The sequence below is a fragment of the Sphingomonas ginsenosidimutans genome (genome assembly GCF_002374835.1).
Taxonomy (GTDB): domain Bacteria; phylum Pseudomonadota; class Alphaproteobacteria; order Sphingomonadales; family Sphingomonadaceae; genus Sphingomonas; species Sphingomonas ginsenosidimutans.
Genome location: NZ_NWVD01000003.1, coordinates 280,001 through 334,514 on the forward strand (window position 1 = coordinate 280,001; position 54,514 = coordinate 334,514).

Annotated in this window: 59 protein-coding genes and 1 tRNA gene (2 of these 60 cut by a window edge); 33 read left to right on the plus strand and 27 right to left on the minus strand. The window is 69.8% G+C overall.

The window, feature by feature from the left end:
- The 5 genes in view from purH to COA17_RS09735 are tightly spaced (at most 58 nt apart) and all read right to left on the minus strand, a layout consistent with a single transcriptional unit that may run on beyond the window.
- On the minus strand, positions 1-1,113 hold the 5' portion of the coding sequence (gene purH / locus COA17_RS09715) for a bifunctional phosphoribosylaminoimidazolecarboxamide formyltransferase/IMP cyclohydrolase (protein ID WP_066484823.1). 465 nt of this gene lie to the left of the window's left edge; 1,113 of the gene's 1,578 nt are visible here — the first part of the coding sequence; the start codon lies at positions 1,111-1,113; the stop codon falls past the left edge of the window.
- Between the two features lie 58 nt (positions 1,114-1,171).
- Entirely contained in the window at positions 1,172-2,914 is a 1,743-nt protein-coding gene (locus COA17_RS09720) for a heparinase II/III family protein (protein ID WP_096612021.1), read from the minus strand.
- Positions 2,911-3,573, minus strand: coding sequence for a ribulose-phosphate 3-epimerase (rpe, locus tag COA17_RS09725; protein ID WP_066484818.1), 663 nt, complete (start codon positions 3,571-3,573; stop codon positions 2,911-2,913). The genes COA17_RS09720 and rpe overlap by 4 nt, the downstream gene beginning before the upstream one ends.
- A 25-nt stretch (positions 3,574-3,598) precedes the next feature.
- Complete coding sequence (locus COA17_RS09730; protein WP_096612023.1) at positions 3,599-4,873, minus strand: RsmB/NOP family class I SAM-dependent RNA methyltransferase; 1,275 nt, start codon at positions 4,871-4,873, stop codon at positions 3,599-3,601.
- 1 nt (position 4,874) lies between these two features.
- Complete coding sequence (locus COA17_RS09735) at positions 4,875-5,786, minus strand: M48 family metalloprotease (protein ID WP_096612025.1); 912 nt, start codon at positions 5,784-5,786, stop codon at positions 4,875-4,877.
- 66 nt (positions 5,787-5,852) lie between these two features.
- Between COA17_RS09735 and COA17_RS09740 the strand changes: the two genes are divergently transcribed.
- The gene (locus COA17_RS09740) at positions 5,853-6,014 is read left to right on the plus strand and encodes a DUF1674 domain-containing protein (protein WP_096612027.1); all 162 of its coding nucleotides are present in this window, start codon (positions 5,853-5,855) and stop codon (positions 6,012-6,014) included.
- 109 nt (positions 6,015-6,123) lie between these two features.
- On the opposite strand, the gene COA17_RS09745 is transcribed toward COA17_RS09740, so the two are convergent.
- Complete coding sequence (locus COA17_RS09745; protein ID WP_245857617.1) at positions 6,124-7,116, minus strand: NAD(P)H-dependent glycerol-3-phosphate dehydrogenase; 993 nt, start codon at positions 7,114-7,116, stop codon at positions 6,124-6,126.
- Positions 7,113-8,138 (minus strand): tRNA (adenosine(37)-N6)-threonylcarbamoyltransferase complex transferase subunit TsaD, encoded by a 1,026-nt coding sequence (tsaD, locus tag COA17_RS09750; RefSeq protein ID WP_096612029.1) that lies wholly within the window; start codon positions 8,136-8,138, stop codon positions 7,113-7,115. The genes COA17_RS09745 and tsaD overlap by 4 nt, the downstream gene beginning before the upstream one ends.
- A gap of 54 nt (positions 8,139-8,192) precedes the next feature.
- Between tsaD and hemC the strand changes: the two genes are divergently transcribed.
- From hemC to COA17_RS19370, 3 genes are read left to right on the plus strand one after another with little or no spacing between them, the layout of a single operon-like run.
- A complete protein-coding gene (gene hemC / locus COA17_RS09755) occupies positions 8,193-9,089 on the plus strand; it encodes a hydroxymethylbilane synthase (RefSeq protein ID WP_096612262.1) in 897 nt (298 codons plus the stop codon).
- On the plus strand, positions 9,089-9,754 hold the full coding sequence (locus COA17_RS09760; RefSeq protein ID WP_096612031.1) for a uroporphyrinogen-III synthase: 666 nt from the start codon (positions 9,089-9,091) through the stop codon (positions 9,752-9,754). Before hemC ends, COA17_RS09760 begins: the two co-directional genes overlap by 1 nt.
- A 24-nt stretch (positions 9,755-9,778) precedes the next feature.
- On the plus strand, positions 9,779-10,726 hold the full coding sequence (locus tag COA17_RS19370; RefSeq protein ID WP_096612033.1) for an MICOS complex subunit MIC60: 948 nt from the start codon (positions 9,779-9,781) through the stop codon (positions 10,724-10,726).
- A 464-nt stretch (positions 10,727-11,190) separates the two neighbouring features.
- Here the strand turns inward: COA17_RS19370 and COA17_RS09770 are convergent, their stop codons facing one another.
- Positions 11,191-12,780: a lysine--tRNA ligase gene (locus COA17_RS09770; protein WP_096612035.1), complete on the minus strand. Its 1,590-nt coding sequence runs from the start codon at positions 12,778-12,780 to the stop codon at positions 11,191-11,193.
- A 52-nt stretch (positions 12,781-12,832) separates the two neighbouring features.
- Between COA17_RS09770 and COA17_RS09775 the strand changes: the two genes are divergently transcribed.
- Together COA17_RS09775 and COA17_RS09780 are read left to right on the plus strand one after the other, a co-directional pair.
- On the plus strand, positions 12,833-13,384 hold the full coding sequence (locus tag COA17_RS09775; protein WP_082740730.1) for a sterol desaturase family protein: 552 nt from the start codon (positions 12,833-12,835) through the stop codon (positions 13,382-13,384).
- A 25-nt stretch (positions 13,385-13,409) separates the two neighbouring features.
- The gene (locus COA17_RS09780) at positions 13,410-13,736 is read left to right on the plus strand and encodes a pilus assembly protein PilZ (RefSeq protein WP_066487525.1); all 327 of its coding nucleotides are present in this window, start codon (positions 13,410-13,412) and stop codon (positions 13,734-13,736) included.
- A 120-nt stretch (positions 13,737-13,856) separates the two neighbouring features.
- Here COA17_RS09780 and COA17_RS09785 read toward each other — a convergent pair whose 3' ends face one another.
- Complete coding sequence (locus COA17_RS09785; RefSeq protein WP_066487524.1) at positions 13,857-14,792, minus strand: ribose-phosphate pyrophosphokinase; 936 nt, start codon at positions 14,790-14,792, stop codon at positions 13,857-13,859.
- A gap of 84 nt (positions 14,793-14,876) precedes the next feature.
- Between COA17_RS09785 and COA17_RS09790 the strand changes: the two genes are divergently transcribed.
- Genes COA17_RS09790 through COA17_RS09830 form a run of 9 tightly spaced genes read left to right on the plus strand, consistent with a single transcriptional unit; the run spans position 14,877 to position 21,463 of the window.
- A complete protein-coding gene (locus COA17_RS09790) occupies positions 14,877-15,404 on the plus strand; it encodes a YcxB family protein (RefSeq protein ID WP_096612037.1) in 528 nt (175 codons plus the stop codon).
- 40 nt (positions 15,405-15,444) lie between these two features.
- On the plus strand, positions 15,445-16,782 hold the full coding sequence (gene gltX / locus COA17_RS09795; RefSeq protein WP_096612039.1) for a glutamate--tRNA ligase: 1,338 nt from the start codon (positions 15,445-15,447) through the stop codon (positions 16,780-16,782).
- The gene (locus COA17_RS09800; protein ID WP_231738710.1) at positions 16,779-17,150 is read left to right on the plus strand and encodes a hypothetical protein; all 372 of its coding nucleotides are present in this window, start codon (positions 16,779-16,781) and stop codon (positions 17,148-17,150) included. The genes gltX and COA17_RS09800 overlap by 4 nt, the downstream gene beginning before the upstream one ends.
- A 3-nt stretch (positions 17,151-17,153) precedes the next feature.
- The gene (ribD, locus tag COA17_RS09805) at positions 17,154-18,122 is read left to right on the plus strand and encodes a bifunctional diaminohydroxyphosphoribosylaminopyrimidine deaminase/5-amino-6-(5-phosphoribosylamino)uracil reductase RibD (RefSeq protein WP_281253311.1); all 969 of its coding nucleotides are present in this window, start codon (positions 17,154-17,156) and stop codon (positions 18,120-18,122) included.
- Between the two features lie 8 nt (positions 18,123-18,130).
- Positions 18,131-18,748 (plus strand): riboflavin synthase, encoded by a 618-nt coding sequence (locus COA17_RS09810; protein ID WP_096612041.1) that lies wholly within the window; start codon positions 18,131-18,133, stop codon positions 18,746-18,748.
- Complete coding sequence (gene ribB, locus COA17_RS09815; RefSeq protein ID WP_066487512.1) at positions 18,738-19,871, plus strand: 3,4-dihydroxy-2-butanone-4-phosphate synthase; 1,134 nt, start codon at positions 18,738-18,740, stop codon at positions 19,869-19,871. The genes COA17_RS09810 and ribB overlap by 11 nt, the downstream gene beginning before the upstream one ends.
- Positions 19,871-20,290, plus strand: a complete 420-nt coding sequence (gene ribH, locus COA17_RS09820) for a 6,7-dimethyl-8-ribityllumazine synthase (protein ID WP_066487510.1) — start codon at positions 19,871-19,873, stop codon at positions 20,288-20,290. The genes ribB and ribH overlap by 1 nt, the downstream gene beginning before the upstream one ends.
- Before the next feature lie 28 nt (positions 20,291-20,318).
- The gene (locus COA17_RS09825) at positions 20,319-20,768 is read left to right on the plus strand and encodes a hypothetical protein (protein WP_096612043.1); all 450 of its coding nucleotides are present in this window, start codon (positions 20,319-20,321) and stop codon (positions 20,766-20,768) included.
- The gene (locus tag COA17_RS09830) at positions 20,765-21,463 is read left to right on the plus strand and encodes an HTTM domain-containing protein (RefSeq protein ID WP_096612045.1); all 699 of its coding nucleotides are present in this window, start codon (positions 20,765-20,767) and stop codon (positions 21,461-21,463) included. Before COA17_RS09825 ends, COA17_RS09830 begins: the two co-directional genes overlap by 4 nt.
- A 7-nt stretch (positions 21,464-21,470) precedes the next feature.
- On the opposite strand, the gene COA17_RS09835 is transcribed toward COA17_RS09830, so the two are convergent.
- The 3 genes from COA17_RS09835 to COA17_RS09845 all read right to left on the minus strand — a co-directional run bounded on the left by COA17_RS09835 (position 21,471) and on the right by COA17_RS09845 (position 23,562).
- Positions 21,471-22,262: a DUF72 domain-containing protein gene (locus tag COA17_RS09835; protein ID WP_096612047.1), complete on the minus strand. Its 792-nt coding sequence runs from the start codon at positions 22,260-22,262 to the stop codon at positions 21,471-21,473.
- A 44-nt stretch (positions 22,263-22,306) separates the two neighbouring features.
- Entirely contained in the window at positions 22,307-23,377 is a 1,071-nt protein-coding gene (locus COA17_RS09840; protein ID WP_096612050.1) for an endonuclease/exonuclease/phosphatase family protein, read from the minus strand.
- A gap of 110 nt (positions 23,378-23,487) precedes the next feature.
- Positions 23,488-23,562 (minus strand) — tRNA-Gly (locus tag COA17_RS09845).
- Positions 23,563-23,722: 160 nt separating this feature from the next.
- Here COA17_RS09845 and COA17_RS09850 point away from each other — a divergent pair.
- The 8 genes from COA17_RS09850 (at position 23,723) to COA17_RS09885 (ending at position 30,945) form a co-directional block, all read left to right on the plus strand.
- Complete coding sequence (locus tag COA17_RS09850) at positions 23,723-24,433, plus strand: response regulator (protein ID WP_066487501.1); 711 nt, start codon at positions 23,723-23,725, stop codon at positions 24,431-24,433.
- Entirely contained in the window at positions 24,430-25,761 is a 1,332-nt protein-coding gene (locus tag COA17_RS09855) for an ATP-binding protein (protein WP_066487496.1), read from the plus strand. Before COA17_RS09850 ends, COA17_RS09855 begins: the two co-directional genes overlap by 4 nt.
- 101 nt (positions 25,762-25,862) lie before the next feature.
- Positions 25,863-26,555, plus strand: a complete 693-nt coding sequence (locus COA17_RS09860; RefSeq protein ID WP_096612266.1) for a carbonic anhydrase — start codon at positions 25,863-25,865, stop codon at positions 26,553-26,555.
- On the plus strand, positions 26,555-28,132 hold the full coding sequence (locus COA17_RS09865) for a SulP family inorganic anion transporter (RefSeq protein ID WP_096612052.1): 1,578 nt from the start codon (positions 26,555-26,557) through the stop codon (positions 28,130-28,132). Before COA17_RS09860 ends, COA17_RS09865 begins: the two co-directional genes overlap by 1 nt.
- 145 nt (positions 28,133-28,277) lie before the next feature.
- Complete coding sequence (locus COA17_RS09870) at positions 28,278-29,126, plus strand: TorF family putative porin (protein WP_066487493.1); 849 nt, start codon at positions 28,278-28,280, stop codon at positions 29,124-29,126.
- Between the two features lie 106 nt (positions 29,127-29,232).
- Positions 29,233-30,129, plus strand: a complete 897-nt coding sequence (locus COA17_RS09875) for a tetratricopeptide repeat protein (RefSeq protein ID WP_066487491.1) — start codon at positions 29,233-29,235, stop codon at positions 30,127-30,129.
- A 10-nt stretch (positions 30,130-30,139) separates the two neighbouring features.
- Complete coding sequence (locus COA17_RS09880) at positions 30,140-30,763, plus strand: LON peptidase substrate-binding domain-containing protein (protein ID WP_066487487.1); 624 nt, start codon at positions 30,140-30,142, stop codon at positions 30,761-30,763.
- Positions 30,760-30,945: a Trm112 family protein gene (locus COA17_RS09885; protein ID WP_066487484.1), complete on the plus strand. Its 186-nt coding sequence runs from the start codon at positions 30,760-30,762 to the stop codon at positions 30,943-30,945. The genes COA17_RS09880 and COA17_RS09885 overlap by 4 nt, the downstream gene beginning before the upstream one ends.
- Before the next feature lie 38 nt (positions 30,946-30,983).
- On the opposite strand, the gene msrA is transcribed toward COA17_RS09885, so the two are convergent.
- The 4 genes from msrA to pabB all read right to left on the minus strand — a co-directional run bounded on the left by msrA (position 30,984) and on the right by pabB (position 35,091).
- Positions 30,984-31,628 carry a peptide-methionine (S)-S-oxide reductase MsrA gene (msrA, locus tag COA17_RS09890; protein WP_096612268.1) on the minus strand — a complete coding sequence of 215 codons (645 nt, stop codon included), beginning with the start codon at positions 31,626-31,628 and terminating at the stop codon, positions 30,984-30,986.
- Between the two features lie 54 nt (positions 31,629-31,682).
- Positions 31,683-31,832, minus strand: a complete 150-nt coding sequence (locus COA17_RS19375) for a hypothetical protein (RefSeq protein WP_176484853.1) — start codon at positions 31,830-31,832, stop codon at positions 31,683-31,685.
- A 214-nt stretch (positions 31,833-32,046) separates the two neighbouring features.
- Positions 32,047-33,246 carry a pyridoxal phosphate-dependent aminotransferase gene (locus tag COA17_RS09895; RefSeq protein ID WP_066489279.1) on the minus strand — a complete coding sequence of 400 codons (1,200 nt, stop codon included), beginning with the start codon at positions 33,244-33,246 and terminating at the stop codon, positions 32,047-32,049.
- 51 nt (positions 33,247-33,297) lie between these two features.
- Entirely contained in the window at positions 33,298-35,091 is a 1,794-nt protein-coding gene (pabB, locus tag COA17_RS09900; protein ID WP_245857621.1) for an aminodeoxychorismate synthase component I, read from the minus strand.
- 68 nt (positions 35,092-35,159) lie between these two features.
- Here pabB and COA17_RS09905 point away from each other — a divergent pair, with 68 nt between their 5' ends.
- The gene (locus tag COA17_RS09905; protein WP_096612054.1) at positions 35,160-37,118 is read left to right on the plus strand and encodes a S9 family peptidase; all 1,959 of its coding nucleotides are present in this window, start codon (positions 35,160-35,162) and stop codon (positions 37,116-37,118) included.
- A complete protein-coding gene (locus COA17_RS09910; protein ID WP_096612056.1) occupies positions 37,115-37,777 on the plus strand; it encodes an MBL fold metallo-hydrolase in 663 nt (220 codons plus the stop codon). Before COA17_RS09905 ends, COA17_RS09910 begins: the two co-directional genes overlap by 4 nt.
- Positions 37,778-37,796: 19 nt before the next feature.
- On the opposite strand, the gene COA17_RS09915 is transcribed toward COA17_RS09910, so the two are convergent.
- Positions 37,797-38,249, minus strand: coding sequence for an MAPEG family protein (locus tag COA17_RS09915; RefSeq protein ID WP_425442691.1), 453 nt, complete (start codon positions 38,247-38,249; stop codon positions 37,797-37,799).
- Positions 38,250-38,455: 206 nt separating this feature from the next.
- On the opposite strand from COA17_RS09915, the gene rpmF reads away from it, so the two are divergent.
- The 7 genes from rpmF (at position 38,456) to COA17_RS09950 (ending at position 42,501) form a co-directional block, all read left to right on the plus strand.
- The gene (gene rpmF, locus COA17_RS09920; RefSeq protein ID WP_022688053.1) at positions 38,456-38,635 is read left to right on the plus strand and encodes a 50S ribosomal protein L32; all 180 of its coding nucleotides are present in this window, start codon (positions 38,456-38,458) and stop codon (positions 38,633-38,635) included.
- A 41-nt stretch (positions 38,636-38,676) separates the two neighbouring features.
- Entirely contained in the window at positions 38,677-39,711 is a 1,035-nt protein-coding gene (gene plsX, locus COA17_RS09925; RefSeq protein WP_096612058.1) for a phosphate acyltransferase PlsX, read from the plus strand.
- Positions 39,708-40,688, plus strand: coding sequence for a beta-ketoacyl-ACP synthase III (locus COA17_RS09930; protein ID WP_066490544.1), 981 nt, complete (start codon positions 39,708-39,710; stop codon positions 40,686-40,688). Before plsX ends, COA17_RS09930 begins: the two co-directional genes overlap by 4 nt.
- Positions 40,689-40,775: 87 nt before the next feature.
- Entirely contained in the window at positions 40,776-41,075 is a 300-nt protein-coding gene (locus COA17_RS09935; protein ID WP_066490543.1) for an integration host factor subunit alpha, read from the plus strand.
- Between the two features lie 5 nt (positions 41,076-41,080).
- Positions 41,081-41,422 carry a MerR family transcriptional regulator gene (locus COA17_RS09940; protein WP_096612060.1) on the plus strand — a complete coding sequence of 114 codons (342 nt, stop codon included), beginning with the start codon at positions 41,081-41,083 and terminating at the stop codon, positions 41,420-41,422.
- A 25-nt stretch (positions 41,423-41,447) separates the two neighbouring features.
- Entirely contained in the window at positions 41,448-41,765 is a 318-nt protein-coding gene (locus COA17_RS09945; protein ID WP_141397070.1) for a hypothetical protein, read from the plus strand.
- Positions 41,766-41,997: 232 nt separating this feature from the next.
- Positions 41,998-42,501, plus strand: coding sequence for a GNAT family N-acetyltransferase (locus COA17_RS09950; protein ID WP_096612064.1), 504 nt, complete (start codon positions 41,998-42,000; stop codon positions 42,499-42,501).
- Positions 42,502-42,552: 51 nt separating this feature from the next.
- On the opposite strand, the gene lpdA is transcribed toward COA17_RS09950, so the two are convergent.
- From lpdA to COA17_RS10000, 10 genes are all read right to left on the minus strand, one after another.
- Positions 42,553-43,953, minus strand: coding sequence for a dihydrolipoyl dehydrogenase (gene lpdA / locus COA17_RS09955; protein WP_066490537.1), 1,401 nt, complete (start codon positions 43,951-43,953; stop codon positions 42,553-42,555).
- Between the two features lie 129 nt (positions 43,954-44,082).
- Entirely contained in the window at positions 44,083-45,291 is a 1,209-nt protein-coding gene (odhB, locus tag COA17_RS09960) for a 2-oxoglutarate dehydrogenase complex dihydrolipoyllysine-residue succinyltransferase (RefSeq protein WP_096612066.1), read from the minus strand.
- A gap of 120 nt (positions 45,292-45,411) precedes the next feature.
- Positions 45,412-48,387, minus strand: a complete 2,976-nt coding sequence (locus COA17_RS09965) for a 2-oxoglutarate dehydrogenase E1 component (protein WP_096612068.1) — start codon at positions 48,385-48,387, stop codon at positions 45,412-45,414.
- Positions 48,388-48,475: 88 nt separating this feature from the next.
- Positions 48,476-49,366, minus strand: coding sequence for a succinate--CoA ligase subunit alpha (sucD, locus tag COA17_RS09970; protein ID WP_066491548.1), 891 nt, complete (start codon positions 49,364-49,366; stop codon positions 48,476-48,478).
- Entirely contained in the window at positions 49,363-49,989 is a 627-nt protein-coding gene (locus tag COA17_RS09975; protein WP_096612070.1) for a hypothetical protein, read from the minus strand. The genes sucD and COA17_RS09975 overlap by 4 nt, the downstream gene beginning before the upstream one ends.
- Positions 49,990-49,994: 5 nt before the next feature.
- A complete protein-coding gene (gene mdh / locus COA17_RS09980) occupies positions 49,995-50,957 on the minus strand; it encodes a malate dehydrogenase (RefSeq protein ID WP_066491543.1) in 963 nt (320 codons plus the stop codon).
- 130 nt (positions 50,958-51,087) lie between these two features.
- Positions 51,088-52,176 carry a cell division protein ZapE gene (zapE, locus tag COA17_RS09985; RefSeq protein ID WP_096612072.1) on the minus strand — a complete coding sequence of 363 codons (1,089 nt, stop codon included), beginning with the start codon at positions 52,174-52,176 and terminating at the stop codon, positions 51,088-51,090.
- A gap of 19 nt (positions 52,177-52,195) precedes the next feature.
- Positions 52,196-52,666 (minus strand): PaaI family thioesterase, encoded by a 471-nt coding sequence (locus tag COA17_RS09990; protein WP_096612073.1) that lies wholly within the window; start codon positions 52,664-52,666, stop codon positions 52,196-52,198.
- Positions 52,667-52,673: 7 nt separating this feature from the next.
- On the minus strand, positions 52,674-53,456 hold the full coding sequence (locus tag COA17_RS09995) for a succinate dehydrogenase iron-sulfur subunit (RefSeq protein ID WP_096612074.1): 783 nt from the start codon (positions 53,454-53,456) through the stop codon (positions 52,674-52,676).
- A gap of 176 nt (positions 53,457-53,632) precedes the next feature.
- Positions 53,633-54,358 (minus strand): DUF1428 domain-containing protein, encoded by a 726-nt coding sequence (locus COA17_RS10000; RefSeq protein ID WP_096612075.1) that lies wholly within the window; start codon positions 54,356-54,358, stop codon positions 53,633-53,635.
- 60 nt (positions 54,359-54,418) lie between these two features.
- Here COA17_RS10000 and COA17_RS10005 point away from each other — a divergent pair, with 60 nt between their 5' ends.
- Positions 54,419-54,514: the 5' end (the start) of a winged helix-turn-helix transcriptional regulator gene (locus COA17_RS10005; protein ID WP_096612076.1), read on the plus strand. It continues 588 nt past the right edge of the window; the window shows 96 of its 684 coding nt (coding positions 1-96); it begins with the start codon at positions 54,419-54,421; its stop codon lies beyond the right edge, outside the window.

Below are 54,514 nucleotides of genomic sequence, written 5' to 3' on the forward strand. Positions count from 1 at the left end.
GATCGTCTTCGCGGTCAGCCCGGCGCGCGCCGGATCGGGCAGGTCGCCGGTCAGCAGCAGGCGCAAGTTCTTCTTCGCCGCGAACAGCGCGATCGCTTCCTCATCGGCGTCGGGCGCCACCACCACTTCGGTGAAGATGCCGGTGATCGCCTCCGCAGTGGCGCGGTCGAGCGGGCGGTTGACCGCGATGATCCCGCCGAACGCGCTGACCGTGTCGCACGCGAACGCGGCCCGATACGCCTCGGTCAGCGTCGCGCCGGTGGCGACGCCGCACGGATTGGCATGCTTGACGATCACGCAGGCGGGATCGCCGTCGCGAAATTCGCTGACCAGTTCCAGCGCGGCATCGGCATCGTTGTAATTGTTGTAGCTCAGCGCCTTGCCCTGCACCTGCCGCGCCTGGCCGATCCCGCGCGCCTGCGTGCCCGCGGCGGCGTAGAAGGCGGCGTGCTGGTGCGGGTTCTCGCCATAGCGAAGCTCAGGCCCGGCGCGCTTGAGCACGAACGGCAGCGTATCCGGGAAGGTCAGCCCCTGGTCGGCGAACGCGAACCAGCTGGCGATCGCGGCGTCATATTCGGCCGTCAGCGCGAACGCCTTGGCCGCCAGCCGCTTGCGGTCGGCCAGCGTCGTTTCGCCCGAGATGACCAGCGGATAGTCGGCCGGATCGGTGACGATCGCGACATAGGCGTGGTTCTTCGCCGCGGAGCGCACCATCGACGGGCCGCCGATGTCGATATTCTCGACCACCTCGTCACGCCCGGCGCCCTTTGCCACCGTCTGCTGGAAGGGATAGAGGTTGACGACGACCAGGTCGATCGCGCCGATCCCGTGTTCCTCCATCGACGCGGCATGTGCGGCATCGTCACGCACCGCCAGCAGCCCGCCATGCACCTTGGGGTGGAGCGTCTTGACCCGCCCGTCCATCATCTCCGGGAAGCCGGTCACGTCGGAAATGTCGCGCACCGGCAGGCCGGCGTCGCGTAGCGCCTTCGCGGTGCCGCCGGTGGAGATCAGGTCGACGCCATTGGCTGCCAGCGCGGTGGCGAGTTCGACGATGCCGGTCTTGTCGGATACTGACAGGAGCGCGCGACGGATGGGGAGGGTGGTCGTCATCCGCGCGCGGATAGGCGCTGGGGCCGGATCGCTCAAGCCATTAGCGGCCGTGCGCCGCTCAACGCGCTCGCTTCATCACCCAGCTGACATGCGCGCCGCCGGCCTGCGCCTGCCCCTCGATCACCACCTGGCGCGTGGGGACCAGCCGGCCGGCGGGGTCGGTCCAGATGCTGTCTTCCACCACCAGCCGCTCGCCGCGTGCGCGCAGCTGCCAGAACGCGCCCGCCGGGGTGCGCAGCATCGCCGCCTGCCCGTCGGCGGTGGCGACTGCCTCGACCCCGGGGCCCAAGTGGAAGCGCAGCGAGAAGGGCGTCGGCCCGCGCGGCGATCGGCGCGGCCACGCCGGGCCGGTGCGCGGCGCGGGCAGCAGCGAATCCTCGCCGCGCAGCTCGCGCCCGTCGCCGGTCAGTAGCAGCTGGCGACGGTGGTACAGGCCGTGGCGGCGGACATAGCCGTCGTGGCGCGCCTCGATCCGGCTGCCCGCCTCCGATTCCTGGCGTGCCAGCTCCACCTCCGCCACCCCCCGGCCCAGCGTGCCGTCGGGGTGGAGCGCGGTCGAATGCGAATCGGCCAATACCAGCGTGGAATGCGCGGCGGTGGAGCGCAGCCCCAGCGCGACGTCGGGCGAATAGCGCGCGGCGGCCAGCACCGCGCCGCCGCAGCCGACGACCAGCCGCTCCGCCCCGTCCGACAGCTCGAACGCCAGTGTCGATGCCGAACCGCAGCCCGCGACGGGCGTGGCAGGCGGGGGTGCGGCGTCCATCACCAGCACGCATCCGCCCGCGGCCAGACGTTGATAGCCCCAGTCGCGCGACTGGCGCAGCGGGCGGCCGTGCGCACCGCTGGCCATCAGCACGTCGTTGAGGCGCAGCGCATCGACCGGCAACCCGCCCTGCCAGCTCGACAATCCGCCGTCGCCCATCGCGACGCCCAGCAGCGCGGGCGTCATCCGCGACAATATCTGCTGCACGACCAGCGGCAGCGACTGGCGCCGCGCGTCATAGGCGGCGCGCAGCAACCCGATCGTGGCCATCGCGTCGAGCAGCGCGGTCGGCGAGCGGCTGACGATGCCGCCGTCGTCGGTGATCGACGCGTCCAGCGCGCGTGCCAGCCCGACCTCGCCGATCGCCAGCCGCGTTTCCCCGCCGGGGATCAGCAGCCCGGCGACGACCACCCCGGCCCAGGCGATGATCCGCTCGGCGCCCGCGGGGGCCTTGTCCGCGGTGCGATCGAGGTGGCGGGCGGCGCGCGCGATGCCGTTCAGGATGCGTGAGCGGAAGACAAGGTCGGTCGACGACAGCAGCAACGGCGCGTGGAACGACCATTGGATCAGCCGCCGCGCGACCACGTCGGGGCGCCACGCCACGTCGGACACGTGATCGCCATGCGCCGCCAGCCAGCGCGCGGCCAGCGCCTCGGCCGCGGGAACGGTGCGCGCACGGTCGCCGACCGCGTCGAGATCGCGCAGCCATTCGAAGCCGTGGACATGCGCCACGAACGCCGCCCCGCCGGTCAGCCGCGCGATATCCAGATCGGCGAGCGGACGGCGTTCCCCGCCCGCGACCATCCACCCGTCGAGCAGCGCGTGGCCCGCGTCCTCATCGCCCGGCAGCGGATCGACCGGCACGGCCACCAGCCTGACCGGGTGGCGCCCGTCCAGCCGCCGGTCGTGGAGCGGGGTTCGCCACGTCAGCCGTTCCAGATAGTGCGCCAGCCGGTGCGACAGCGACAGCGCGGCATTCGGCTCCACCTTGATGAGCCGTTTGCCCTGTTCGATCCCGTCCGGTGCGTCGTCGGTCATCCGCCGCGCAGCATCCGGATATTGTCGGCATAGCGTTCCGGCCCGCCGCGGAAGGTGGCGGTCCCGGCGACCAGCGCGTCCGCCCCGGCCTCGATCGCGCGGCGGCAGGTCGCGGCGTCGATCCCGCCGTCGACCTCCAGATCGATATCGCGGCCCGACTGATCGATCATCTTGCGGATCGCGGCGATCTTCTTGAGCTGGCTGTCGATGAAATGCTGTCCGCCGAAGCCGGGATTGACGCTCATCACCAGCACCAGGTCGACCATGTCGATCAGGTAATCGAGCATCTTGGCCGGGGTGCCGGGGTTCAGCACCACGCCGGCGCGCTTGCCCAGCCCCTTGATGTGCTGGAGCGAGCGGTGGATGTGCGGCCCCGCCTCCGTGTGGACGGTAATCGTGTCGGCTCCTGCCTCGGCAAAGGCGTCCAGATAGGCGTCGACCGGCGAGATCATCAGGTGGACGTCGAACGGCTTGGCGGTGTGCGGGCGCAGCGCCTTCACCACCGCCGGGCCGATCGTGATGTTGGGGACGAAATGCCCGTCCATCACGTCGATATGGATCCAGTCCGCCCCCGCCGCGTCGATCGCGCGAACTTCCTCGCCCAGGCGGGCGAAATCGGCGGACAGGATCGACGGGGCGATGCGGACGGGCTTGGTCATCCGGCCCCGATAGCGCGCCCGCGCGTCACGTCAAAGCACGACGCCACCGCGCGATGAAGAAGCCGTCGCATCCGCCCGCTTCCTCCAACATCCCCGGCAGCGTCCGTACCCAGCCTTCGGGCGTGGCGGGGATGCCGGCGGGCAGTTCGTCCGCGGTGGCCGGCAGCGGGGAGAAGCCGGGATGCGTGGCCGCGAAGCGCGTCGCCTGATCCTCACCCTCGGTCCGTTCCAGCGAGCAGGTGGCGTAGACGAGCACGCCACCCGGCGCGACCCAGTCGGCGGCGCGATCGAGGATGCGGGCCTGAACGTCGGCCATTTCCGCGATCATCGCGTCATGCGCGCGGTAGAGGACGTCGGGGTGCCGGCGGAAGATGCCGGTCGCGCTGCATGGCGCATCGACCAGCACCGCCGCGGCCGGGGCGGGGGGCTGCCAGTCGAGCACGTCGGCGATCGCAATGTCGAAGGACAGGCGCGTGCGCGCGCGGTTTTCCTCAAGTCGCGCGGCGCGACTTTCCGATGCCTCCACGGCGGTCACGCGCCAGCCAGCGGCGGCCAGTTGCAGCGTCTTGCCGCCCGGCGCGGCGCACAGGTCGAGCGCCGTGCCCGCGCCGCGGCCGATCAGCCGCGCCGGGATCGACGCGGCGATATCCTGCACCCACCAGGCGCCGTCGTCATAGCCGGGCAGGTCGCCGATCGTGCTGCCCGCGTGCACGCGGCGGTGCGCGGGCGCCAGCGACGGCGCGTCGATCCCCTCCCAGGCGGGGTCGGCGAGCGACAGGTCGATCGGCGGCGGTGCGGTGATTGCACGCGCGGCCGCGACGGCGACCTCATCACCCCATGTCACGCGCCAGCGATCTGCGACCGCGGCGGGCAGCGTCGGCACCTCCGGCAATGTCGCGCCGCCGCGCATCAGCGTGCCGAACACACCATGCACCAGCTTGCGCGGGCCGCCGTCGACCAGCGGCAGAACGGTGGAAATCGCGGCGTGCGGCGGCGTGCCCAGTCCCAATACCTGCGCTAGCGCGATGCGCAGCACGAACCGCGCCTTGGCATCGTCGGGCAGCCGGTTGCGCGTCGCCGAATCGATCAGCGCATCCAGATCGGGCAGCCGCCGCAGTGTTTCGGCGGCGATGGCATGCGCCAGCCCGCGGTCGGGGCCGCCGTGCAGCGCGCGTGTCGCCAGCCCCAGCGCCGATTCGAGCGGCTCGCCCCGCCGCAGCACCGCATCGAGCAGGCGCAGCGCGGCGCGGCGCGCGGCCGTGCCCAGCGGCTCGCCCGCGCGGGTCATGTCGCGCGCCATGTCAGGCGAACGGGTCGAGGGCGCTGGCGCGACGGCGGGTGACGGGGACGGAAGCGGCGCGGCGGCCGGTGGGGGGAGCGATCATTCCCATCTCCTGCGCGATTGCGTGCAGCGCGGCAATGCGGTTGCCGGTGTCGGGATGCGTCGCGAACAGGCTGTCGGCGGATCGGCCGGGGACGATATACAGCTGCTGCGCGGCGGGGACGCGCGTGGCGGTGGCACCGGGAATCGCCTCCGCACCGCGTTGCAGCTTGGCCAGCGCGCGGGCGAGCGCATGCGGTTGGCCCGATATCTCCGCGCCCGCGCGGTCGGCGGCATATTCGCGCGTCCGGCTGATCGCCATCTGCACGATCATCGCGGCAAAGGGCGCGACCAGCACCGCCAGCAATCCCGCCCAGCCCGGCCCGCGCCCGCCGCCGTGGCGGAAGAACAGCCCGAAATTGGCCAGCATCGACACCGCGCCCGCGATCGTCGCGACCATCGTCATGATCAGCGTGTCGCGGTTGCGGACATGCCCCAGTTCGTGCGCCATCACCCCGGCCAACTCGTCACGGGTCAGCATCGACAGCAGCCCGGTGGTCGCCGCGACCGCGGCATGGGCCGGGTCGCGCCCGGTCGCGAAGGCATTGGGGGAGGGATCGTCGACGATATAGACACGCGGCATCGGCAGGTTCGCGCGCGCCGCCAGATCGCGCACCAGCCCGACCAGTTCGGGTGCGTCGGCATCGCCCACTTCCTGTGCCCGGTGCATCGACAGGACGATGCGGTCCGCGTTCCAGAAGGTGAACAGGTTCATTCCCGCCGCCACGATCAACGCCAGGATCGCGCCGCCGGAGCCGCCCAGGGTGAAGCCCAGCGCCATGAACAGGGCGGTCAGCGCGGCGAGCAGCATGGTCGTCTTGAAGCCGTTCATGCCGCGTCATATGTGCGGCATTCCCGCACGGTTCAACGCCGCCGCCCCGCCGAAGGACAGCGCATCATGGGCAAGCGCCCCGATCACGTCACCCCGCCCGACTATCTGACGCCCAACACGCCGGTGCCCGAACCCGAACCGATCGAGCGGCCCGACCACGACCCGTTGGGTCGCGACCCGGTGCGGTTCGGCGACTGGGAGCTGAAGGGCATCGCGGTCGATTTCTGACCTGATCGCGCCGCCGCCATCCCAGCGAAAGCTGGGATCTTCCGCTTGGCGGGTGAGCCGTCGTATTCGAGAGAGACCCCAGCTTTCGCTGGGGTGACGGTTATCAGTGCTACTCCCCACGCAATGGCCTGGCCAGCAGCGCGCCGATCACATCGCGGACCGCATCGCCCGCCAGCAATCGGCACACCGCCTCGGTGATCGGCATCTCCACGTCGATCGCGCGCGCCGCATCGCGCAGCACAGGGGCGGTGTGCGCGCCCTCTGCGACGGTGCGGCGGTTTGCCAGCAGCGCCGCCGCCTGTTCGCCCCGACCGATCCCGACGCCGAGCGAGAAATTGCGCGAGGCGGTCGACGAACAGGTCAGCACCAGATCGCCCAGCCCCGACAGGCCGGCGAGCGTTTCCGCACGCGCGCCTTTCGCCAGGCCGAAGCGCGTCATCTCGGCAAAGCCGCGCGCGATCAGCGCGGCGCGTGCATTCTCACCCAGTTCCGCGCCGGCGATCACCCCGCAGGCAATCGCCAGCACGTTCTTCACCGCGCCGCCGATCTCCGCGCCGATCACGTCGTTGCTGGCATAGGGGCGGAAATGCGGTGCCGCGATCCGCGCGGTCAGCGCGCGCCCGGTCGCCTCGTCCGCGGCGGCCAGCGTCACCGCGGTGGGAAGGCCGCGCGCCACCTCCGCGGCGAAGGTCGGCCCGGACAGGACCATGACCGGGGAGGTGGGGTGCACCGCCTGCGCCACCTCGCTCATCAGCAGGTGGGACCCCGCCTCGATCCCCTTGCAGCACAGGATCAGCGGCTGGCCGTGCTGCGGCAGGACGGCGAGCACTGCGCGCATCGCCTGTGCCGGGGTGACGATCAGATTGGCCTCCGCCGTGGCCACATGCGTGAGGTCGCCGGTGGCCCGGATCAGCGGCGACAGCGCGATGCCCGGCAGATAGGCGGCGTTTTCCTGGCGTTCGTTGATCGCCGCGACCAGCGCCGGATCGCGCGCCCATAGCCGCACATGATGCCCGTTGGCGGCGGCGACCTGCGCCAGCGCGGTGCCCCAAGCGCCCGCGCCGATGACGCCGATGCACCCTTTTTCCGCTCTGTCGCTCACGCCTTCACCCCCGCTCCGCGCACCTTCTCCGCGGTGGGATCGAGCGGCCAGCGTGGGCGTGCCGCGACGTCGAGCGGATCGGTCAGCCCGGCGGCGAACCGCTCCGCGCCCGCCCAGGCGATCATCGCGGCATTGTCGGTGCACAGCCACAGCGGCGGCGCGACGAAGCGCAGCCCGTGCTCGTCCGCCAGCGACTTCAGCGCCGCGCGCACCGCGCCATTGGCGGCGACCCCGCCCGCGACGACCAGTGCGGTTGCGCCGCCGGCGATGCGCAGCGCTCGCCGCGTCCGGTCGATCAGGCAATCGACCACCGCCTGCTGGAAACTCGCCGCGACGTCCGCCGCGGCATGGTCGGGCGCGGCGCGCGCCACCGCCGCCTTGAGCCCCGCGAACGAGAAATGCGGCTCCGCCGACCCCTTCAGCGGGCGTGGCAGCGGGACGGCGTTCGCATTGCCGCCAGCGGCGGCGCGTTCCACCGCGGGTCCGCCGGGAAAGCCGAGGCCGAGGATCTTGGCGGTCTTGTCGAACGCTTCCCCCGCGGCATCGTCGATCGTCGTGCCCAGCCGGCGATAGGTGCCGACCCCCTCGACCAGCAGCAGCTGGCAATGCCCGCCCGATACCAGCAGCAGCAGGTACGGGAAATCGAGATCCGGGTCGGCGAGCCGCGGGCTGAGCGCGTGGCCCTCCAGATGGTTGACCGCGACCAGCGGCTTGCCCGCGGCATGCGCCAGCGCCTTGCCGGTGACCAGCCCGACCATCACCCCGCCGATCAGCCCCGGTCCGGCGGTGGCGGCGACCGCATCGACATCCGCCAGCGTCACCCCGGCGTCGGCGAAGGCGGCGTGGATCAGCGGCTCCAGCGCCTCGACATGCGCGCGTGCGGCGATTTCGGGGACCACACCGCCATAGGGGCGATGCGCCGCCTCCTGCCCGGCCAGGCGGTGCGCCAGCACGCGGCGGTCGCCGGTCACCAGCGCGGCGGCGGTTTCGTCGCAGGAGGATTCGAGGCCCAGGATCAGCATCGCCGCTATCTAGGGAGGTTGCAGCCGCTTGTCGAAGGCGGCAAGGCGGTGGCCATGTTCCGGCTCGGCACCCGTGGTTCACCGCTTGCGCTCACCCAGGCAGGGATGGTGCGCGACGCGTTGATGGCGGCGCACGGCTGGGATGATGTCGAGATCGTCGTGATCCGCACCACCGGCGACCGCGTGCAGGATCGCGCGCTGGCGGAGATCGGCGGCAAGGCGCTGTGGACCAAGGAGCTCGACCGCGCGCTGCTGGCGGGCGAGGTCGACGCCTGCGTCCATTCGATGAAGGATGTCGAGACGCTGCGCCCCGATGCGATCGCGATCGCCGCGATGCTGCCGCGCGCCGACGTGCGTGATCGGCTGATCGGCGCGGAGACGATTGCCGCGCTGCCGCAGGGGGCGACTGTCGGCACCAGCAGCCCGCGCCGCGCGGCGCAGGTGCGGCGGCTGCGCCCCGATGTCGTCACCACGCTGTTCCGCGGCAATGTCGACACCCGGCTGGGAAAGCTGGCGGCGGGGGAGGTGGATGCGACGCTGCTCGCCGCGGCGGGGCTGGAGCGGCTGGGGCGGCACGATACCGGCGCGGTCATCGCGCTCGACGTGATGCTGCCCGCCCCGGCGCAGGGGGCGGTCGGGATCGAGACGCTGGCGGACGGCCCCGCCCGCGCACTGGTCGCGGCGATCGACGATGCCGCCACGCATCGCGCGGTGGCGACGGAGCGGGCGTTCCTGGCGGCGCTGCGGGCGGATTGCCACTCGCCGGTGGCGGCGCTGGCGCAGGGGGAGGAAGGCGGCGGGCTGCTGCTGCGGGCGCAGTTGCTGTCGCCCGATGGCGGCTGTTCGGTGGAAGGCAGCGCGCGGGGTGACGATCCGGTCGAGCTGGGCGCGCGGCTGGCGGGGGAGCTGCTGGCCGGAGCGCCGCCGGTCATCCGCGACCTGTTCGGCTGATGCCGCCGCGCCGCGCGCTGGTGCTGCGGCCCGAGCCTGGGGCCACGCGCACCTGCGCCGCGCTGGCCGCCGCGGGGGTGGAAGCGAGCGCGCTGCCGCTGTTCGAAACGCGCGCGGTGGCGTGGACCGCGCCCGATCCGGCGCGATTCGATGCGCTGTTGCTGACCAGTGCGAACGCGCCGCGGCACGCCGGAACCGCGCTCGACACGCTGTCGGTACTGCCGGTGGTGGCGGTGGGGGCGGCGACAGCGGCGGCGGCGAGGGCGGCGGGGCTGCGTATCGCGCATGTCGGGACGGGCAATGCGCGCGATTCCGTCGCCGGGGCGCCGCACTTTTCGCGGCTTTTGCACTTGGCGGGACGCGATCGGATCGACGTGCCGGACGTCACCGCGATTACCGTTTACGCCAGCGAAGCGCGGCCGGAAGCGGCCGATGCGTTGGAAATGGCATCATCGGGAGCGGTCGTGCTGCTCCATTCGGTGCGTGCGGCGACGCATTTTGCGGCCCGGATCGCCCAAAAGCGACGGTCGGGGACGCGAATCGCGGCGCTGAGCGCGGCGGTGGCGGCCGCGGCGGGCGACGGCTGGGGCGCGACGGCGATCGCCCCCGCACCGACCGATGCGGCGCTGGTCGCTACGGCGGTGCGGCTCGCGATTGACCCGTAACGCGCAGCCGGGGATAAGCGGCGCATGACCGACCGTTCCGGCTTCGAGCGCAGCGCCCCGCGGCCACGGTTCGGCCCCGTCCTGACCATCGCGATCATCGGCCTTCTGATCGGGCTGGGGCTGATGGCCTATGCGGTGCGCAACACCCCGGGCTTCTTCCGCACATCGGCGAGCACCCCGGCCGCCGCGGCATCGGGCGCGACGCCGGCCCCGGCGGGCGCGCCGACCGCCGCCGCCGCCGGCGCGCCCGCCACCGCGACGCTGTCGGCCGAGGCGGCGACGCTGGCGCTGCGCGAAAGCGCGCTGGCGGCGCAGCTGGCCAATCTGGAGGCGCGCGCCGCGCGGATCGACAGCGACAGCGCCGCCGCCGCGGGCCGCGCGGGCCGTGCCGAGGCGATCCTGACCGCGTTCGCCGCGCGCCGCGCGATCGAGCGCGGGGTGGGGCTGGGCTATCTGGAGGGGGAATTGCGCGAGCGGTTCGGCCCGACGCTGCCCAATGACGTCAACGCGGTGATCCGGTCGGCACGCGCGCCGGTGACGCTGGAGGACCTGCGCAACAGCCTGAACGCGGCGGCGCCGACGCTGCTGGCGAGCCGCAGCGACTGGTGGAGCGGGCTGGGCGCCGAACTGCGCAACCTGGTGGTGATCCACAAGGCGGGCACGCCCTCCCCGCTGCCGTCGGACCGGCTGGCGCGGGCGCGGCGGATGATCGAGACCGGCAATGTCGAGGGCGCGCTGGCCGAGGTGCAGCGGCTGCCCGGCGCCGCCGGCGCGGGCAGCTGGACCGCCGCGGCGCAACGCTGGATCGACGCGCGCCGCGCGCTCGACACGCTGGAAGCCGCCGCGATCACCGGCGCGATCGCGCCGCCGCGTACCGCGCCGATCGCCGCGGCGCCGCTGCCGGGGGCGGTGCCGTCGCCGGTACCGGAATCGGGCGAGGCGGCACCGGCGGAGAGCGGCGGGCTGTTCTAGAGCGGTTTCCGAGCGGTCGGAAACCGCGCTAGGCGGGGTTGGCTGACGTCGGCCGAAGGTATGAGGTCGCTGCGGCGTCCGTTTCGTCATGCCGGACCCTTCGGCTTCGCTCAGGAGAACCCTGTTCCGGCATCCACTGGTCCGCATCGTCGCAGGCCGCTGATCTGGTGGAACGGTGGACCCCGGAACGTGTCCGGCGTGACGGCCTCCATGAGGCGTGGGGTGCGCGACTCACATGGGCGTGGGGGGCCGCGACCGCTGGACGTCGGTATTGCCCCGGCGGTTTTCGGACTCGCGCAGAGACGCGGAGAGGAACCGTGACGCGCAGCGTCACCCACGTTCATCAAATAGCGACAAAGCCGTGTGCGGGCGGCAGGCGCTCCATCTCTGCGCCTGCGCGAATCCACTTTTTTCCGTTTTCCCGCTGTCCCGACCCCGTCACCCGCCCGGCGCGGGCGACAAACCTATGCCGCCGCGAGCGCCTCGGCGATCAGGGCGCGGGTGTTGGCCACGCCGTAAAGGCGGATGAAGCTGCCCATGCGCGGTCCCTGGCTGGACCCCAGCAGCGTTTCGTACAGCGCCTTGAACCAGTCGCGCAGTTCCGCGAATCCCCCCTCTTCACCAAAACGGCTCTTGCCGATCTCGTAGACGATGTTCTGGATATCCTCTGCGCTCGCCTCCTCGGGCAGCGCGGCGAGTTCGGCGTCGAGCCGCTCCAGCGCCGCCACCTCGACCCCGGCGGGTGCGCGGCGCTTCAGCGTCGGGGCGATATGGTCGCGGTGATAGGCCAGCGCATGGCCGATCAGCCGGTCGAGCTCGGGATAGGCGGCGGGGGTCGCATCGGCGACGTAGTTGGCCAGATAGGCCCACACCTGCTCGCGCGTCGCGCCTTCGCCCATCACCCCGACCAGGTTGAGCAGCAGCCCGAACGTCACCGGCAGCGTGCCGTCGGGCAGCTTCCCGTCATGGACGTGATGGACGGGGTTGCCGAGCTTCTCCTTCACCGCCTGTCCGGCGTAATTGCCGCGGAACTGCCAGTAATCGTCCACCGCGCGCGGGATGACGCCCATGTGCAGCTGCTTGGCCTTCTTCGGCTCGCGATAGATGTAGAAGGCGAGGCTCTCTTCCGGCCCGTAGGTCAGCCATTGTTCGATCGACAGGCCATTGCCCTTCGACTTGGAAATCTTCTCGCCCTTGTCGTCGAGGAACATCTCGTAGTTGAAGCCTTCCGGCGGCCGCCCGCCGAGCACGCGCGCGATCTTCGACGATTGCGTGACCGAATCGATCAGATCCTTGCCCGCCATTTCGTAATCGACGCCCAGCGCGACCCAGCGCATCGCCCAGTCGACCTTCCATTGCAGCTTGCTGAGGCCGCCCAGCGCCGACTGAACGATGCGTTCCCCTTCGTCCTGGAACGCGATCGTGCCCGCTTCGGCATCGACCACCTCGACCGGCACCTGCAGCACCACGCCGCTCTTCGGGCTGACCGGCAGGACCGGCGAATAGGTGGCGCGGCGTTCGGCGCGCAGCGTGGGAAGCATGACGTCCATCACGCCCTGCCAGTGGCGCAGCACGCCGCGGATCGCATCGTCGAAGCGGCCGGAGGCGTAGTAATCGGTGGACGAGGCGAATTCATAGTCGAAGCCGTAGCGGTCGAGGAAGTCGCGCAGCATCGCGTTGTTGTGCGCAGCGAAACTGTCGAACTTGCCGAACGGATCGGGGATGCGCGTCAGCGGCTTGCCGAGGTGTTCGCGCAGCATGTCGCCGTTGGGGACGTTGTCCGGCACCTTGCGCAGCCCGTCCATGTCGTCGCTGAACGCGATCAGCCGGGTCGGCAGGTCGCTGAGCGTGTGGAAGGCGTTGCGCACCATCGTGGTGCGCAGCACTTCGTTGAACGTGCCGATATGCGGCAGGCCGGACGGGCCGTAGCCGGTCTCGAACAGCACCGGCGCGCCGCCGGGCTTTCCATCCGGGTAGCGCTTGAGGAGCTTGCGCGCCTCCTCATAGGGCCAGGCCTTGGATTCGAGAGCGGCGGAGCGGAGTTCGTCGGTCATGATGCACCGCGACGTAGCGGTCGCGCGCCGCGATGGCTATATGCGCGCGATCATGTCCTTCTGGGCCGCGCTTTCCCTGTTCCTCGTCACCGTCGCGCTGATGGAGGGTTTCGCTTATGTCATGCACCGCTGGGTGATGCATGGGCCGGGCTGGTTCCTGCACGAAAGCCATCATCGCGCGCGCCACGGCAACTGGGAGCTGAACGACCTGTATGCAGTGATCTTCGCGGTGCCGTCGATCGTGCTGCTGCTGGGCGGGGTGCAGCTGGGCTGGTGGCCGGGGTTCACGTGGATCGGCGCGGGGATCGCGGCGTACGGCGCGATCTATTTCGGGTTCCACGACGTGATCGTGCATCAGCGGATACCGACCCGCTATTTGCCGAAGTCCGCCTATATGAAGCGGATCGTCCAGGCGCACCGGCTGCACCATGTGGTGGAGACGCGCGAGGGCAATGTCAGCTTCGGCTTCCTGGTGGCGCCGCGGCCGGAGGCGCTGAAGGCCGAGCTGAAGCGGCGTGGGCGCGCGGGCGTGCGGCGTGCCGCGACGGGCCGCGCGGCACCGCCCCCGGCGGCGCCGGCACCCGCGGCGTTTGTGGAAGATTAACCCGACTCTGCCAGTGTGCGGCGCCATGGAACAGGCCGTCCCGCTTCCCATCCCGTCGGACGACGACAATCACCGCCACGCGCTGCGCCGCGCGGTGAAGATGCGCGCGCATCTGCGCGACCGTGGGACGACCCGGTTCGAGATCGAGGTCGTCGATTTGTCGGTCACCGGATTTCGCGCGCAGACCAGCTTCACGATGTGGCCCGGTACGACGGTGTGGCTGACGCTGCCGGGCCTCGCCGCGCTGGAGGCGGTGGTCGCGTGGCGCGACAAGACCAGCTATGGCTGCGCGTTCAGCAAGCCGCTGCATCCGGCGGTGTTCGATCACATCGTGGCGCTGGGGAACCGGTAGGCGCGGCGACGCCGCGCCGTTCGCGTAGCGAGACGATTGCCCGGCCGGTGGGCCGGCCCGCCGGCCGGGCTGCCGCTTGCGCGATGCGCACCGCCACCGCTCGCGCGGTGGCTAGCGGCATCAATCAAACAAGCTGCTCACGCTCGATTCGTCGGCGATGCGGCGCACCGCCTCGGCCAGCAGGGGCGCGATCGTCAGGTGGCGGATCTTCTGCGCGCCGGCGATTGCTTCCTGGTTGCCGATCGAATCGGTGATGACCAGTTCGTGCAGCGCCGACCCCTCGACCCGCGCCACCGCGCCGCCCGACAGCACGCCGTGGGTGACATAGGCGACGACGTCCTCCGCGCCGGCTTCCTTCAGTGCGGCGGCGGCGTTGCACAACGTGCCGGCCGAATCGACGATATCGTCGATCAGGATGCAGAACCGCCCCTCGACGTCGCCGATGATGTTCATCACTTCCGATTCGCCGGCGCGCTCGCGGCGCTTGTCGACGATCGCGAGCGGGGCGTTGTCCAGCCGCTTCGACAAAGCGCGCGCACGCACCACGCCGCCGACGTCGGGGGAGACGACCATCAGGTTCTTCTCGCCGAAGCGCGAGCGGATGTCCGCGCTCATCACCGGCGCGGCGAAGAGGTTGTCGGTGGGAATGTCGAAGAAGCCCTGGATCTGCCCGGCGTGCAGATCGACCGACAGCACCCGGTCGGCGCCGGCGGTGGTGATGAGGTTGGCGACCAGCTTGGCGGAGATGGGGGTGCGCGGGCCGGGCTTCCGATCCTGCCGGGCATAGCCGAAATAGGGCAGCACCGCGGTGATCCGCTTGGCCGACGCGCGCTTCAGCGCGTCGATGATGATCAGCAATTCCATCAGGTTGTCGTTGGCGGGATAGCTGGTCGACTGGATGACGAACACGTCCTCGCCGCGGACGTTCTCCATGATCTCGACGAAGATCTCCTCGTCCGCGAACCGCCGCACCAGCGCCTCGGTCAGCGGGATTTCGAGATAGTTCGCGATCGCGCGAGACAGAGGGAGGTTGGAATTGCCCGCCAGTAGCTTCATGGGTCGCCCGTCCATGATGGATGTAAGATGCGCGCGCCATAGAGGGCGCCGGGCGTTTGTGAAAGCCATGTGACGCAACGGAGCATGATGATGATCGAGGTCGCCTTCACGCCGACGCCGGACGATTACGTCGCGGTCCAGCGTGCGATGTTCGCGCGCCAGCTGCGGTCGCGCCGGGTGACCATCCGTCTGGCGTTGCTGGTGGCGGCGGCGATCGCGGTCGTGGTGCTCGTCACGCTGCCGGCGGGCGTGGGCGTCGCGCTCCGTGCGGCGACGGGCGGGCTTGGCGGCGGATTGATCGGGGTGGCGGTGCTGCTGGCCATCACCTGGTGGCTGCTGCCGCGGCGGTCGCGCCGGCTGTTCGCGCAGCAGCGCACGCTGCACCACGAACATCGCACGACCTTCGACGCGGAGGGGATGCGGCAGGTCAGCGTGCGCGCGGACGTGCAGATCCCATGGAGCGACTTTCCCTATTGGCATCTGGGGCGCGATGTCCTGCTGCTCTACAGCAACGACTATCTGGCGTATTTCGTCCCGCGGCGCGCCTTTGCCGGGGACCAGCTCGAGGCGACGGTCGCGCTGATCGCGGCGGCGGGCGTCGAGCGGCGCTGACGCGGTTGCCGCGCCGCCGGGCGCTACCTACACGGGCGGGATGATCGTCACCCGTTTCGCGCCGTCGCCGACCGGCACCCTGCACGTCGGCAATATCCGCACCGCGCTGCACAACTGGATGTTCGCGCGCGCGCACGGCGGACGCTTCCTGCTGCGGATCGACGATACCGACGCGCAGCGCAGCGAGGAGCGGTTCGTCGACGCGATCCGTGCCGACCTGGCGTGGCTGGGGCTGGTGCCCGATGCCGAGGAGCGCCAGTCGGCGCGCGTCGCGCGGTACGAGACGGTGTTTGAGGAGCTGCGCGCCGCGGGCCATATCTATCCCGCCTACGAAACCGCGCAGGAACTGGACCTGAAGCGCAAGATCGCGCGCGGGCGCGGGTTGCCGCCGGTGTACGACCGCGCGGCGCTCTCGCTCACCGACGACGAGCGCGCGCGGCTGGAGGGGGACGGCGTGCGTCCGCACTGGCGGTTCCGGCTGGACCATGACGCGCCGATCGCATGGGACGACCTGATCCGCGGGCCGCAGTCGTTCGATCCGCGCACGATGAGCGATCCCGTCATCCGCCGCGCCGACGGATCGTGGCTGTACATGCTGCCTAGCGCGATCGACGACCGCGACATGGGCGTGACGCATGTCGTGCGCGGCGAGGATCACGTCACCAACACCGCGCTGCAATTGCAGATGTTCGCGGCGATGGGCGCGGCCCCCCCGGCGTTCGCGCACGAGGCGCTGCTGACCGGGGCGGAGGGCAAATTGTCCAAGCGGCTGGGCAGCCTGGGCGTCGAGGCGCTGCGCGCGGAGGGCGTCGAGCCGGCCGCGATCGTGTCGCTGCTGGCGCGGCTGGGCACCAGCCAGCCGGTCGAGCCGCTGGCCGATCCCGCCCCGCTGGTGGCCGCGTTCGACTTCGCGCAGTTCGGCCGCGCGCCGGCGCGCTTCGACGAGCGCGAGCTGGCGCAGGTCAATGCGCGGATCGTCCATCAGCTGACTTTCGAGGCGGTCGCCGATCGCCTGCCGCCGGGGATGGACGCCGCGGCCTGGGAGGCGGTGCGCCCCAATCTGTCGACGGTTGCCGAGGCGGCGGACTGGTGGGCGGTGGTCGAAGGGCCGGTAGCTGCGCCAGCGCCCGACGCGGACGATGCCGCCTACCTGCAAAAGGCCGCTGCCGTCGCGCGCACGATCGACTGGGGCGCGGACCCGTGGCACGCGCTGACTGCCGCGCTGAAGGAGGCGACCGGGCGCAAGGGCAAGCCGCTGTTCCTGCCGCTGCGCCGAGCGCTGACCGGGCGCGACCACGGCCCGGACATGGCCGCGCTGCTGCCGCTGATCGGGCGCGCGCGCGCGGTCGCGCGGCTGGACTCGAACACGGGCGCGTGAACGCCTATATCGCCGTGATGCCCACGTTCCTCGCCCGTCTGTCGCCAACCAATGCGTACCGCGACCTGCGCTTCTTCCTGCGCACGCGCGAGCGGTACGAGTGGAGCTTCTTCGCGCTGTCGATCACGATCACCGCGCTGATCATCTGGGCGTTCTTCGTCGATTCGCACTTCGAGAAGGCGTACAAGCCCAACATCATCTATTTCCAGCAATGGACGCTGGACCGCACCGATGAGCAGATCATCGCGCAGCAGAAGATCGACGAGGCCAAGCGCGTCATCGCCGAGCGCGAGCAGAAGGCGCGCGAGGAAAAGCTGCGGCAGGGGTTCAAGCGGCTGGACGAGAAGCTCGACGCGCTGGGCATATGACCCTTGGCTGACGATGCGCGCTGGATGGCGGCGGCGCTGGCGCTGGCGGAGCGGACGCGCGGGCGCACCGCGCCCAACCCTAATGTCGGATGTATCATCGTCGATGTGCACGGCCGCGTCGCCGGGCGCGGGTGGACGCAGCCGGGCGGGCGCCCGCATGCCGAGGCCGCCGCGCTGGCGCAGGCCGGCGCGCGTGCGCGCGGCGCGACCGCCTATGTCACGCTGGAGCCGTGCGCGCACGTTTCGCCACGCGGGCCGGCGTGCAGCGACCTGTTGGTCGCCGCCGGGGTGGCGCGCGTCGTCGTGGCGTTGCGCGATCCCGATCCGCGCACCGACGGGCAGGGGATGGCGCGGCTGCGCGCCGCCGGGATCGACGTGGCGACCGGCGTCGGCGACGATGCCGCGCGGCGCGGCATGGCCGGTTTCCTGACGCGGCGGCGCGCGGCGCGCCCGCTGGTCACGCTGAAACTGGCGCTGTCGCTGGACGGCGCGGCGGCGATGGCGGACGGGCGCAGCCAGTGGATCAGCGGGCCGGAGGCGCGCGCGCATGCGCATCTGGAACGCAGCCGGCACGAAGCGATCCTGGTCGGCCGCGGCACATGGGAGGCCGATCGCCCGCGGCTGGACGTGCGATTGCCGGGGCTGGAGGCGCGATCGCCGGTGCGCGTCGTGCTGTCGTCGCGCCGCGACGGGATGCCCGGTGACGTGGTGCGGATCGCCGCCCCGCACGCGATCGCGACGTTGCCGGGCGACCATGTGCTGATCGAGGGCGGGATGGCGACCGCCGCGGCGTTCCTGCGCGCCGGGCTGGTCGACCGGCTGCTGCTGTATCGCGCGCCGATCGTGATCGGCGGCGGGCGGACGCTGGCCGATATCGGACTGGCCGATCTGGGACAGGCGCACGGGCGCTGGCGATTGCACGACGCGCGCCAGCTTGGCAGCGACCGGATCGAGGTCTACGGGGCGGGTTGAGAGGGTTTATGTTCACGGGCATCGTCACCGACATCGGCACCATCCGCGACGTGGAGCGGCGCGGCGACACGCGCGTCGTGATCGACACCGCCTATGACACGGCGACCATCGACATGGGCGCGTCGATCGCCTGTTCGGGCGTGTGCCTGACGGTGGTGGACAAGGGGCCGGGCTGGTTTGCGGTCGACGTGTCGGGCGAAACGATCGCGCGCACCGCGCAGGGGCAGTGGACGCAGGGGCGCCGGCTGAACCTGGAACGTGCGATGAAGCTGGGCGACGAACTGGGCGGGCATATCGTCACGGGCCACGTCGACGGCGTGGCCGAGGTGACCGATGTTGCCCCCGAGGGCGATTCGAAGCGCATCGGCTTTCGCGTCACCCCCGATCTGGCGCCGTTCCTGGCGGCCAAGGGATCGGTGACGGTCGACGGCGTGTCGCTGACCGTCAACGAGGTGCGCGACGAACGTGCGGATGAGGGCGGATCGACGCATTTCGCGATCAACCTGATCCCGCATACGCAAGCGGTGACGACGCTGGGCGGGCTGGAGGCCGGCACCGCCGTCAACATCGAGATCGACGTGCTGGCGCGTTACCTGCAACGGATGGAGCATTATCGTGGTCGCTAAGCCCGCGGAACTGGCGCGCCTGCGCCACGGATACCTTTCCTCGCCCGAGGAGATCATCGAGGAAGCGCGCAACGGGCGCATGTTCATCCTGGTCGATGACGAGGATCGGGAGAACGAGGGCGACTTGGTGATCCCGGCGCAGATGGCGACGCCGGAGAAGATCAATTTCATGGCGCGCCACGGCCGCGGGCTGATCTGCCTGGCTATGACCAAGGGGCGCATCGACGCGCTGGGCCTGCCGTTGATGAGCCGCAACAACGGCACCCGGCACGAAACCGCTTTCACCGTCTCGATCGAGGCGCGCGAGGGCGTCACCACGGGCATTTCCGCCGCCGACCGCGCGCGCACTGTCGCGGTGGCGATCGATTCGACCAAGGACAAGGCCGACATCGTGACGCCGGGCCATGTCTTCCCGCTGGTCGCGCGCGACGGCGGCGTGCTGGTGCGCGCGGGCCATACCGAGGCGGCGGTGGACGTGTCGCGGCTGGCCGGCCTCAACCCCTCGGGCGTGATCTGCGAGATCATGAACGAGGACGGGACGATGGCGCGGCTGGACGACCTGGTGTCTTTCGCGCAGCTCCATTCGCTCAAGATCGGGACGATCCGCGACCTGATCGCCTATCGCCGCCGCCACGACCATCTGGTCGAGCTGGTGTCCGAGGCGCCGTTCAAGAGCCGCTGGGGCGGGGACTGGACCGTCCGCGCCTATCGCAACAAGGCGACCGGCACCGAACAGATCGCGCTGGTGAAGGGCCGCATCGACCCGGCGCGCCCCACGTTGGTGCGGATGCACGCGCTGTCGCCGTTCGCCGACATGTTCGGCGAGGACAGCGAGCGAAGCAACATCCTGTCGCGGTCGATGGAGATCATCGCGGGCGAGGGCGCGGGCGTGATCGTCGTGGTCAACCGCCAGCGCGAGGATGCCTTCACCACCGCGGTGCGGCGCAAGGCGGGCGAGCCGATCGACCTGCCGATGGAGGAATTGCGCGACTATGGCGTCGGCGCGATGATCCTGGCCGAACTGGGCGTGCACGACATGGTGCTGCTGACCAACACGCATCACACGCTGGTGGGTCTCGACGGCTATGGCCTGTCGATCGTCGGCGAAAGGGAAATCGACTGATGGCCAATGTGCTGATCGTGGAAGCGCGCTTCTACGACCATTTGAACGACATGTTGGTGGCGGGCGCGAAGGCCGCGATCGCGGGCGCGGGCCATAACGCCGAGGTGCTGACCGTGCCCGGCGCGCTGGAGGTGCCCGGCGCGATCGCGCTGGCCGCCGAAAGCGGGCGGTGGGACGCCTTCGTCGCGCTGGGCGTGGTGATCCGCGGCGAAACCTATCATTTCGAGATCGTCGCCAACGAAAGCGCGCGCGGCATCATGGCGCTGACCATGGACGGCATCGCGATCGGCAACGGCATCCTGACCACCGAGGACGAGGCGCAGGCGATCGCGCGCGCCGATCCGGCGCAGCTCGACAAGGGCGGCGGCGCGGCGAAGGCGGCGCTGGCGATGCTGGACCTGAAAGACCGGCTGGGCTGACGCGGTAGCGGCGGGAGGGGCGGCGCGGATGTTCCCGTTCGCCGGATTGCGCCTGTTGCTGCCGGCGATCGTCCCGTCGTGGCGGTTCTTTGACACGGTCGCGGCCAGCCCGCGCGTCGATTATGCGCTACTCGCCGATGCCGATGACGAGGCGCAGTGGCAGGCGTTCCGGCCGCGCCCGGCGGTGCTGACCGTCGGCGCGATGCTGCGGCGGCTGGTGTGGAATGCGCAGTGGAACGAGGATCTGTTCCTGGTCAGCCTGGCCGAGCGGCTGATCCACGACCCTGACGCGGCGACGCGCGCGCATAGCGAGCGGGAACTGGTGATGCGCGTCGCGCGCCATCTGTCGCGGCAGGGCGCGGGCGCGCCGCTGGCACAGATCCGCATCCGGCTGATCGCGCGCGGCGAGGACGGCGAACGGCTGGGCGAGCAGGTGGTGTATTGCACCGATCCGTTCGCGATTGCGGATGGCGCATGACGCTGGACGGCGCGATCGCGGCGAGCACCGCCATGATGGCGGCGGCGTTCGTCCAGCAGAGCGCCGAGCATCTGCGCCCCGCCGCGCGCGCCGCGGAACGGCGGCTGTTCGCGGTGCGGATCGCGCTGTCCGCCGCGCTGCTGGCGGGGGTGCCGCTGGCCCCCGTAGCGGTGCCGGCGTTGCTGGCGGGGCTGATGCTGCTGCACCTTGCCATCCTGCCGTTCTTCAACGGGCCGTATAACGGCGGCGCGGACCGGATGAGCCTGTTGCTGCTGGTATGCCTGACGCTGGCATGGTGGCTGCCCGCGGCGCGCGAGCCGGCGTTCGGCTATCTGGCGATGCAATTGCTGCTCAGCTACGCGATTGCCGGCTGGGTAAAGCTGGTGAACCCTGCGTGGCGGCGGGGCCGCGCGCTGCGCGACGTGTTCGCGCTTTCAGCCTATCCGGTGGGGGAGAATGTGCGTGCGCTGGCGGGGCGGCCGCGGCTGCTGCTGGTCGCCGGCTGGGGGGTGATCCTGTTCGAACTGGCGTTGCCGCTCGCCTTCCTGTCGCGCCCGGCGCTGATCGCGGCGCTGGCGGTGGCGGCGCTGTTCCACTTCGCCAACGCCTGCCTGTTCGGGCTGAACCGCTTCTTCTGGATCTGGATCGCGGCCTATCCGTCGATCCTGTGGCTCAACGAACGGGTCATGGGTTGAACGAGGATCACGGTATCCGCTCGATCAGCGCCATCGCGCCATGCGGCGCACGCACCTTCGCACCGTTGATGAAGAAGACGAAGGCGTCGCGCGGGCGCACCGGCGCGGGATCGGCGACATAGGGCAGCCCCGCAGGGCTTTCCCCGGCCGCCCAGCCACGCGCGACCTGCGCCCAGCGATCGAGCGCATCGGGGGCGTAGCCGGCGGGCTCCTCCTCGCGCGCATTCTCCAGCCGCGCATAGGTGAAGTCGCCCGACACGTCGGCGAGTGCGGGATGGTCCGCCGAATCGGCGAAGACGATCGCCACCCCGGCGGCGCGGCACAGGGCGACGAATTCCGGCACCAGGAAACTGCCATGCCGCACCTGGATCGCATGGCGCAGCCGCACCCCGCCCTCGGCAGCGGGCAGCAGCGCCAGGAAGGCGGCGATATCGTCGGCGTCGAACGCCTTGGTCGCGGGCAATTGCCACAGGATCGGCCCCAGCTTGTCGCCCAGCTCGACGATCCCCTGCCCGACGAAGCGCGCGACCGATTCGCCCGCCTCGCCCAGCCGCTTGCGCGACACGCAATAGCGCGACGCCTTCAGCGCGAAGACGAAGCCGTCGGGCGCCGTATCGCGCCACCCGGCGAAGGTCGCCGGCTTGAACGAGGAATAGAAGGTGCCGTTGACCTCGATCGCGGTGACGTGGCGGCTGGCATATTCCAGCTCGCGCTTCTGCGGCCATTTCGGCGGGTAGAAGCTGTCGCGCCACGGCTCATAGGTCCAGCCGCCGATGCCGATTCGGATGGGGGAGGTCATGCCGCGACGATAGGGCAGCAAACGCGCCGCGGCAAAGCGGCCCGTTACGGATCGAGGCGGCTGAGGTCGGTCAGGTAATCCTCCGCGAAATCGACCTTGAACGCCGACCACAGCACCAGATGGTCGGACATCTGATAGGTCTTCCACTCCTTGTACTTCGGCAGCTTGCCCGACTTGGTCGGCGTCATCTCGGGCGTGTAGAGCGCCTCGTCCTCGGCGCGGAACACCGCTTCGTAGAAATCGAACACGCCGCCGCGCGGCGTCTCGTCGAAGCGCTTGCCGCGCCACACCGCGATCTGATCGTAGAATTTGTCCTTGCCCATGTTGCTGCCCTTGCGGTCGGTCAGCACCTTGGGAACGACGAAGCCGGCGTCGGTGATCGCCTTCAGCGTCGCATCCTTGGGGTCGAAGATGTTGAAGTCGCCCAGCAGGATCAGCGTATCCGGTTCGGGCGGGCGCACCGCGACCGCCGCGCCCTGACCGGCGGGCGGCTGCGCGGCCTTTTTCGCGCGTTTCGCCAGGAAGTCGGCGAGATGACGGATCTCCGCGAGGCGGCGCGCGTCGAGCGGCTGGCTTTCGCCGTAATAGATGTGGACGGTGCACAGGTCGATCTTCGCCCAGCCCGCGCGGAAGCCGCAGACGAACGGCGTGCGCGCGAACTGCAGCACCTCGGTATCGACCTTCGACGGCGGCAGGACGATCTCGCCCGCCAGCCCGCCGAACGTGACCTTCCGGCTGTCGTAGAGGAACGCCATCCGCTCGCCATTTCCCCCCAGCGCGCGGTCGGTGACGTCGGTGACGACATATTTCCACCAGCTGCCCAGCAGCCCCTGTACCCGTTCCAGCGCGGACAGATCCTCGCGCACTTCCTGGATCGCGATCAGATCGAAATGGCTGAGGATTTCGGCGATATAATAGGAAGCGTCGGTCAGCCGGCCGCCATATTTGCGGCTGTCGAACTCGCGGATGTTCCAGCTGGCGATCAGCACGTCGCCCGCCAGCGTGCGCGGCGGCACCCCCTGGGCGACGATTGCCTGGCGCAACCGCAGCAGCCCCGCGGCGATCCGCGCCCGTGTAGCCGGCGTTTCCCGCCGCAAGCTGGCATAATAGGGCATCGCGCACCTCCCCCCGATCGGACCTGAGCGCGGATGCTAATGGGCGATCGCGGCGGTGAGAAGCCCGCGTGGCCCGAAGGCGAACATCCCGTCGATGTCGGAAAAGTCGCTGGAGCGGGCGAAGGGATTCGAACCCTCGACCCCAACCTTGGCAAGGTTGTGCTCTACCCCTGAGCTACGCCCGCTCTGGCGCCGTGGGCCGAAAGCGGACGCTTCGGCCGGGTGAGGCGGCGCCACTAGCACCCACCCCCGGGGGCCGCAACCCCCCTGTCGTTCGCGTTACACTTTTTTTCCCGCCACGGGTGCGACGTTGACCGCGCTGGCGCGCGACTCTACCTCACCGGCATGACCGCCCCCACGATTTTGCTCGTCGAGGACGATCCGTCGCTGCGGATGCTGACGGCGCGGGCGTTGCAGGAAAACGGCTTTTCGGTGCGCCCGGCCTCCGCCGCGCCGGAAATGTGGCTGGCGCTCGATTCGGGGCCGGTCGACCTCGTCCTGCTCGACATCATGCTGCCGGGAACCAGCGGGATCGACCTGTGCCGGTCGCTGCGCCAGAAAAGCGACGTGCCGATCATCTTCATGTCGGCGCGCGCGAGCGAGACCGACCGCGTCGTCGGGCTGGAGCTGGGCGCCGACGATTATATCGCCAAGCCGTTCGGCACGCGCGAGCTGGTGGCGCGGGTGCGCGCGGTGCTGCGCCGGCCCGCGCTGGACCGGCGCGCGGGTGCGAGCGACCAGGGGATGCTGACGTTCGATGGCTGGACGGTGAACCTGCCGCGGCGTGAGCTGACCAGCCCGACCGGCGCGATCGTCGACCTGACCGGTGCGGAGTTCGACCTGCTGGTGGTGCTGGCCGACCATGCGCAGCGCGTGATCGCGCGCGAGCGCTTGATCGAGCTGTCGCGCACGCGGCTCGGCGACAGTTCGGACCGGTCGATCGACGTTTTGGTCAGCCGGTTGCGCCGCAAGCTGGGCAGTGCGGGCGCCCCCGCGCCGATCGTCACGGTGCGCGGCGTCGGCTATATGCTCAACGCGCCGGTGGAGCGCCGTTGACCTTCCTGCGCCGGCCCGCGATCGGGCTGCTGGGGCAGGTCGTCGCGATCCTGCTGCTGACGCTGGTGATCGAATTCGGCGCCAGCACCCTGCTGTACGAGCGCGCCAGCCGCTTCGCGGTGCGCGACGACGAGGCGCATCGGCTGGCCGAGCATCTGGTCATCAGCCGCCGCCTGCTGGACGAGCGCCGCCCCGAACAGCGCCCCGGCATGGCGCAGGAGCTGACCACCGACCGCTACGCGCTGCAATGGACCGGCGCGGTCCCGCCGCCGGGGCGGTTCGCGCCGACGCTGGACGAGACGCGCCGCCAGATCGTCGAATGGGAGCCGTCGCTGCGCGGATCGGACCTGCGCGTGCAGCTGCTATCGCCGGGGCGCAGCTCGGTGGTGACGGGCGGGTTGCGGCTGGCGGACGGCAGCTGGCTGCATTTCCGCACGCTGGAGCCGGTCGCGCAGATCAACCTGGCGTTCGAGCGGATCGCGCTGGCGATGGTGCCGGCGATCGCGCTGATGCTGCTGGGGGGGCTGTTGCTGCGCCGTGTGCTGCTGCCGCTCAGGCGGCTGGCGGCGGCGGCGGACGAGGTCGGGCATGGCGATGTCGTGCCGGTGGCGGAGGACGGGCCGGGCGAGGTGCGGCGCGTGATCGTGGCGTTCAACCGGATGCAGGACCGCATCCAGGCGCTGATCGCGGGGCGGACGCAGGCGTTGGCCGCGGTCGGCCACGACCTGCGCACCCCGCTGGCCCGGCTGCACCTGCGGATCGAGGCGCTGGACCAGGATGAAATGCGCGCGGCGATCGCGCGCGACGTGGAGGAGATGGAGGGGATGATCACCTCGCTCCTCGCCTTCCTGGGGGGCGATGCCGATCCGGAGGCGCCCGCCGCGGTGGACCTGGCGGTGCTGTGCGCGACGATCGCCGACGATGCGCAGGATCGCGGGCGCGACGCGGAATATCGCGGGCCGGACCATTTCGAATGGCGCGTGCGGCGGCTGGGGTTCAAGCGCGCGCTGGTCAACCTGGTCGACAACGCGCTGCATTACGGCGCGCGCGCGACGATCGCGCTGCTGCCCGGGGGCGAGACGGTGACGATCCGCGTCGAGGACGATGGCCCCGGCATCCCCGACGACGAACTGGAGCATGTGCTGGAACCGTTCGTGCGGCTGGACCCGGCGCGCGGGCGCGACACGCCGGGGTTCGGGCTGGGCCTGCCGATTGTCCAGCTGGCGGTCGCGCTGGAGGGGGGCACGCTGTCGCTTTCCAATCGGGCGCAGGGCGGGCTGCGCGCGGAAATCACCCTGCCGCACACGGGGCGCGTCCAGCACCTGTGACGCGGATCGTGCCGGGCGGGAAACGAAACAACACAAACCCGCCGGACCGCAGCAAACGGCGGTCGTTAAGGACTGGACGGTTCATCACAGGAGTGATCGCCGTGAACGACGTCCTCGGCCGGGTCTTCAGTTTCGAGAAGCAGGTCTATCCCAACGCGCGCGATCTCTATTCGCGCCTCGCCACCCATGGGCAAAGCCCGAAGGTGCTGATCATCAGCTGTTCCGATTCGCGCGTCGTGCCCGAACATATCATGCAGGCCGAGCCGGGCGACCTGTTCGTGTGCCGCAACGCCGGGAACATCGTGCCGTCCTATGGCACGATGAACGGCGGCGTGATCTCGACGGTCGAATATGCGGTCGCGGCGCTGGGCGTCACCGACATCGTGGTGTGCGGCCATTCGGACTGCGGCGCGATGAAGGCGCTGATGAACCCGGAGATGGTGGCGAACATGCCCAATGTCGCCAACTGGCTGCGCCACAGCCATGCGGCGTGCGAGGTGGTGAAGACCTCCTACCCCGATTTGGACGATCAGGCGGCGGTGCGCGCCGCCAGCCTGGAGAATGTCGTCGTGCAGCTGGCGCATCTGCGCACCCATCCGGCGGTGGCGGCGAAGATCGCGCGCGGCGACCTGTCGCTGCACGGCTGGTTCGTCGACATCCACGAAGGCAATATCCTGGCGGTGGACGGCACCACCGGGCGTTTCGCCCCGGCGCGCGCCGACCGGCCGCTGCCGGTCTATCTGGCCGCGTCGCAGCGGCTGGCCGCCGACTTCATCGCCGAGGCGGCAGAGTGATGGCCAGCATCGCCCCCGCACCCGCCGCCGCGACCGCCGATCCCGGCCGTCCCGGCGTGTCCGTCCCCAGCGTCGCGTTCCTGGGCCGCGACCTTACCGCCTCGATCGTCGTCTTCCTGGTCGCCATGCCGCTGTGCATGGGGATCGCGATCGCGTCCGGCGTGCCCGCCGAAAAGGGCCTCATCACCGGCATCATCGGCGGGATCGTCGTCGGTGCGCTGGCCGGATCGCCGCTGCAGGTCAGCGGCCCGGCGGCGGGGCTGGCGGTGATCGTCTACGAACTGGTGCGCGACCAGGGGCTGAGCGCGCTCGGCCCGATCCTGGTGCTGGCCGGGCTGGTACAGGTCGCCGCCGGCGTGTTCCGGCTGGGCGGCTGGTTCAAGGCGATCTCACCCGCGGTGGTCCACGGGATGCTCGCAGGCATCGGCGTGCTGATCGTCGTCGGGCAGTTCCACGTGCTGTTCGACCACCGCCCGCTGCCCAGCGGGTTGCAGAATCTGGCGGCGATGCCCGGCCGGATGCTGGGGCTGTCGGCGACCAACTGGCAGGCGACCGAATTCGCCTTCGCGATCGCGCTGGTGACGATCGCGGCGATGCTGGGGTGGGAGAAGTTCCGCCCCGCCGCGCTGCGACTGATGCCGGGCGCGCTGGTCGGCGTCGTCGCGGGCACGTTGCTGTCGCTGGTGCTGGGCTTCGACATCGCGCGCGTCACGGTGCCCGATTCGATCGTCGGCGCGATCACCCCGCCGACCGCCGAATCGTTCGCGCGCTGGCTCGATCCGTCGGTGCTGGCGGCGGCGGTGGCGATCGCGTTCATCGCCTCGGCCGAGACATTGCTGTCGGCGGCGGCGGTGGACAAGATGCACGACGGCGTGCGCACCGACTATAACAAGGAATTGCGCGCGCAGGGCGTCGGCAACCTGTTGTGCGGGTTCGCCGGATCGCTGCCGATGACCGGGGTGATCGTGCGCAGCTCCGCCAACGTCCAGGCGGGCGCGATCACGCGGCTGTCCGCGATCCTGCACGGCGTGTGGATCCTGGCGTTCGTCGCGGCGCTGCCGTTCGTGCTGACGCAGATCCCGATGGCGGCGCTGGGCGCGATCCTGGTGGTGACCGGCTGGCGGCTGGTCAGCCTGAAGCACGCCACGCACCTGTTCCGCGATTACGGCGTCCTGCCGGTCATCATCTGGGGCGCGACGCTGGCGATGGTGGTGGCGACCGACCTGCTGACCGGCGTGCTGGTCGGCATCGGCCTGACCATGCTGGAACTGGTGCCGCACCTGCGCCGCCTGCGGCTTAAGGTGTTCGAGACGAGCGAGGGCGATGCGCATTCGATCACGCTGGACGGCACCGCGACGTTCGTGACGCTGCCCAAGCTGAGCGACACGCTGGACCGCGTGCCGCACGGCACCGCGGTGCGCATCGACGCCTCGCGGCTCGACGCGGTCGACCATACCAGCGCGGAGATGCTGCGCGACTGGTTCCAGCGCCGCCGCGCGTCGGGGACGCGGGTGGAGATCACCGGGGCGCGTGGCAGGATCGCCACACTTGCCGAAGGAAGCCACGACAAGAAATAGTTTGACACGAAACGGAAACATTTCCGAAAGTATTACTGCTTTACGTCGGGAGGGTGGCTTAGCGGCTGCCCTCCCGTTTTCGTGGCGGGGGAGAGCGGACGCAGGACACGTGCAGGAGGAGCCTCTGTCGAAAGGGAGGTTCCACATGAAATACACATTCCTCATCCCCGCGGCCTTGCTGGGCCTGTCCGCCGTGCCCGCCGCGGCGCAGGACACCGCACCGCCCAAGCCGGTGACCGTGTCCGGCTCGGTCGGTCTGGTCAGCGACTATCGCTTCCGCGGCGTGTCGCAGTCGGACGAGAACCTGGCAGTCCAGGGCGGCTTCACCATCGCGCACGAAAGCGGGCTGTACATCGGCACCTGGGGGTCGAACCTGGCCGGCTGGGGCACGTTCGGCGGCGCCAACATGGAGCTGGACCTGATCGCCGGGTTCAAGCTGCCGGTCGGCGGCGGTACGCTGGACGTCGGCGCGACCTGGTACATGTATCCGGGCGGGTTCGACAACACCGACTTCATCGAGCCGTACGTCAAGCTGTCGGGCACCGCCGGGCCGGTGAACCTGACCGCCGGCGTCGCCTATGCCCCCAAGCAGGAGGCACTGGGCGCGTGGTACAGCAACGGCACGTCGGCCGCCAACGGCGTCTATGACAATCCCGGCGCGACCGGCGACAACCTGTACGTGTGGGGCGATGCCGCCGCGGCGATCCCGAATACCGGGCTGACCGCCAAGGCGCATGTCGGCTATTCGAGCGGCAACAAGGGCCTTGGCCCGTTCGCGACCAGCGTCGCGCCGACCGGCGAATATGCCGACTGGCTGCTGGGCGTCGACTATGCGATCCCCACGACGCCGCTGACGCTGGGCGTCGCCTATGTCGACACCAACATCTCCGATTCCGAGGCCGCCTACCTCCAGCCCAGCTTCAGCAAGGGGCAGGACGGCGTCGGATCGATCGCCAACGGCAAGGTCGTGGTGTCGCTGACCGCCGCCTTCTGATCGGCCTGTCGGCAGAAAAGCGCGCGGGGCGGGGGTTTGTATCCCCCGCCCCGTTCCCACATAAGGGCGCATCACCATCGAGGAGCGCCCATTGGCCACGCTAGGAATGTCGCCGGCAGAGAAGGAAGCGGTGCAAAGCTTCCGTGCCGAGGTCGTCGAACCGTCGATGACCAAGCTGGTCGTCATCGATTTCTGGGCCGAATGGTGCGGGCCGTGCAAGGCGCTGACGCCGGTGCTGGAAAAGGTGACGGCCGATTACGCCGACAAGGGCGTGGTGCTGGCCAAGATCGACACCGACAAGAACCAGTTCATCGCCGCGCAATTCCAGATCCGCTCGATCCCCACCGTCTATGCGATGTTCCAGGGGCAGCTGGTCGCCGATCTGACCAGCGCGCGCACCGAATCGCAGCTGCGCACGATGCTGGACCAGCTGCTGCGGCAATTGCCGATTGAGGGCGAGGCGCAGGCGCAGGATGCCGAGCTGGAGCCGCTGATCGCGATGGGCGAGGAAGTGCTCGCCGCGGGTGATGCGGCGCGCGCGCTGTCGATCTTCGACCAGCTGGCCGAGATGGCGCCCGATCACCATGCGGTGCTGTCGGGGCGGATCCGCGCGCTGGTCGCCGGCGGGGACGTCGATGCGGCGGAGGCGGCGATCGCCGCGCTGCCCGAAGAAGTGGCGAAGCTGCCGGATATCGAGCGCGCGCGATCGGCGCTGTCGCTGGCGCGATCGGCGCCCGCGGTCGACGATCTGGCGCCGCTGGAGGCCGCGGTCGCGGCCGACCCCGATGATTTGCAGGCGCGCTACGACCTGGCCAACGCGCGCATGGCGGCGGGCGACCGCGACGGCGCGTCCGAAGGCTTCCTGTCGATCGTCGCCGCGGAGCGCGACTGGAACGACGGCGCGGCGCGCCAGCAGCTGCTCAAGCTGTTCGAGGTGGTCGGGCTGGAGGATCCGTGGGTGTCCGCACAGCGCCGCAAGCTGTCCGCCATCCTGTTCGGATGAGCGGCGCACGATGAGCAACGTGACGCGCCTGTCGATCTTCCCGCTGCCCGGGGCGCTGCTGTTCCCCGGATTGCACCTGCCGCTGCACATCTTCGAGCCGCGCTATCGCGCGATGGTATCCGACGCGATGGCGCGCGACCGGCGGATCGCGATGATCCAGCCGCGCCCCGACAGCACCGACCGCGATCGCCCCGCGTTGTTCGACGTCGGCTGCGTCGGGCGGATCGCCGAGGTGGAGGCGATGGACGACGGGCGCTACAATCTGATCCTGGAAGGGCTGACGCTGTTTCGCGTAGGGCACGAGATCGACGTGACCACGCCGTTCCGGCAGGTCGAGGGCATATTGATGCCCGTCACCCCGGACGAGACGCTGGCGCTGGGCGCGCGATCGTCGCTGGAGATGGAATCGCGCCGCTTCGCCGAGGCGCAGGGCTATGCCGTCGACTGGGACGCGGTCGGGCGGCTGGACGATACCAGCCTGGTCAACGGCATCGCGCAGATCGCCCCGTTCGATGTCGCCGCCAAACAGGCGTTGCTGGAGGCGCCGGGGATCGCCGCGCGTGCGGAATTGCTGGTCCAGCTGATGCAGTTCTTCGGCCGCCACGATGGCGAGGACCGGGTGACGTTGCAGTGACCGCGCCTGCCGCGCCGATCGACCCGTGGCTGCTGGAGCGGCTGGTCTGCCCCGCGACGCGCACCCCGTTGCGCTATGATGCGGCGCGCGGCGCACTGGTGTCGGACGCGGCGGGCGTCGCCTATCCGGTCCGCGACGGCGTGCCGGTACTGCTGGTCGAGGAGGCGCGGCCGCTGGAATAGCGCGCGGTCCGGTAAAGCCGTCCGCGTGCTTCCGCCGGTCAGCTCACCAGCCGCGGATAGGCGGCGCGGAAGGCGGCGACTTTGGGCTTGTCCCAGCGGACGATGTAAGGATGCGCCGGGTTCCGCCGGAAGAAGTCCTGGTGATAGGCCTCCGCCGGGTAGAAGGTGCCGCCCTCGATCCGGGTCACGATCGGCGCGGCGAAGGCGTGCGCGCGGCCCAACTGGGCGATGTAGGCGGCGGCGACGGCGCGCTGCTGCGGCGATTGCGGGAAGATCGCGGAGCGATAGCTGGTGCCCTGGTCCGGTCCCTGCCGGTTCAGCTGCGTCGGATCGTGGGCGATCGAGAAATAGACGCGCAGCAGTGTCGCATAGCTGACGACGCGCGGATCGTAGACGACCCGCACCGCCTCGGCATGGCGGGTCGTCTCGCTGCTGACGTCGGCGTAGTTGGCGGTCGCGCGCGTGCCGCCGGCATAGCCGGACGTGACCGAGCGGACCCCCTTCAGCTGTTCGAACACCGCCTCCATGCCCCAGAAGCATCCGCCGGCCAGCACCGCCACCTGCGTGCCGGTGCCGGGCGGCACGTCCTGCGCCGCGGCGGGAAGGGGAACGGCGCGTTCGGCCTGCGCACTGCCGCAGGCGGCAAGCGAGAGCGTCGCGGCGACAGCGAGGGTGCGGAACATCGTCATCGCGCCGATATGGGGAGCGTGGTGGCGGCCCGCCAGTCTAGCCAGACGTCAGCGGACGGCGTGGATCGCGGCGGGGGCGGGGGCGGGGGCGGTCGCGGCGTGCGCGTCGACCACGTGCACCGCACCCATGCCCAGCGTCCCGATCAGGAAGCCGCCGGCGAACTGCCATGCGAAGCTGGACTTGATGAAGCGGGTCATATGTCGTCTTTCTTCGTCTTTTCGGCCGTCTGTGCGGCGGGATCGAACCTGCGGCGATCGTTCGACGCGGGGCCGGCGGATCGTCCGTGGTCGTCTATGGCCGGGACGGGATGAACCGGGGCTGGAACGCTCGTTCATCCGGCGTTGATATAAGCGCGCTGCCGCCGAGCGCACAGCCCGGCGGCGGAAAGTCAGCGTTTCGAAATGCGTCGCGTCAGCGCAGCGCCGCGCACGCCGTCTGGATGCGCGTGCACGCCTCGGTCAGCAGCGCCTCCGACGTGGCGTAGCTGATGCGCATCGCCGGCGACAGGCCGAACGCCACGCCCTGCACCGCCGCGACGCGTGCGTCGTCGAGCAGATAGGTGACGAAATCGCTGTCGCTTTCGATCCGCTTGCCGTCCGGCGTCGTCTTCCCGATCACGCCCGCGATGTCGGGATAGACGTAGAAGGCGCCTTCGGGGCGTGGGCAGGTGATGCCGTCGGCGGCGTTGAGCATCGAGACCACCAGGTCGCGGCGCGTCTGGAACGCGGCGGCGCGCTCCTTCAGGAACGACTGGTCGCCGGTCAGCGCCGCGACCGCCGCCGCCTGCGCGATCGAACAGGGGTTGGACGTCGACTGCGACTGGAGCTTGGCCATCGCCTTGATCAGCCACGGCGCGCCGGCGGCGAAGCCGATCCGCCAGCCGGTCATCGCATAGGCCTTCGAACAGCCGTTGACGGTCAGCGTCCGCTCGTACAGCGACGGGCACACTTGCGCGATCGTGGCGAACTGGAAATCGTCGTAGACGATATGCTCGTACATATCGTCGGCGAAGACCCACACGTGCGGGTGGCGTTCCAGCACCGCGCCCAGCGCCTTCAGCTCGTCCGCCGAATAGGCCGCGCCGGTCGGGTTGGACGGCGAGTTCAGGATCACCCACTTGGTCTGCGGGGTGATCGCCGCCTCCAGCATCGCCGGCGTCAGCTTGTAATCATATTCGGCGCCCGCGGGCACGATCACCGGCACCGCGCCCGCGAACTGGACGACGTCCGGGTAGCTGACCCAGTACGGCGCGGGCACGATCACCTCGTCCCCCGCATCCAGCGTCGCCACCAGCGCGTTGAACAATGTGTGCTTGCCGCCGACGTTCACCGTCACCTGCGCGGGCGTATAATCGAGCGCGTTGTCGCGGCGGAACTTGGCGACGATCGCGTCCTTCAGCTCGGCGGTGCCGTCGACGTTGGTATATTTGGTCTTGCCGTCGCGGATCGCCTGGATTGCGGCTTCCTTCACGAAATCGGGCGTGTCGAAGTCCGGCTCGCCCGCGCCCAGGCCGATGACGTCGACGCCGGCGCGCTTCAGTTCCAGCACGCGGCTGGTGATCGCCAGCGTGGGGGAGGGGTTGATGCGGTCGAGCGCGGCGGAGGTCTTCATGGATGGCGCCTTCGATGGAAAATTGCGTGCGCGCCTATGCGACGTATGCGATCATTGTGCAACCGCGAGCACGGCGGGCATCAGCCCGCGCACCGCATTGCCGAGGTGGAAACCGCCCGCCAGAGCCGCGACGGTGACGTCACCTTCCACCGCCGCGCCGCTGTCGAGCAACTGCGCGCGCAGCACGCCCGGCAGCAGATGGGGGCCACGCGGCGTCACCAGCACGCCGTCGCGCGGGACGAACAGCGAGGTGAAGCTGCCCTCCGTCACATGGCCGCGGTCGTCGACGAACAGCACCTCGTCCGCTCCGCACGCACGGCGCGCGGCGTCGTAGAAGGCGCGGTCGCTGGTCTTGTGCCGCAGCCGCAGGTCGCGCGGCGGGACGGGCAGCGGCGCCACCGCGACGCGCAGCGGCCCTTCGGGCGGCATGGGCATCGGCGCGACCTCGATCGCGATCGCGCCCGATCGCGCGAGCAGCAGGCGGATGCGCATCGCGTCGCGCAGCCGGAAGGTCGCGGCCTGAAGTTCGTTGCGCGCGGCGTGGCGATCGAAGGTGAAGCCCAGCGTCGCGGCGCTCGTGCGCATCCGTTCCAGATGCCGTTCGATCAGCACGATGCCCTCCATCGGATCGAACGCCATCGTCTCGATCAGATCGAACGCCGGGCACGCGCCCGCCAGGAACGCGCCCTTGGCCAGCGCCTCGTCCCATTCGGCGTCGGCGCGCGAATCGGCGACGATCCCGCCGCCCAGCCCGATCGTCGCGTGATCCGCCCCGTCGGCGACCGTCAGCGTGCGGATCGCGACGTTGAACATCGCACCCTGCGCGCCGCGGTCGATCCGGCCGATCGCGCCGGTATAGGCGCCGCGCGGCGAACCGCGCTCCAGCCCGGCGATCGCCTGCATCGCGCGCACCTTCGGGGCGCCGGTGATCGACCCGCACGGGAACAGCGCGGCCAGCACGTCCAGCGCATCGCGACCCGGCGCCAGATCGGCGGTGACCGTCGACGTCATCTGGTGGACGGTCGGATAGTGTTCGACCGCGAACAGGTCGGGCACCGCGACGCTGCCCGCGACCGCGACGCGCGCCAAGTCGTTGCGCATCAGATCGACGATCATCAGGTTTTCGGCGCGCTGCTTGGCACTGGCGGCCAGCGCGGCGGCGGCGTGCGCGTCCGCGGCGGGATCGGCATGGCGGCGCGTGGTCCCCTTCATCGGGCGGCAGGTGAGCCGCCCGCGATCGAGCGCGACGAACAATTCGGGGGAGAAGGACAGCAACGTCTGGCGCCCCGTCGCGACCACCGCGCCCCAGCCCGCGCCGGCGGCCGGCCGCAGCCGGGCGTAGAGCGCGAGCGGATCGCCCGCGAAGGCCGCCCGCGCGCGGAACGTCAGGTTGACCTGATACAGGTCGCCCGCCGCGATCAGTTCCTGTGCGCGGTCGAACATCGCGCGATAGGCCGCGTAGGACGGCTCCGGCACCGGCGGGTCGATGATCGCGCCCGCCGGATCGGGCAGCCATGCGGGAACGTCGTCGACCGCCTGCCACCCGTCGAACAGCGCGAACCACGCCAGCGGGGCGGGCGACGGCTGGATCGGTCCCGCTGCCGGCTCGAACGCGGCGCCCGCCTCGTACGACAGGAACCCCGCGGCATCGAGCGTGCCGTCCGCGGTCGCGGCGCGCACCGCCGCCATGACGTCGCGCACCTCCGGCGCGCTCCACGCCTCCAGCACGCGCACGGGCCGGGTGTAGAGCCGCGCCGCCGCGCCGCCGGGGCGGGCATCGTCGAGGAGGATGAAGGGGTCGCGGGGTGACGTCACCGGGCGGTGATGCCCGTGCGGCCGCGCCACGGCAAGCGGCGTTGCCACCGTGATGGCAGGGGGTTAGCGTCGGCCAACGCATGAGACCAGGAGACCGGATGTCCCGTTACACGTTGCTCGCCATTCCCGCGCTGGTCGCCGCGCCCGCGATCGCGCAGGTCGCGGCGCCGGCGGTGCCGGTGCCCGCCGCAATCACCGCCGACGGCGTGCCGCCGATCCCGGCGGCGCTGGCCGACCGCACGCGCCCGTATCTGGAGGCACGATCGGCGGGCGTGGTGGACTGGAACCCGCGCGACCGGTCGCTGCTGATCGCCACCCGCTTCGCCAATGTCGCGCAGCTCCACACCGTCGCCGCGCCGCTGGCGATGCGCCGCCAGATCACGTTCGAGGCCGATCGCGTGTCGTCGGCACGCTATTCGCCGTCGGGCGACGTGCTGGTGGTGGAAAAGGACAGCGGCGGGGGCGAATTCTACCAGCTCTACACGCTCAACGGCGGGCAACTGACGCTGCTGACCGACGGGAAGAGCCGCAACCAGTTCGGCGCGTTCAGCCATGACGGCCGGCTGGTCGGCTATTCCTCCACGCGCCGCAACGGCGCGGACGGCGACCTGTACGTGATGGACCCGCGCGACCCGAAGAGCGACCGGATGGTCGCGCAGGTGACCGGCGGCGGCTGGAGCATCGTCGATTTCGCGCCCGGCGGCGGCCATGCGCTGGTCGCGCAATATCGCTCGGTGCAGCAATCCACGCTCTACGACCTGGACCTGGCGACCGGGACGCTGCGTGCGATCACCGATCCCAAGGCGGCGGTGGCATGGAGCGGTGCGCATTATGCGCCCGACGGCACCTTGTGGGTCATCGGCGACCAGGGATCGGACGTCGCGCGGCTGGGCACGCTCGACCCGGCGACCGGGCGGTTCACGCCGGTGGCGGGCGATCCGCGCTGGGACGTCGAGGATATGGAGATCGCGCCCGATGGCCGGTTCCTGGTCTTCGTCGTCAACGAAGCGGGCGCCAGCCGGGTGAAGGGCATGGACCTGGCGACGCGCGCGGTGCGCCCCGTCACCGGGCTGCCCGACGGCGTGGCATCGGGGGTGCGGATCGCGCCGTGGGGGACGATCGCGGTGACGGTCAGCGGCGCGGCGACCCCGGGCGACGTCTTCGCGATCGACCCCGCCACGCTGGCGGTGACGCGCTGGACCGAAAGCGAGACCGGCGGGCTGGACCCGGCGCGCAACCCCGCGCCCGAACTGGTGACGGTGAAGAGCTTCGACGGGACGGCGGTGTCGGGCTTCCTCTATCGCCCAGATCCCGCGCGCTTTCCGGGCAAGCGCCCGCTGATCGTCAGCATCCATGGCGGGCCGGAGGGGCAGAGCCGCCCCGGTTTCCAGGGCGCGTCCAATTACTACACCAACGAACTGGGCGTCGCGCGCTTCTATCCCAACGTCCGCGGCTCGACCGGGTTCGGCAAGCGCTTCGTTGCGGCGGACAACGGGCCGTTCAAACGCGAGGATTCGGTCAGGGACATCGGCGCCTTCCTCGACGCGCTGGCAAGGGATCCCGCGATCGACGCCGACCGGATCGGCGTGGAGGGCGGCAGCTATGGCGGATATATGTGCTATGCCTCAGCGATCCGCTACGGCGCGCGGCTGAAGGGCGCGCTGTGCACGGTGGCGATCTCGAACTTCGTGACCTTCCTGGAAAATACCCAGGCCTATCGCCGCGACCTGCGCCGTGTCGAATATGGCGATGAGCGCGATCCGCAGCAGCGCGCGAAGCTGCTGGCGATCTCGCCGATGACGCGGGTGGTCGAATTGCGCGTGCCGCTGATGGTCGTTACCGGCGCCAACGATCCGCGTGTGCCCAAGAGCGAGGCGGACCAGATGGTCGCCGCGGTGCGCGCCAACGGCGGCAGCGCGTGGCACGTCGTCGCCGCGGACGAAGGCCACGGCTATGCCAAGAAGGCCAATCGCGATTACGCCTATTGGGCGGGACTGACCTTCTGGCAGGGCAAGCTGCTGGCGCCTCCGCCGGCCGCGGCGGGAGGCGCCAAGTGACCGCCACCGCGCCGCTGCGCGCCGCGATCGTGCCGGTCACCCCGATCGAGCAGAATTGCACGCTGATCTGGTGCACCGCGACGATGAAGGCCGCGGTGATCGATCCAGGCGGCGACCTGCCGAAGATCCACGCGGCGATCGCGCAGGCCGGGGTCACGGTGGAAAAGGTGCTGCTGACCCACGGCCATATCGACCATGCCGGGGAGGCCAAGCCGCTGGCCGAGGCGCTGGGCGTGCCGATCGAGGGCCCGCACGAGGACGACCGCTTCTGGCTGGCGCGGCTGGCCGACGACGGGCGCAACTGGGGCATCACCGGCGTGCCGTTCGAACCGGATCGCTGGCTGGCCGACGGCGATACGGTGACGGTCGGCGACCTGACGCTGGACGTCTACCACACGCCCGGCCACACCGCCGGGCACGTGATCTTCCACCACGTACCCTCGAAGTTCGCGCAGGTCGGCGACGTGCTGTTCCAGGGATCGGTGGGGCGCACCGACCTGCCGCAGGGCAATCACAAGCAGCTGATCGAATCGATCGTGACGAAGCTGTGGCCGCTGGGCGACGACACCGCGTTCATCCCCGGCCATGGCCGCCCCAGCACCTTCGCGCACGAACGCGCGCACAACATGTTCGTCAGCGACCGCGCGCTGTCCGCCTAGCCCCCGACGCCCCGGCGCGTCAGGCCGATGGCCCGTCGGTGGCGGGGGCCAGCGGGACCGGCGCCGGGCGCGCGCCGTCGGTATAGGCGATCGCGAGCGCCCAGCCGGCCAGCGCCGCCAGTAGCACCCATGTCCCCAGCGCGCCGACCGCACGCAGCGGATTGGGGGCGGGGCGGGTCATCCCCAGCCCGTGCGCGATTCGCACCGCGACGAACGCGCCGCCCAGCCCCCACAGCCACGACGGCGAGCCGCCCGCCAGCTCGATCCCGGCGATCAGGATCAGCGCGAATGGCGCATATTCGATGAAATTGGCGTGCGCGCGTTGCAGCGCGAACAGCCGTTCGTCGCCGCCGTCGCCCAGCATCACCTTGCCGCGCATCCGCCCCGGCACGATTCGCATCGCCAGCCACAGGTTGACCACGGCACAGGCCGCGGCGATCGTCAGCGTCACCGGAAGCACCAGCGTCTTCACCCCTCCCCAAGGCGCACGGGCGCCGCGGGCAAGGTGCCATCGCCCGACGCGGCTTGCAACGTCGCGGAATTTCGCTATAGGCGCGGGGCTTCGCGATGCGAGCCGATGCCCGGCTGCCTGCCGCGGCTGGCCATCGCGCCGGTCGCTGCGGGCGTTGTGTGCCGGCTGGCCGTGTATGGAAACATTAGACAGATCAAGGTGCCGCGATGGCCGTCCCCAAGCGAAAGACTTCTCCCTCCCGCCGTGGCATGCGCCGCGCGCACGACGCGCTGTCGGTCGAGGCGTTCCAGGAATGCCCGAACTGCGGCGAGCTGAAGCGTCCGCACAACCTGTGCACCGCCTGCGGCCATTATAACGGCCGTGAGGTAGTCGCGGTCGACGCCTGATCCACGGGCGCGACACGACCTTACAGGAGCCCGCCTCAGCTATGTCCGACAGATCCCGGATCGCCGTCGATGCGATGGGCGGCGACGAAGGGCTGGCGGTGATGCTGGCGGGTGTCGCGCGGGCGCGCCGCGACTTTGACGACATCAGCTTCCTGCTGGTGGGCGACGAGGAGGCGATTCGCGCCGGGCTGGCCAACCACCCGAACCTGTCGCAGCATTCCGAGATCGTCCACGCCCCCGATGTGATCGCGGGCGACGAAAAGCCCAGCCAGGCGATCCGCCGCGCGCGGACGACGTCGATGGGGATCGCGATCGACTGCGTGAAGCAGGGGCGCGCCGCCGCTGCGGTGTCCGCGGGCAATACCGGCGCGCTGATGTCGATGGCCAAGCTGTCGCTGCGCACGATGCCGGGGATCGACCGGCCGGCACTCGCCGCGCTGCTGCCGACGCTCGGCGACAATGACGTCGTGGTGCTCGATCTGGGCGCCAACACCGAATGCGACGCGCGCAACCTGGTGCAGTTCGCGGTGATGGGCGCGGCCTATGCGCGCACGACGCTGGACCTGTCGGCGCCGCGCGTCGCGCTGCTCAACATCGGCAGCGAGGACCAGAAGGGCACCGGCGAGATCCGCGATGCCGCGCAGCAATTGCGCGACGCGACCCATCTGCCGATGCGCTTCGCCGGCTTCGTCGAGGGCGACCGCCTGTCGCGCGGCGAACATGACGTGATCGTCTGCGACGGCTTCTCGGGCAATATCGCGCTCAAGACCGCGGAGGGCACCGCGCGCTTCGTCGCCGACCTGCTCAAGCGCGCGTTCCGCAGTTCGGTGCGCTCGAAGCTCGGCTTCCTGATCTCGCGCCCGGCGACCGAATTGCTGCGCGATCACCTCGATCCCAACAACCACAATGGCGCGGTCTTCCTCGGCCTCAACGGGCTGGTGGTGAAGAGCCACGGCAGCGCCAACGAGCGCGGCGTGGCGACCGCGATCGGCAATGCCGCCAAGATGGTGAAGGCGGACCTGACCCGCCGCATCATCGAAGACCTGGGCAATTTCGAAGCGAAAGCAGCGGCATGATCCGTTCGGTGCTGATCGGGACGGGATCGGCGCTGCCGGTCCGCCGTGTATCCAATGCCGAACTGGCGGCGCAGGTCGATACCTCCGACGAATGGATCGTCGAGCGCACCGGCATCCGCTTCCGCCACATCGCCGGCGCGGACGAGACCACCGCGACGCTGGCGCGCGACGCGGCCATTGCGGCGATCGAGGCGGCGGGCGTCACCGCGCAGGACATCGACCTGATCGTGCTGGCCACCGCCACGCCCGACAACACCTTCCCCGCGACCGCGACCAAGGTGCAGGCGATGCTGGGCATCGCCGATTGCGTCGCGTTCGACGTCGCGGCGGTGTGTTCCGGCTTCCTCTATGCGGTGCAGGTCGCCGACAGCATGATCCGCGCCGGCGCGCATCGCCGCGCGCTGGTGATCGGCGCGGAGACGTTCAGCCGGATCCTCGACTGGGAAGACCGCACCACCTGCGTGCTGTTCGGCGACGGCGCCGGCGCGATCGTGCTGGAGGCGCGCGACACCGCCGACGATCCCGCCGATGGCGCGGCGCGCGGCATCCTGGCGACGCGGCTCCACGCCGACGGGCGGCACAACGACCTGCTCTACGTCGATGGCGGCCCGTCGACCACCGGCACCGTCGGCAAGCTGAGGATGAAGGGGCGCGAGGTGTTCCGCCATGCCGTGGTCAATCTCGCCGCGGTGATGGAGGAGGCGCTGACCGCCGCGGGCCTCGCCACCGATGCGGTCGACTGGGTCGTCCCGCACCAGGCCAACGCCCGCATCCTCGACGCCACCGCGCGCAAGCTGTCGCTGCCCGCGGACAAGGTGGTGATGACCGTCGACCGCCACGCCAATACCTCGGCCGCGTCGGTGCCGCTCGCGCTCGACACCGCGGTGCGCGACGGGCGCATCATTCCGGGACAGATTATCGTCCTGGAGGCGATGGGCGGCGGATTTACCTGGGGTGCGGCGGTCCTGCGCTACTGATCCAGGTTGGCAATCGGCATCGACAAGCCGGGCTGCGGGCGGTAACGATCGGACACGGCTAACCTTTCTGGGGGGAATGGTACGGACATGACGGACGCAGGCACGCTCACCCGCGCGGATCTGGCAGAGGCGCTGCACCGGCAGGTCGGCCTGTCGCGCGCGGATTCGGCGCGGATGGTCGAACAGATCCTGGAGAAAATGTGCGGCGCGCTGGCGCGTGGCGAGAACGTCAAGATCTCCGGTTTCGGCACCTTCGTCCTGCGCGACAAGGGCGAGCGCGTCGGCCGCAATCCCAAGACCGGCGTCGAGGTGCCGATCGCGCCGCGCCGCGTGCTGACGTTCCGCGCCAGCCAGATGATGCGCGACCGCATCATCGGCGCCGGCTGACGCGCGTGGCGTCGGAAACCAAATCCGCCGCCGCCTTTCGTACCATCGGCGAGGTCGCGGCAGCGACCGGTATCGCCCCGCACATCCTGCGCTATTGGGAGGGCCGCTTCCCGCAGCTGCGCCCGGTGACGCGCGCGGGCAAGCGCCGCTATTATCGCCCCGAGGATGTGGCGCTGGTCGAACGCATCGACCGGCTGCTCAACCGCGAGGGCTATACCGTCAAGGGCGTGCAGCAATTGCTGCACGCCGAGCGTGGCCGGGCATCGCGCCCCGCGGCGACGCTGCGCGGCGTCCGCGACCTGCTGGCCGCCGCGCTGGCGCAGGACGACCGCGCGGCGCGGAGATAGGGCCCGCCGATCGATGGGGAATGCCATGGGCCCGCGCTGTCCGGGTTGTTACGCCGCCGTGCCGTTCTGGCGGACGCAATGGGGGCTGGGCAGGGCGTTCCCCTGCCGCGCGTGCGGCCGGCGCCTCGTCATCCCCAAATCGCTGTCCACGATCGGCATCGGGCTGTTCGTCGTCTACTGGATGCTGAAGGGGCGTGCGGACGGCGCCGCGGAGACGATCGCATCGATCGCGATCCTCGCGGCGGTCGCGTTGGCGCTGAGCTGGCTGCTGGGGAAGCCGCTGGTCGCGCCGGACCAAGGGCATCCGCCCGATGCGGACGCTTCCGCCAAGATTTTTCCCTAGGGCCAGCGCCCATTCTGGCAATGGTCGTGACGGAGCCGGGAAAGGCGCACGGCCAGGAGCGAGGAGGGAGCGATGCGTCAGCATCGTGACTGACGAGCGAGGCTAGCACGTTGCAGGGTGCCCCGACGCCGCCGTGCGCCTTTCCGGCCCGCCGCGCCATGGGCGATCACGAACTTTGGCAGAATGGCTCCTGACCCCAAAGCCGCCACGATCGCGCATCAGAATGCGGGCCATGACCCGGATCAGATACGCCGATTTCCCTGCCGACGTTCCCGCGCTGCTGGCGATCTGGCGAGAGTTCATCGCCAATTCGCCGGTCAATCTGGACTATCAGGGCAACGACGCGGAATTTTCGACACTGCCGGGGAAATACGCTCGCCCGGCGGGATGCGTGTTGCTGGCGGATCGGGCGGGCGAGATCGACGGATGCGTCGCCCTGCGCAAGGTCAGCGCCGACATATGCGAGATGAAGCGGCTGTATGTCCGCCCCGATGCGCGCGGCGCCGCTCTCGGCCGCAGGCTCGTCGAACGGCTGATCGAAGAAGCGCGTGCGATGGGGTATCGGGAGATGCGGCTCGACGTCATGGCGCCATCGGTGTCCGCCCGGCGGCTCTATGCGACGCTCGGCTTCGCGCCGGCCGCGCCAGTGTCCTTCAATCCTGCTCCCGGTGCGGCATTCCTCGGCCTGCGCCTGCAGGGTGCCGCACTTGGTGGAGCGCCGGACGCCGCGCCGTAGCAAGGGCGTCCGGCAGTACCGGGGCGGTGGGGCGCCCCGGTGCGTGTGGGGTCAGATGTGGATCGGCTTGCCCTGCACCGCCATCGCGGCTTCCTTGACCGCTTCCGAATGGGTCGGGTGCGCGTGGCAGGTATAGGCGATGTCCTCGCTGGTGGCGCCGAATTCCATCGCCTGCGCCGCCTGCGCGATCATCGTGCCGCCGACGGTGGCGATGCACCATACGCCCAGCACGCGATCGGTCTTTGCATCCGCGATCACCTTCACGAAGCCGTCCGGTTCGTGGTTGGTCTTGGCGCGGCTGTTGGCGACCATCGGGAACTTGCCGACCTTCACCTCGCCACGCTCCTTCGCCGCTTCCTCGGTCAGGCCGACGCCGGCGATCTCGGGCCAGGTGTAGACGACCGACGGGATGATATCGTGGTTCACGATGCCATGCTGGCCGGCGATGTTCTCCGCGACCGCAATCCCCTCGTCCTCAGCCTTGTGCGCCAGCATCGGGCCGGGGACGACGTCGCCGATCGCCCAGATGCCGTCCACCGCGGTGCGGAAATCGTGGTCGATCTCAATTTGCCCGCGCTGGTTGGTGGACAGGCCCGCGGCGTCGAGCGCGAGGCCGTCGATGTTCGGGCGCCGCCCGATCGACACCAGCACGCAATCCGCCTCGATCGTCGTCGCCTCGCCGCCCGCGGCCGGCTCCAGAGTCAACGTCGCCTTGTCGCCGTCGACGGCGACGCCGGTGACCTTGGTCGACAGCCTGAATTCGATCCCCTGCTTCTTGAAGATCTTGTTCGACTCCTTGCGGATATCGCCGTCGAAGCCGGGCAGGATCTGGTCGAGGAATTCGACGCAGGTGACCTTCGCGCCCAGCCGCCGCCACACGCTGCCCAGCTCCAGCCCGATCACGCCGCCGCCGATGACGACCATATGCTCCGGCACCCTGGGCAGTTCCAGCGCGCCGGTCGAATCGACCACGACCTTCTGGTCGATCGTCACGCCCGGCAGCGGAGTGACCGACGAACCGGTGGCGATGACGATGTTCTTCGCGGTGACGGTCTGCCCGCCGACGTCGACGCTGTGCGCGCCGGTGAAGGCGGCGCGGCCCTTCAGCCAGGTGACCTTGTTCTTCTTGAACAGGAATTCGATCCCGCCGGTCAGCTGCTTCACCGCGTCGCGACGCTGGCCGTGCATCGTGTCGAGGTCGAGTTCGACCGTCGTCTTGATGCCCAGCTTCGCCATCGCGCCGTTGGCGGCGTGGTCGTAGAGTTCGGAGGCGTGGAGCATCGCCTTCGACGGGATGCACCCGACGTTCAGGCAGGTCCCGCCCAGCGTCTCGCGGCTTTCGGCGCAGGCGGTCTTCAGCCCCAGCTGCGCGGCGCGGATCGCGGCGACATAGCCGCCGGGGCCGGCGCCGATCACGAGGACGTCATAGTCGTACTGCTGTTCGTCAGCCATTTCCGTTGCCTCCACCCCGGCGAAAGCCGGGGTCCAGTTACGGGCCGGAGATGGTGAACGCCGCGCCCGGTTACATCTTCCTTCCCAACTGGACCCCGGCTTTCGCCGGGGTGGTACGTTGGGGACGTCTTACAGGTCGATCAGGATCCGGGTCGGGTCCTCAATCGCGTTCTTTAGCGCGACCAAGAAGGTCACCGCCTCGCGGCCGTCGATCAGGCGGTGGTCGTAGCTGAGCGCCAGATACATCATCGGACGCACCACCACCTGGCCGTCGCGGACGACCGGGCGGTCCTCGATGCGATGCAGGCCCAGCACTGCCGACTGCGGCGGGTTGATGATCGGGGTGGACATCAGCGAGCCGAACACGCCGCCGTTGGAGATGGTGAAGGTGCCGCCCTTCATCTCTTCCATCTTGAGCGTGCCGTCCTTGGCGCGCTTGCCGAAATCGCCGATCGTCTTCTCGATCCCCGCGACCGACAGCGCCTGCGCATCGCGAATCACCGGCACGACCAGCCCGTTCGGCGCGCTGACCGCGACCGAGATGTCGGCATAATCGTGATAGACGATCTCGTCGCCCTCGATGCTGGCGTTGACGGACGGAATGTCCTTCAGCGCCATTGTCGCGGCCTTCACGAAGAAGCCCATGAAGCCCAGCCGGACGCCGTGCTTCTTCTCGAACAGGTCCTTGTACTTGGCGCGCGCCTCGATCACCGCGGTCATGTCGACGTCGTTGAACGTCGTCAGCATCGCGGCGGTGTTCTGCGCTTCCTTCAGGCGCTTGGCGATCGTCTGGCGCAGGCGCGTCATCTTGACGCGCTCCTCGTTGCGGCCGCCCGACGATGCCGGGGCGGCGGCAGCCGGTGCGGCCGGGGCGGGGGCGACGGCGGGCTTGGACGAGGCCGCGGCGGCGACGTCTTCCTTGGTCAGGCGGCCGTCGCGCCCGGTGCCCTTGATCGTCGCGGGATCGACGCCGTGCTCCAGCACCGCGCGGCGCACCGACGGGGACAGCGCGGCGGGGGCGTCGCCCTTCGGCTCGGCCGGGGCCTGCTCGCCAGCGGTGGCGGCGGGGGCGGCCTGCGCCGGGGCGGAGGCAGCGCCGTCACCGCTTTCGATCGTGGCGATCATCGCGCCGACCTCGACGGTGTCGCCGACCTTGACCGCATGCTGGCCCATCACGCCGGCGACGGGAGACGGGACCTCGACGGAGACCTTGTCGGTTTCCAGGCTGGCGATCGCCTCGTCGACGGCGACGGGGTCGCCGGGCTGCTTCAGCCATTCGCCGACCGTCGCTTCGGTGATCGATTCGCCCAGCGTGGGGACGAGGACCTCGGTTGCCATGTTACTTCCTGTCCTGTTCATCGTCGATATAGGTGGCGTCGCCGTTCAGCGTGGACAACGGCGCGGTACGTAGGGTGGTGCTTCCGGCGTCGTGGCACGCCATCCGGACGACGGCCGCCATCAGCTGGCGGCCTTGCCCGACTTCTTGGTGGTCTCGGCCTCGCGCGTGCGGCGGATCTCGTCGCGCACGTTATGCCCGAGCGCGTCGGCGATCAGCGCGCCCTGTTCGGCCTGGTGACGTTTCATCAGGCCGGTCGCGGGCGAGGCGGCGGCGGTGCGGCCGGCGTAGCGCGGACGCGCGATCTGCGCATTCGTCATGCCCAGCGCTTCCTCGATGAACGGCTCGACGAAGAACCAATAGCCGTTGTTCTTCGGTTCTTCCTGCGCCCAGACGACATGCTCCAGGTTCGGCATCCGCTCGATCCGCTTCGCCAGCGCCTCGGTGGGGAAGGGATAGAGCTGTTCGATGCGGACGATCTGGGTGGTCTCGTCGCCGGCCGCGTCGCGCGCCTCGATCAGGTCGTAGGCGACCTTGCCGGTGCACAGCACCAGCCGCGTCGTCGCGGCATCCGCCGGCGCCGACGGATCGGACAGGATGCGGCGGAAGTGACTGTCGCCCTGGAAATCCTCGGCGCGGCTGACCGCCAGCTTGTGGCGCAGCAGTGACTTGGGCGTCATCACGATCAGCGGCTTGCGGAACGTGCGGTGCATCTGCCGGCGCAGCAGGTGGAAGTAATTGGCCGGCGTGGTGCAGTTGGCGACCTGCATGTTGTCGCCCGCGCACAATTGCAGGAAGCGTTCCGGACGTGCGGAGCTGTGTTCCGGCCCCTGGCCCTCGTACCCGTGCGGCAGCAGCATCACCAGGCCGTTGGCGCGCAGCCACTTGGCCTCGCCGCTGGCGATGAACTGGTCGATCATGATCTGCGCGCCGTTGACGAAGTCGCCGAACTGCGCCTCCCACAGAACCAGCGTCTTCGGATCGGCGAGCGCATAGCCATATTCGAAGCCCAGCACGCCATATTCGCTCAGCGGGCTGTCCAGTACCTCGAAGCTGCCGTGCGGGACGGTCCACAGCGGCACGTATTTGTGCTCGTCATTCTGGTCGACCCAGACGGCGTGCCGCTGCGAGAAGGTGCCGCGGCCCGAATCCTGGCCGGACAGGCGCACGCCATAGCCTTCGTGCAGCAGCGACCCGAACGCCAGCGCCTCACCGGTCGCCCAGTCGAAATTCTGGCCGGTGGCGAACATCTGCCGCTTGGCGTCCAGCACGCGCGCCAGCGTCTTGTGGATCGCGATGCTGTCGGGAACCGTCGTCAGCGTGCGGCCGATCGAATCGAACAGCTTCGGCTCGATCCCGGTGTCGACGCTGCGCCGCGCGGTTTCGGGGTCGGCGGGGGCGTGCAGCCCCGACCAGCGCCCGGCGAACCAGTCGGCCTTGTTGGGCTTGTAGCTGGCGCCCGCCTCGAACTCGCCCTCCAGCAGCGTGGTCTGCTGCGCGATGGCGTCGTCGATCCACGCCTGATCGACCACCTTCTCCTCGATCAGGCGCTTGCCGTAGATCTCCGACACCGGCGGATGGCTGCGGATCGCCTTGTACATCAGCGGCTGGGTGAAGCCCGGCTCGTCGCCCTCGTTATGGCCGAAGCGGCGATAGCACCACATGTCGACCACCACGTCGCGGTGGAACGTCTGGCGGTATTCGATGGCCATCTTGGTGGCGAAGGTCACCGCCTCGGGATCGTCGCCGTTGACGTGGAAGATCGGTGCCTGCACCCCCTTGGCCACATCCGACGGATAGGGCGAGGAGCGCGCGAATTGCGGGCTGGTGGTGAAGCCGATCTGGTTGTTGATGACGAAATGGACGCAGCCGCCGGTGTTGTAGCCGCGGATGCCGGAAAAGCCGAAGCATTCCCACACGATGCCTTGGCCGGCAAAGGCCGCGTCGCCGTGGATCAGCACCGGCAGCGCGCGCGAATGGGTGTCCAGATCCTTGGCGATCGTCTGGATCGCGCGCACCTTGCCCAGCACAACCGGGTCCGCCGCCTCGAGGTGCGAGGGGTTGGCGACCAGCGACATGTGCACCCTGTGCCCGTCGAATTCACGATCGGTCGAGGTGCCGAGGTGATATTTGACGTCGCCCGAACCGCCGATGTCGTCCGGGTTGGCCGAACCGCCGGCGAATTCGTGGAAGATCACGCGCAGCGGCTTGGCCATCACGTTGGCCAGCACGTTCAGGCGCCCGCGGTGCGCCATGCCGAACACGATCTCGTTCACGCCGGCCGCGCCGCCGTATTTGATGACGCTTTCCAGCGCCGGGATCATGCTTTCGCCGCCGTCGAGGCCGAAGCGCTTGGTGCCGACATATTTGCGGCCCAGGAACTTCTCCCACTGCTCGGCCTCGATCACCTTGTTCAGGATCGCCTTCTTGCCCTGAACCGAGAATTCGATCGCCTTGTCCTTGCCCTCCATGTGCTCCTGAAGGAACTTGCGCTCCTCGACATCGGCGATGTGCATATACTCCAGGCCCACGCTGCCGCAGTAGTTGCGGCGCAGCGTGTCGACGATCTCGCGTACCGTCGCCCATTGCATCCCCAGCGTGCCGCCCAGATAGACCGGGCGGTCGATGTCGGCGTCGGAGAAGCCGTGGTATTCGGTCGTCAGGTCGGCCGGCAGCGCGCGCGGGCCGGACAGGCCGAGGGGGTCGAGATTGGCGGCCAGATGCCCGCGCACGCGATAGGTGCGGATCAGCATCTGCGCGCGGATCGCGTCGCCCGCGGCCTTCACGATATCGTCCTGCGACGGGGCGGGCGCGGCCGGCGCGGCGGGGGCGGGCTTGCCACCGCCCTTCGCGGGCCGGGGCGCCGGCTCCATCTGCGTCGGGTCGAGCGCGGCGGTCAGATCGTCGGTGGTGGTCAGCGGCCACCGCTCGTTGGTCCAGGACGGCGCGTTCAGCGTGCCCTCCAGCCCTTCGAAGAACTGGCGCCAGCCGGGCTCGACAGTGTCGGGCGAGGTCTTGAAGCGCGCGTACAGCGCGTCGATGAACGCGGGGCTGACGCCGCCCGCGATGTCGCCGAAATCCTGACCTTCGTAGCCCATGACGATCCTACCTTCGTCCTCCCGGCACCGGCCGGGATGTCCCGCGGCGCGCCGCCCCGGCCGGAACCGGGGCGGCCGCCTGTTACGCTTACTTGTTCAGCACGCTCAGCAGCGTCGAGCCCAGCTCGCTGGGGCTCGCCGCGACCTTGATGCCGGCTTCTTCCATCGCCGCGATCTTGTCCTCGGCGCCGCCCTGGCCGCCCGACACGATCGCGCCGGCATGGCCCATGCGACGGCCCGGAGGCGCCGTGCGGCCCGCGATGAAGCCGGCCATCGGCTTCTTGCGGCCGCGCTTGGCCTCGTCCTTCAGGAACTGCGCGGCCTCTTCCTCGGCCGAACCGCCGATCTCGCCGATCATGATGATCGACTGGGTCGCCTCGTCCGCCAGGAACAACTCCAGCACGTCGATGAAATTGGTACCGTTGACCGGATCGCCGCCGATGCCGACCGCGGTGGTCTGGCCCAGGCCGGCGTTCGAGGTCTGGAACACCGCCTCATAGGTGAGCGTGCCGGAGCGGCTGACGACGCCGACCGACCCCTTGCGGAAGATGTTGCCCGGCATGATGCCGATCTTGCACTCGCCCGGCGTCAGCACGCCGGGGCAGTTCGGGCCGATCAGCCGCGACTTCGAACCCGACAGCGCGCGCTTCACCTTGACCATGTCGAGTACCGGGATGCCCTCCGTGATCGCGACGATCAGTGGCACCTCGGCGTCGATCGCCTCCAGGATCGAATCGGCGGCGAAGGGCGGCGGCACGTAGATGACCGATGCGGTCGCGCCGGTCTTCTCCACCGCCTCGTGCACGGTGTTGAAGTTGGGCAGGCCCAGTTCCTCGTGGATCGTGCCGCCCTTGCCCGGCGTGACGCCGCCGACCATCTGTGTGCCGTAATCCAGCGCGGTCTTCGTGTGGAAGGTGCCGGTCTTGCCGGTCATCCCTTGCGTGATGACCTTGGTGTTCTTGTCGACGAGGATGCTCATTTCTTCTCCTCACTCCCTTTCGCGGGCGCCGGATCGGTAGCGCCCGGCATGACCCAATCGGCCTTCATCATCAGGCCGGACAATGTCAGCAGCGCCACCACCGGACTGTCGGCGGGGACACTGACGATCTCGAAGCTGTCGGCGTCGTCGGGCGCGCCGATGTCCCAGCCCAGCTTGCTCAGCATCGGCTGGTCGGAGGACGACGTCGGCTTGCGGCCGAGGATGCGCGTCGCCTCCGCAGCGGGGATGCGGCGCGTTTCACCCGGATCGTACAGGCGGCAGCCGACCACCATCGTATCGCCGTTCACGATCCCCGACGGGATCAGGTACAGCCGCTCGCCCGCGACGGTGCGTTCCAGGACGGCGATATCGCCGATGATATGCCCGGTGCCGGACAGCATCGCGCCGCCCATTTCCCTGCCCATCGCTGCCAGCTTGCCGACCGGCGTGGCGGCCGGATCGGCCGCGCGCGTCCAGCCGGCGGGCGTCGCGCCCTTCAGCACCGTGGTCACCGCTGTTGCCGAGGGGCACGCCTCGCGCAACGCCCCGATCACCTCGGCGGCCGGATAGCCGGCCGGAGAAGCGCCCGCCATCGCGGCGGCGAGGAGCAGCGCGGGCGCCACGACGATCAGGCCAGCGAGCCGTCGATGCCCTTGCAGGCGACGAGCAGTTCCTTGACCGCATCGACCGAGACCTGAAGGTTCGCCTTCGCCTCGTCCGACAGCTTGACCTCGACGACCTTCTCGACGCCGCCGGCGCCGATCACGACGGGCACGCCGACGTAGAGGTTGTCGATGCCATATTCACCCGACAGGTGCGCCGCGGCCGGCAGGATACGCTTCTGGTCGTACAGATACGCCTCGGCCATCGCGATGCCGCTGGTGGCGGGCGCGTAATAGGCCGAACCGGTCTTGAGCAGCGCGACGATCTCGCCGCCGCCGCCGCGCGTGCGCTTGATGATCTCGTCGACCTTCTCGCGGGTGGAGAAGCCCATCTCGATCAGGTCGCTGACCGGGATGCCGCTGACGGTCGAATATTCCAGCACCGGCACCATCGTGTCGCCGTGGCCGCCGAGCACGAAGGTGTTCACGTCCTTCACGCTGACGCCGAATTCTTCCGCGAGGAAGTGGCTGAAGCGCGCCGAGTCGAGCACGCCCGCCATGCCGACGACCTTGTTGTGCGGCAGGCCCGAGAATTCGCGCAGCGCCCACACCATCGCGTCGAGCGGGTTGGTGATGCAGATGACGAAAGCGTCCGGGGCGTTCGCCTTGATGCCCTCGCCGACCGCCTTCATGACCTTCAGGTTGATGCCCAGCAGGTCGTCGCGGCTCATGCCCGGCTTGCGGGCCACGCCGGCGGTGACGATGATGACGTCGGCGCCCGCGATGTCGGCATAGTCGTTCGAGCCCTTGATCGTGGCATCGAAGCCCTCGACCGGGCCGCACTGCGACAGATCCAGCGCCTTGCCCTGCGGCACGCCCTCGACCACGTCGAACAGGACGATGTCGCCCAGTCCCTTGAGTGCGGCCAAATGTGCGAGCGTGCCACCGATATTGCCGGCGCCGATCAATGCGATCTTCTTGCGGGCCATCCCATCCCCTTCCGTCGTTGACGTGTGAATGGTCACGCCGCCTACGCCCTTCCGGGCGATGGAGCAACCGCTAAAGCACGAGTCTTAAAAGATTACATGATAATCGTTCGCAAGAGCAATAAGCCGCTGCTCAGGCCACGTCGCCGTGCCCCTGCGCAAGGTAATCGTCGGACCGCATCTCTTCCAAGCGGCTGACCGTCCGCTGGAATTCGAACGCCCCGTCGCCGCGCGGATACAGCGCATCGGGCTGCGCATCAGCCGCCGCCAGCAGCTTCACCTTATGTTCGTACAGCGCGTCGATCAGGCTGACGAAGCGCGCCGCCTCGTTGCGGTTGTCCGGCCCCAGCATGGGGATGCCGACCAGGATCACGGTATGGAACCGGCGCGCGATGGCCAGATAGTCGGCCGATCCGCGCGCCTCGCCGCACAAGCGCCTGAAGCTGAACACCGCGACGCCCTTCAGCGCCTTGGGCACGTGCAGCGTGCGGCCCTGTACGGTCAGTTCCTCCGACGGGATCGGCTCGGTCACCTCATGGTCGGTCAGGCGGAAGAATGCCGCCGACAGCTCCGCCGTCGCCACCGGGCCGTTGGGGACCAGCCAGGTATCCTGCTGCCCCAGCCGGTCGCGGCGGTAGTCGACCGGGCCGTTGAGCGCCAGCACGTCCAGCCGCTCCTCGATCAGCGCGATGAACGGCAGGAAATGCTCGCGGTTCAGCCCGTTCTTGTACAGGTCGCGCGGCGGGCGGTTGGAGGTGGTGACCACCGTCACCCCCGCCTCGATCAGCGCGGTGAACAGCCGCGACAGGATCATCGCGTCGGGGCTGTTGGTCACCATCATCTCGTCGAACGCCAGCAGCCGCGCTTCCTGCGCCAGCGCGGCGGCGACCGGCGGGATCGGATCGCCCAGTTCCTTGCGCCGCTCGATCGCGATGCGGCCGTGCACCTCCAGCATGAACTCGCCGAAATGGACGCGCCGCTTCGCCGCGACGCCGGCCTGCGCGTAGAACAGGTCCATCAGCATCGACTTGCCGCGCCCGACATCGCCCCACAGATAGACCCCGCGCGCCGGCACCACGCGGCGGCGCAGCAGTCCGGTGGTACGCGGATGCTCCAGCTCGCGCGCCAGCGCGTCGAGGCGCGCGGCGGCGGCGGCCTGTTCGGGGTCGGGGCGCAGCTCGCTGGCGGCGATCAGCTGGTCGTAGGCGTGCAATACCGTCATGTCGTTCCCGTCGGCGCGATCACCGGCCAGGCTTGCGGATCGTTCCCGAAAATTCGGTGACCGGCCGGTCCGCCTGCACCAGCAGCCCGCGGAGGAAGATCAGCCGCCCGGTTTCGCGCAGCATCTCCACCCGCGCCTCCAGCGGCTCGTCCAGCTGGCCGCCGCCGATGAAATGGGTGTTGAGATCCAGCGTCACCGCCGGCCCGGCCTCGATCAGGCCGAACGCGCGCACCGCGGCGAACATCGCCACGTCGATGAAGCCCAGCAGCACCCCGCCATGGACATGATCGGCCAGGTTCGAATGCTGCCGCCCCGCGACCATCCGCACCCGCGCGATACCGTCGTCGATGCGCACGATGATCTCGCCCAGAAAGGCGTTGTAGCGCGTCGGGTCGCGCAGCGCCCACAGCATCCAGCCGGGATGGTGCGGATGCTCCTCGTAGATGAACGCGGGGTGCGGGGCGTCCGCGGGCGTCGGGGATCCGGGCATCGAGCGGTCAGACGATCCGCTCGACTTCCATCTTCTTGATCTCCGCGATCGCCTTGGCCGGGGACAGGCCCTTGGGGCAGGCGTTGGCGCAGTTCATGATCGTGTGGCAGCGGTACAGGCGGAACGGATCCTCCAGCGCGTCGAGCCGCTCGCCGGTCATCTCGTCGCGGCTGTCCGCCAGCCAGCGATACGCCTGGAGAAGGATCGCCGGGCCGAGGAACTTGTCGGAATTCCACCAGTAGCTGGGGCACGACGTCGAGCAGCAGGCGCACAGGATACACTCGTACAGGCCGTCGAGCTTCGCACGCTCCTCGGGCGACTGGAGCCGCTCCTTGCCGGCGGGCGGCGGGGTGACGGTCTGCAGCCACGGGGTGATCGAGGCATATTGCGCGTAGAAATGCGTGAAGTCGGGCACCAGGTCCTTGATGACGTCCATCGCGGGCAGCGGGGTGATCTTCACCTCGCCCTTCACGTCCTCGATCGCGGTGGTGCAGGCCAGCCCGTTCTTGCCGTCGATGTTCATCGAACACGATCCGCAGATCCCTTCGCGGCACGACCGGCGGAAGGTGAGCGAACTGTCCTGCTCCGACTTGATCTTGATGAGCGCGTCGAGGACCATCGGCCCGCATTCGTCGAGATTGACCTCGAACGTGTCGTAGCGCGGGTTCTTGCCCGAATCGGGATCGTAGCGATAGACCTTGAAGTTGCGCATGGCGCCGCCGGGCTGCGGCGAGGGAATCGTCCGACCGCCCTTGATCTTGCTGTTCTTCGGGAGCGTGAACTCGGCCATGCGCGTCTCGTCTTCGTAACAGGCGGACCGCCGGCAAGCAGGAGGCGCGCCGACGCCGTTCGTGACGGGCGCGTACATGATCGCGGCAATCGCCGCAAACCCGCGCCCTTGCGCGCCCTAAGTAGCGCGTAAGCCGTCCGGCTCAAGAGGCTTGTCGCGCCGATGCGCCCGCGGGATCACGCGCGCAGATCGAGCAGTACCGAAAAGCCCCCGAACGCCATCCTTTTGCCGTCATAGGGCGGCGGCGCGGCGCCGGTCATCCGCGCGTCGGCCATCACCGTGCCCCAGCCCTGGTCGCGCGCCGCGCGCGAGGGCCATTCGATCCAGCCGAACGCGGGCGCTTCCCCGTCCTGCGCCAGCACCGCGCGGTGGAAATCGGTGGCCTCGCCCGCCGGGACGTCGTCGGCGGCGGTGTCGACCACGCGCCGCGCGCCGTGATCGAGGAAGACCGGCGCGAGCGCGGCGGCATGATCGCGATAGGCCGCGTCCGCGTCGCGGGGCAGCGGCAGGACGACGCCGTCGACGAAGCCCGCCGTCTCCGTCGTCACGCCGGCGTCGCTGACGACACGGAAGCCGCCCCAGATCATGCGGCGCATGTCGAACGGCATCCCCGCGCCGAGCGCCTCCATGCGCGGATCGGTCCTCATCCGCTCGCTCGCGGCATCGCGCGTCGCGCGATCGGGATATTCGAACCACGAGAAGACGACGGTCTCGCCGGCCTGCGCGTCGACCGCCCCCCACAGGTCGTTGACCGTGCCGCGCGGCACGTCCTCGCCCCACGCCTCGACCAGGCGGGTGACCCCGACGTCGCGCAGGATCGCGAACGCCGCGTTGGCATGCGCGACATAATCGTCGCGCCGGTGGCCGGGAACGGGTGTGAGGAAGCCTTCGATATAGGACATGGACCGTCTCCTCGAATCGTCGCTCGCCAAGGATGTGGGCTGGAGTTATTGAAAGCAACCATGAAGTCACAAAAGATAACCAAGTCACCTCCGCGCTGGTATGACGATGCCTGTGGCACGGCGCTGGGCCTGGAATTGCTGGGCGAGCGATGGGCG

Excerpts from the sequence above, each read along its gene's own strand:
- COA17_RS09720 (WP_096612021.1), bottom strand. The coding sequence starts at position 2,914 with ATGACCGACGACGCACCGGACGGGATCGAACAGGGCAAACGGCTCATC.
- rpe (WP_066484818.1), bottom strand. The coding sequence starts at position 3,573 with ATGACCAAGCCCGTCCGCATCGCCCCGTCGATCCTGTCCGCCGATTTC.
- COA17_RS09730 (WP_096612023.1), bottom strand. The coding sequence starts at position 4,873 with ATGGCGCGCGACATGACCCGCGCGGGCGAGCCGCTGGGCACGGCCGCG.
- COA17_RS09735 (WP_096612025.1), bottom strand. The coding sequence starts at position 5,786 with ATGAACGGCTTCAAGACGACCATGCTGCTCGCCGCGCTGACCGCCCTG.
- COA17_RS09740 (WP_096612027.1), top strand. The coding sequence starts at position 5,853 with ATGGGCAAGCGCCCCGATCACGTCACCCCGCCCGACTATCTGACGCCC.
- tsaD (WP_096612029.1), bottom strand. The coding sequence starts at position 8,138 with ATGCTGATCCTGGGCCTCGAATCCTCCTGCGACGAAACCGCCGCCGCG.
- hemC (WP_096612262.1), top strand. The coding sequence starts at position 8,193 with ATGTTCCGGCTCGGCACCCGTGGTTCACCGCTTGCGCTCACCCAGGCA.
- COA17_RS09760 (WP_096612031.1), top strand. The coding sequence starts at position 9,089 with ATGCCGCCGCGCCGCGCGCTGGTGCTGCGGCCCGAGCCTGGGGCCACG.
- COA17_RS19370 (WP_096612033.1), top strand. The coding sequence starts at position 9,779 with ATGACCGACCGTTCCGGCTTCGAGCGCAGCGCCCCGCGGCCACGGTTC.
- COA17_RS09770 (WP_096612035.1), bottom strand. The coding sequence starts at position 12,780 with ATGACCGACGAACTCCGCTCCGCCGCTCTCGAATCCAAGGCCTGGCCC.
- COA17_RS09775 (WP_082740730.1), top strand. The coding sequence starts at position 12,833 with ATGTCCTTCTGGGCCGCGCTTTCCCTGTTCCTCGTCACCGTCGCGCTG.
- COA17_RS09780 (WP_066487525.1), top strand. The coding sequence starts at position 13,410 with ATGGAACAGGCCGTCCCGCTTCCCATCCCGTCGGACGACGACAATCAC.
- COA17_RS09785 (WP_066487524.1), bottom strand. The coding sequence starts at position 14,792 with ATGAAGCTACTGGCGGGCAATTCCAACCTCCCTCTGTCTCGCGCGATC.
- COA17_RS09790 (WP_096612037.1), top strand. The coding sequence starts at position 14,877 with ATGATGATGATCGAGGTCGCCTTCACGCCGACGCCGGACGATTACGTC.
- gltX (WP_096612039.1), top strand. The coding sequence starts at position 15,445 with ATGATCGTCACCCGTTTCGCGCCGTCGCCGACCGGCACCCTGCACGTC.
- COA17_RS09810 (WP_096612041.1), top strand. The coding sequence starts at position 18,131 with ATGTTCACGGGCATCGTCACCGACATCGGCACCATCCGCGACGTGGAG.
- ribH (WP_066487510.1), top strand. The coding sequence starts at position 19,871 with ATGGCCAATGTGCTGATCGTGGAAGCGCGCTTCTACGACCATTTGAAC.
- COA17_RS09825 (WP_096612043.1), top strand. The coding sequence starts at position 20,319 with ATGTTCCCGTTCGCCGGATTGCGCCTGTTGCTGCCGGCGATCGTCCCG.
- COA17_RS09830 (WP_096612045.1), top strand. The coding sequence starts at position 20,765 with ATGACGCTGGACGGCGCGATCGCGGCGAGCACCGCCATGATGGCGGCG.
- COA17_RS09835 (WP_096612047.1), bottom strand. The coding sequence starts at position 22,262 with ATGACCTCCCCCATCCGAATCGGCATCGGCGGCTGGACCTATGAGCCG.
- COA17_RS09840 (WP_096612050.1), bottom strand. The coding sequence starts at position 23,377 with ATGCCCTATTATGCCAGCTTGCGGCGGGAAACGCCGGCTACACGGGCG.
- COA17_RS09850 (WP_066487501.1), top strand. The coding sequence starts at position 23,723 with ATGACCGCCCCCACGATTTTGCTCGTCGAGGACGATCCGTCGCTGCGG.
- COA17_RS09865 (WP_096612052.1), top strand. The coding sequence starts at position 26,555 with ATGGCCAGCATCGCCCCCGCACCCGCCGCCGCGACCGCCGATCCCGGC.
- COA17_RS09870 (WP_066487493.1), top strand. The coding sequence starts at position 28,278 with ATGAAATACACATTCCTCATCCCCGCGGCCTTGCTGGGCCTGTCCGCC.
- COA17_RS09875 (WP_066487491.1), top strand. The coding sequence starts at position 29,233 with ATGTCGCCGGCAGAGAAGGAAGCGGTGCAAAGCTTCCGTGCCGAGGTC.
- COA17_RS09880 (WP_066487487.1), top strand. The coding sequence starts at position 30,140 with ATGAGCAACGTGACGCGCCTGTCGATCTTCCCGCTGCCCGGGGCGCTG.
- msrA (WP_096612268.1), bottom strand. The coding sequence starts at position 31,628 with ATGTTCCGCACCCTCGCTGTCGCCGCGACGCTCTCGCTTGCCGCCTGC.
- COA17_RS19375 (WP_176484853.1), bottom strand. The coding sequence starts at position 31,832 with ATGACCCGCTTCATCAAGTCCAGCTTCGCATGGCAGTTCGCCGGCGGC.
- COA17_RS09895 (WP_066489279.1), bottom strand. The coding sequence starts at position 33,246 with ATGAAGACCTCCGCCGCGCTCGACCGCATCAACCCCTCCCCCACGCTG.
- COA17_RS09905 (WP_096612054.1), top strand. The coding sequence starts at position 35,160 with ATGTCCCGTTACACGTTGCTCGCCATTCCCGCGCTGGTCGCCGCGCCC.
- rpmF (WP_022688053.1), top strand. The coding sequence starts at position 38,456 with ATGGCCGTCCCCAAGCGAAAGACTTCTCCCTCCCGCCGTGGCATGCGC.
- plsX (WP_096612058.1), top strand. The coding sequence starts at position 38,677 with ATGTCCGACAGATCCCGGATCGCCGTCGATGCGATGGGCGGCGACGAA.
- COA17_RS09930 (WP_066490544.1), top strand. The coding sequence starts at position 39,708 with ATGATCCGTTCGGTGCTGATCGGGACGGGATCGGCGCTGCCGGTCCGC.
- COA17_RS09935 (WP_066490543.1), top strand. The coding sequence starts at position 40,776 with ATGACGGACGCAGGCACGCTCACCCGCGCGGATCTGGCAGAGGCGCTG.
- COA17_RS09945 (WP_141397070.1), top strand. The coding sequence starts at position 41,448 with ATGGGCCCGCGCTGTCCGGGTTGTTACGCCGCCGTGCCGTTCTGGCGG.
- COA17_RS09950 (WP_096612064.1), top strand. The coding sequence starts at position 41,998 with ATGACCCGGATCAGATACGCCGATTTCCCTGCCGACGTTCCCGCGCTG.
- lpdA (WP_066490537.1), bottom strand. The coding sequence starts at position 43,953 with ATGGCTGACGAACAGCAGTACGACTATGACGTCCTCGTGATCGGCGCC.
- odhB (WP_096612066.1), bottom strand. The coding sequence starts at position 45,291 with ATGGCAACCGAGGTCCTCGTCCCCACGCTGGGCGAATCGATCACCGAA.
- COA17_RS09965 (WP_096612068.1), bottom strand. The coding sequence starts at position 48,387 with ATGGGCTACGAAGGTCAGGATTTCGGCGACATCGCGGGCGGCGTCAGC.
- sucD (WP_066491548.1), bottom strand. The coding sequence starts at position 49,366 with ATGAGCATCCTCGTCGACAAGAACACCAAGGTCATCACGCAAGGGATG.
- mdh (WP_066491543.1), bottom strand. The coding sequence starts at position 50,957 with ATGGCCCGCAAGAAGATCGCATTGATCGGCGCCGGCAATATCGGTGGC.
- zapE (WP_096612072.1), bottom strand. The coding sequence starts at position 52,176 with ATGACGGTATTGCACGCCTACGACCAGCTGATCGCCGCCAGCGAGCTG.
- COA17_RS09990 (WP_096612073.1), bottom strand. The coding sequence starts at position 52,666 with ATGCCCGGATCCCCGACGCCCGCGGACGCCCCGCACCCCGCGTTCATC.
- COA17_RS09995 (WP_096612074.1), bottom strand. The coding sequence starts at position 53,456 with ATGGCCGAGTTCACGCTCCCGAAGAACAGCAAGATCAAGGGCGGTCGG.
- COA17_RS10000 (WP_096612075.1), bottom strand. The coding sequence starts at position 54,358 with ATGTCCTATATCGAAGGCTTCCTCACACCCGTTCCCGGCCACCGGCGC.